This window comes from Sulfitobacter sp. W027 (assembly GCF_025143985.1).
Taxonomy (GTDB): domain Bacteria; phylum Pseudomonadota; class Alphaproteobacteria; order Rhodobacterales; family Rhodobacteraceae; genus Sulfitobacter.
In genome coordinates this window covers 3,223,641-3,279,140 of sequence record NZ_CP083564.1, presented here as the reverse complement: position 1 = coordinate 3,279,140, position 55,500 = coordinate 3,223,641, and the positions used below count along the sequence as shown (strand labels likewise).

The 55,500-nt window shown below is 63.7% G+C and carries 55 protein-coding genes (2 of these 55 running past the window's edge); 29 read left to right on the top strand and 26 right to left on the bottom strand.

Translation table 11 applies throughout. The features are described from left to right. The 6 genes in view from cobW to cobJ are tightly spaced (at most 6 nt apart) and all read left to right on the top strand, a layout consistent with a single transcriptional unit that may run on beyond the window. Positions 1-451 carry the end of a cobalamin biosynthesis protein CobW gene (gene cobW, locus K3759_RS16130; RefSeq protein WP_259983327.1) on the top strand. Its footprint begins 584 nt before the window's first position, so only the last 451 of its 1,035 coding nucleotides appear in the window; its start codon lies beyond the left edge, outside the window; the stop codon is at positions 449-451. A 6-nt stretch (positions 452-457) separates the two neighbouring features. Further along, entirely contained in the window at positions 458-3,700 is a 3,243-nt protein-coding gene (gene cobN / locus K3759_RS16125) for a cobaltochelatase subunit CobN (protein ID WP_259983325.1), read from the top strand. Further along, positions 3,697-4,845, top strand: coding sequence for a precorrin-3B synthase (gene cobG, locus K3759_RS16120; protein WP_259983323.1), 1,149 nt, complete (start codon positions 3,697-3,699; stop codon positions 4,843-4,845). Before cobN ends, cobG begins: the two co-directional genes overlap by 4 nt. Then, positions 4,835-5,464, top strand: coding sequence for a precorrin-8X methylmutase (locus tag K3759_RS16115; protein WP_259983322.1), 630 nt, complete (start codon positions 4,835-4,837; stop codon positions 5,462-5,464). The genes cobG and K3759_RS16115 overlap by 11 nt, the downstream gene beginning before the upstream one ends. Positions 5,465-5,466: 2 nt before the next feature. Then, positions 5,467-6,198 carry a precorrin-2 C(20)-methyltransferase gene (locus K3759_RS16110; protein ID WP_259985667.1) on the top strand — a complete coding sequence of 244 codons (732 nt, stop codon included), beginning with the start codon at positions 5,467-5,469 and terminating at the stop codon, positions 6,196-6,198. Continuing rightward, positions 6,195-6,929 carry a precorrin-3B C(17)-methyltransferase gene (gene cobJ, locus K3759_RS16105; RefSeq protein ID WP_259983320.1) on the top strand — a complete coding sequence of 245 codons (735 nt, stop codon included), beginning with the start codon at positions 6,195-6,197 and terminating at the stop codon, positions 6,927-6,929. The genes K3759_RS16110 and cobJ overlap by 4 nt, the downstream gene beginning before the upstream one ends. Here cobJ and K3759_RS16100 read toward each other — a convergent pair. Further along, positions 6,905-7,654: a cobalt-precorrin-6A reductase gene (locus tag K3759_RS16100; RefSeq protein ID WP_259985665.1), complete on the bottom strand. Its 750-nt coding sequence runs from the start codon at positions 7,652-7,654 to the stop codon at positions 6,905-6,907. The genes cobJ and K3759_RS16100 overlap by 25 nt on opposite strands. On the opposite strand from K3759_RS16100, the gene K3759_RS16095 reads away from it, so the two are divergent. The 7 genes from K3759_RS16095 to cobF are packed head-to-tail and all read left to right on the top strand — an operon-like array spanning position 7,653 to position 13,079. Then, positions 7,653-8,834: a bifunctional cobalt-precorrin-7 (C(5))-methyltransferase CbiE/decarboxylating cobalt-precorrin-6B (C(15))-methyltransferase CbiT gene (locus tag K3759_RS16095; RefSeq protein ID WP_259985663.1), complete on the top strand. Its 1,182-nt coding sequence runs from the start codon at positions 7,653-7,655 to the stop codon at positions 8,832-8,834. The genes K3759_RS16100 and K3759_RS16095 overlap by 2 nt on opposite strands. Next, positions 8,831-9,208, top strand: coding sequence for a cobalamin biosynthesis protein (locus K3759_RS16090; RefSeq protein WP_067940166.1), 378 nt, complete (start codon positions 8,831-8,833; stop codon positions 9,206-9,208). The genes K3759_RS16095 and K3759_RS16090 overlap by 4 nt, the downstream gene beginning before the upstream one ends. Further along, positions 9,205-9,990 carry a precorrin-4 C(11)-methyltransferase gene (gene cobM, locus K3759_RS16085; protein WP_259983318.1) on the top strand — a complete coding sequence of 262 codons (786 nt, stop codon included), beginning with the start codon at positions 9,205-9,207 and terminating at the stop codon, positions 9,988-9,990. The genes K3759_RS16090 and cobM overlap by 4 nt, the downstream gene beginning before the upstream one ends. Then, complete coding sequence (locus K3759_RS16080) at positions 9,987-11,309, top strand: cobyrinate a,c-diamide synthase (RefSeq protein ID WP_259983316.1); 1,323 nt, start codon at positions 9,987-9,989, stop codon at positions 11,307-11,309. Before cobM ends, K3759_RS16080 begins: the two co-directional genes overlap by 4 nt. Continuing rightward, entirely contained in the window at positions 11,309-12,034 is a 726-nt protein-coding gene (gene cobA / locus K3759_RS16075; protein ID WP_259983314.1) for a uroporphyrinogen-III C-methyltransferase, read from the top strand. Before K3759_RS16080 ends, cobA begins: the two co-directional genes overlap by 1 nt. After that, on the top strand, positions 12,031-12,333 hold the full coding sequence (locus K3759_RS16070; RefSeq protein WP_259983311.1) for a DUF1636 domain-containing protein: 303 nt from the start codon (positions 12,031-12,033) through the stop codon (positions 12,331-12,333). The genes cobA and K3759_RS16070 overlap by 4 nt, the downstream gene beginning before the upstream one ends. Further along, positions 12,330-13,079, top strand: a complete 750-nt coding sequence (gene cobF / locus K3759_RS16065; protein WP_259983309.1) for a precorrin-6A synthase (deacetylating) — start codon at positions 12,330-12,332, stop codon at positions 13,077-13,079. The genes K3759_RS16070 and cobF overlap by 4 nt, the downstream gene beginning before the upstream one ends. A gap of 3 nt (positions 13,080-13,082) precedes the next feature. Here cobF and arfB read toward each other — a convergent pair whose 3' ends face one another. The 6 genes from arfB to K3759_RS16035 all read right to left on the bottom strand — a co-directional run bounded on the left by arfB (position 13,083) and on the right by K3759_RS16035 (position 18,409). Next, complete coding sequence (gene arfB / locus K3759_RS16060; protein WP_120352031.1) at positions 13,083-13,505, bottom strand: alternative ribosome rescue aminoacyl-tRNA hydrolase ArfB; 423 nt, start codon at positions 13,503-13,505, stop codon at positions 13,083-13,085. 335 nt (positions 13,506-13,840) lie between these two features. After that, on the bottom strand, positions 13,841-14,461 hold the full coding sequence (locus K3759_RS16055) for a queuosine precursor transporter (RefSeq protein ID WP_259983307.1): 621 nt from the start codon (positions 14,459-14,461) through the stop codon (positions 13,841-13,843). A 63-nt stretch (positions 14,462-14,524) separates the two neighbouring features. Then, complete coding sequence (locus tag K3759_RS16050) at positions 14,525-15,439, bottom strand: esterase-like activity of phytase family protein (RefSeq protein WP_259983305.1); 915 nt, start codon at positions 15,437-15,439, stop codon at positions 14,525-14,527. Continuing rightward, positions 15,412-16,356: a penicillin-insensitive murein endopeptidase gene (gene mepA / locus K3759_RS16045; RefSeq protein WP_259983304.1), complete on the bottom strand. Its 945-nt coding sequence runs from the start codon at positions 16,354-16,356 to the stop codon at positions 15,412-15,414. The genes K3759_RS16050 and mepA overlap by 28 nt, the downstream gene beginning before the upstream one ends. Then, complete coding sequence (locus tag K3759_RS16040; protein WP_259983302.1) at positions 16,353-17,726, bottom strand: MFS transporter; 1,374 nt, start codon at positions 17,724-17,726, stop codon at positions 16,353-16,355. Before K3759_RS16040 ends, mepA begins: the two co-directional genes overlap by 4 nt. A 104-nt stretch (positions 17,727-17,830) precedes the next feature. Beyond that, positions 17,831-18,409, bottom strand: a complete 579-nt coding sequence (locus tag K3759_RS16035; protein WP_259983301.1) for an acyl-CoA thioesterase — start codon at positions 18,407-18,409, stop codon at positions 17,831-17,833. 132 nt (positions 18,410-18,541) lie between these two features. Between K3759_RS16035 and K3759_RS16030 the strand changes: the two genes are divergently transcribed. The 5 genes from K3759_RS16030 to K3759_RS16010 all read left to right on the top strand — a co-directional run bounded on the left by K3759_RS16030 (position 18,542) and on the right by K3759_RS16010 (position 23,400). Continuing rightward, positions 18,542-18,829 (top strand): YggT family protein, encoded by a 288-nt coding sequence (locus K3759_RS16030; RefSeq protein WP_259983299.1) that lies wholly within the window; start codon positions 18,542-18,544, stop codon positions 18,827-18,829. 109 nt (positions 18,830-18,938) lie between these two features. Beyond that, complete coding sequence (gene recQ / locus K3759_RS16025; protein ID WP_259983297.1) at positions 18,939-20,984, top strand: DNA helicase RecQ; 2,046 nt, start codon at positions 18,939-18,941, stop codon at positions 20,982-20,984. A 29-nt stretch (positions 20,985-21,013) separates the two neighbouring features. After that, complete coding sequence (yaaA, locus tag K3759_RS16020; protein WP_259983296.1) at positions 21,014-21,793, top strand: peroxide stress protein YaaA; 780 nt, start codon at positions 21,014-21,016, stop codon at positions 21,791-21,793. Between the two features lie 90 nt (positions 21,794-21,883). After that, positions 21,884-22,534 carry a DUF1007 family protein gene (locus K3759_RS16015; protein ID WP_259983294.1) on the top strand — a complete coding sequence of 217 codons (651 nt, stop codon included), beginning with the start codon at positions 21,884-21,886 and terminating at the stop codon, positions 22,532-22,534. Beyond that, the gene (locus K3759_RS16010) at positions 22,519-23,400 is read left to right on the top strand and encodes a nickel/cobalt transporter (protein ID WP_259983292.1); all 882 of its coding nucleotides are present in this window, start codon (positions 22,519-22,521) and stop codon (positions 23,398-23,400) included. The genes K3759_RS16015 and K3759_RS16010 overlap by 16 nt, the downstream gene beginning before the upstream one ends. On the opposite strand, the gene K3759_RS16005 is transcribed toward K3759_RS16010, so the two are convergent. The 4 genes from K3759_RS16005 to K3759_RS15990 are packed head-to-tail and all read right to left on the bottom strand — an operon-like array spanning position 23,397 to position 30,089. Beyond that, on the bottom strand, positions 23,397-25,439 hold the full coding sequence (locus K3759_RS16005) for a hypothetical protein (RefSeq protein ID WP_259983290.1): 2,043 nt from the start codon (positions 25,437-25,439) through the stop codon (positions 23,397-23,399). The two genes, K3759_RS16010 and K3759_RS16005, sit on opposite strands and share 4 nt — an antisense overlap. Beyond that, positions 25,436-28,201 carry a DUF4159 domain-containing protein gene (locus K3759_RS16000; RefSeq protein ID WP_259983288.1) on the bottom strand — a complete coding sequence of 922 codons (2,766 nt, stop codon included), beginning with the start codon at positions 28,199-28,201 and terminating at the stop codon, positions 25,436-25,438. The genes K3759_RS16005 and K3759_RS16000 overlap by 4 nt, the downstream gene beginning before the upstream one ends. Next, entirely contained in the window at positions 28,198-29,085 is an 888-nt protein-coding gene (locus tag K3759_RS15995) for a DUF58 domain-containing protein (protein ID WP_259983287.1), read from the bottom strand. The genes K3759_RS16000 and K3759_RS15995 overlap by 4 nt, the downstream gene beginning before the upstream one ends. Continuing rightward, entirely contained in the window at positions 29,082-30,089 is a 1,008-nt protein-coding gene (locus K3759_RS15990; protein WP_259983286.1) for a MoxR family ATPase, read from the bottom strand. Before K3759_RS15990 ends, K3759_RS15995 begins: the two co-directional genes overlap by 4 nt. A gap of 70 nt (positions 30,090-30,159) precedes the next feature. Here K3759_RS15990 and K3759_RS15985 point away from each other — a divergent pair, with 70 nt between their 5' ends. Next, positions 30,160-30,735 (top strand): DUF1285 domain-containing protein, encoded by a 576-nt coding sequence (locus K3759_RS15985; protein WP_259983285.1) that lies wholly within the window; start codon positions 30,160-30,162, stop codon positions 30,733-30,735. 18 nt (positions 30,736-30,753) lie between these two features. Next, positions 30,754-31,518: a hydroxypyruvate isomerase family protein gene (locus tag K3759_RS15980; protein ID WP_259983284.1), complete on the top strand. Its 765-nt coding sequence runs from the start codon at positions 30,754-30,756 to the stop codon at positions 31,516-31,518. Here the strand turns inward: K3759_RS15980 and K3759_RS15975 are convergent. The 4 genes from K3759_RS15975 to K3759_RS15960 form a co-directional block, all read right to left on the bottom strand. Further along, the gene (locus K3759_RS15975; protein ID WP_259985661.1) at positions 31,507-32,124 is read right to left on the bottom strand and encodes a glutathione S-transferase; all 618 of its coding nucleotides are present in this window, start codon (positions 32,122-32,124) and stop codon (positions 31,507-31,509) included. The genes K3759_RS15980 and K3759_RS15975 overlap by 12 nt on opposite strands. Positions 32,125-32,399: 275 nt before the next feature. Next, entirely contained in the window at positions 32,400-32,606 is a 207-nt protein-coding gene (locus K3759_RS15970) for a YdeI/OmpD-associated family protein (protein ID WP_259983283.1), read from the bottom strand. Beyond that, a complete protein-coding gene (gene polA / locus K3759_RS15965) occupies positions 32,606-35,404 on the bottom strand; it encodes a DNA polymerase I (protein WP_259983282.1) in 2,799 nt (932 codons plus the stop codon). Before polA ends, K3759_RS15970 begins: the two co-directional genes overlap by 1 nt. Positions 35,405-35,527: 123 nt before the next feature. Then, positions 35,528-35,707 (bottom strand): zinc-finger domain-containing protein, encoded by a 180-nt coding sequence (locus K3759_RS15960; protein WP_067622513.1) that lies wholly within the window; start codon positions 35,705-35,707, stop codon positions 35,528-35,530. A gap of 168 nt (positions 35,708-35,875) precedes the next feature. Between K3759_RS15960 and gpmI the strand changes: the two genes are divergently transcribed. Genes gpmI through K3759_RS15945 form a run of 3 tightly spaced genes read left to right on the top strand, consistent with a single transcriptional unit; the run spans position 35,876 to position 39,867 of the window. Then, on the top strand, positions 35,876-37,393 hold the full coding sequence (gpmI, locus tag K3759_RS15955) for a 2,3-bisphosphoglycerate-independent phosphoglycerate mutase (RefSeq protein WP_259983281.1): 1,518 nt from the start codon (positions 35,876-35,878) through the stop codon (positions 37,391-37,393). After that, positions 37,390-38,526 (top strand): murein hydrolase activator EnvC, encoded by a 1,137-nt coding sequence (locus tag K3759_RS15950; RefSeq protein WP_259983279.1) that lies wholly within the window; start codon positions 37,390-37,392, stop codon positions 38,524-38,526. The genes gpmI and K3759_RS15950 overlap by 4 nt, the downstream gene beginning before the upstream one ends. 3 nt (positions 38,527-38,529) lie before the next feature. After that, entirely contained in the window at positions 38,530-39,867 is a 1,338-nt protein-coding gene (locus K3759_RS15945) for a S41 family peptidase (protein ID WP_259983277.1), read from the top strand. Between the two features lie 90 nt (positions 39,868-39,957). On the opposite strand, the gene K3759_RS15940 is transcribed toward K3759_RS15945, so the two are convergent. From K3759_RS15940 to ilvD, 4 genes are all read right to left on the bottom strand, one after another. Continuing rightward, the gene (locus K3759_RS15940; RefSeq protein ID WP_259983275.1) at positions 39,958-40,332 is read right to left on the bottom strand and encodes a hypothetical protein; all 375 of its coding nucleotides are present in this window, start codon (positions 40,330-40,332) and stop codon (positions 39,958-39,960) included. A 10-nt stretch (positions 40,333-40,342) separates the two neighbouring features. Continuing rightward, positions 40,343-41,116: a DUF6478 family protein gene (locus K3759_RS15935; RefSeq protein WP_259983273.1), complete on the bottom strand. Its 774-nt coding sequence runs from the start codon at positions 41,114-41,116 to the stop codon at positions 40,343-40,345. 118 nt (positions 41,117-41,234) lie between these two features. Next, positions 41,235-41,834, bottom strand: a complete 600-nt coding sequence (locus tag K3759_RS15930; RefSeq protein WP_259983271.1) for a hypothetical protein — start codon at positions 41,832-41,834, stop codon at positions 41,235-41,237. Beyond that, a complete protein-coding gene (ilvD, locus tag K3759_RS15925) occupies positions 41,815-43,581 on the bottom strand; it encodes a dihydroxy-acid dehydratase (protein ID WP_259983269.1) in 1,767 nt (588 codons plus the stop codon). Before ilvD ends, K3759_RS15930 begins: the two co-directional genes overlap by 20 nt. Positions 43,582-43,791: 210 nt before the next feature. Between ilvD and K3759_RS15920 the strand changes: the two genes are divergently transcribed. The 4 genes from K3759_RS15920 to K3759_RS15905 all read left to right on the top strand — a co-directional run bounded on the left by K3759_RS15920 (position 43,792) and on the right by K3759_RS15905 (position 47,257). After that, a complete protein-coding gene (locus tag K3759_RS15920; protein WP_259983267.1) occupies positions 43,792-44,691 on the top strand; it encodes a CPBP family intramembrane glutamic endopeptidase in 900 nt (299 codons plus the stop codon). 56 nt (positions 44,692-44,747) lie between these two features. Continuing rightward, a complete protein-coding gene (accD, locus tag K3759_RS15915; protein ID WP_259983265.1) occupies positions 44,748-45,707 on the top strand; it encodes an acetyl-CoA carboxylase, carboxyltransferase subunit beta in 960 nt (319 codons plus the stop codon). Continuing rightward, positions 45,704-46,975 (top strand): folylpolyglutamate synthase/dihydrofolate synthase family protein, encoded by a 1,272-nt coding sequence (locus K3759_RS15910; protein WP_259983263.1) that lies wholly within the window; start codon positions 45,704-45,706, stop codon positions 46,973-46,975. Before accD ends, K3759_RS15910 begins: the two co-directional genes overlap by 4 nt. A 96-nt stretch (positions 46,976-47,071) precedes the next feature. Then, on the top strand, positions 47,072-47,257 hold the full coding sequence (locus K3759_RS15905) for a hypothetical protein (protein ID WP_259983262.1): 186 nt from the start codon (positions 47,072-47,074) through the stop codon (positions 47,255-47,257). Positions 47,258-47,275: 18 nt separating this feature from the next. Here the strand turns inward: K3759_RS15905 and zapE are convergent, their stop codons facing one another. The 4 genes from zapE to K3759_RS15885 form a co-directional block, all read right to left on the bottom strand. Beyond that, positions 47,276-48,334, bottom strand: a complete 1,059-nt coding sequence (zapE, locus tag K3759_RS15900; RefSeq protein WP_259983260.1) for a cell division protein ZapE — start codon at positions 48,332-48,334, stop codon at positions 47,276-47,278. 90 nt (positions 48,335-48,424) lie between these two features. Beyond that, complete coding sequence (locus K3759_RS15895) at positions 48,425-49,330, bottom strand: LysR family transcriptional regulator (protein WP_093927428.1); 906 nt, start codon at positions 49,328-49,330, stop codon at positions 48,425-48,427. 144 nt (positions 49,331-49,474) lie between these two features. Next, complete coding sequence (locus K3759_RS15890; protein ID WP_243261675.1) at positions 49,475-50,416, bottom strand: zinc transporter ZntB; 942 nt, start codon at positions 50,414-50,416, stop codon at positions 49,475-49,477. A 79-nt stretch (positions 50,417-50,495) separates the two neighbouring features. After that, positions 50,496-52,523, bottom strand: a complete 2,028-nt coding sequence (locus K3759_RS15885) for an NADPH-dependent 2,4-dienoyl-CoA reductase (protein WP_259983256.1) — start codon at positions 52,521-52,523, stop codon at positions 50,496-50,498. Positions 52,524-52,704: 181 nt separating this feature from the next. Between K3759_RS15885 and K3759_RS15880 the strand changes: the two genes are divergently transcribed. Both K3759_RS15880 and K3759_RS15875 read left to right on the top strand, forming a co-directional pair. Next, the gene (locus tag K3759_RS15880; RefSeq protein ID WP_259983255.1) at positions 52,705-53,187 is read left to right on the top strand and encodes an RNA pyrophosphohydrolase; all 483 of its coding nucleotides are present in this window, start codon (positions 52,705-52,707) and stop codon (positions 53,185-53,187) included. Further along, entirely contained in the window at positions 53,184-53,666 is a 483-nt protein-coding gene (locus K3759_RS15875) for a hypothetical protein (RefSeq protein WP_259983254.1), read from the top strand. The genes K3759_RS15880 and K3759_RS15875 overlap by 4 nt, the downstream gene beginning before the upstream one ends. A gap of 15 nt (positions 53,667-53,681) precedes the next feature. On the opposite strand, the gene K3759_RS15870 is transcribed toward K3759_RS15875, so the two are convergent. The 3 genes in view from K3759_RS15870 to nth are tightly spaced (each overlapping or abutting the next) and all read right to left on the bottom strand, a layout consistent with a single transcriptional unit that may run on beyond the window. Next, positions 53,682-54,275: a GNAT family N-acetyltransferase gene (locus tag K3759_RS15870; RefSeq protein ID WP_259983252.1), complete on the bottom strand. Its 594-nt coding sequence runs from the start codon at positions 54,273-54,275 to the stop codon at positions 53,682-53,684. Continuing rightward, positions 54,275-55,264 (bottom strand): adenosine kinase, encoded by a 990-nt coding sequence (locus K3759_RS15865; RefSeq protein ID WP_259983250.1) that lies wholly within the window; start codon positions 55,262-55,264, stop codon positions 54,275-54,277. Before K3759_RS15865 ends, K3759_RS15870 begins: the two co-directional genes overlap by 1 nt. Next, positions 55,261-55,500, bottom strand: the 3' portion of a protein-coding gene (gene nth, locus K3759_RS15860) for an endonuclease III (RefSeq protein ID WP_259983248.1). It continues 405 nt past the right edge of the window; 240 of the gene's 645 nt are visible here — the last part of the coding sequence; its start codon lies off the right edge, out of view; its stop codon occupies positions 55,261-55,263. Before nth ends, K3759_RS15865 begins: the two co-directional genes overlap by 4 nt.

Here is a 55,500-nt window from a genome sequence, read left to right as displayed (position 1 = left end):
CAAGGCCCGCAAGGTGATCGAAGCGGAGAGCCCGCGCGAAATTCCGATCCTGGAGATGACCGAGGGCGTGATCGACCCCAAGGTCGTGCTGGGCCTCAACGCCGCTGCCGAAGACGACCTCGCCGCGCGCCCCTCGCACCATGATGGCCACGACGATCACGAGCATGACGATTTTGAAACCGTGGTGATCCCGATGCCGGAAGTGTCGGATGTAAACGCGCTGGTCGCCTCAATCGAACGTCTCGCGCGTGAGCAGAACATCCTGCGCGTCAAAGGTTATGTCGCGGTCGAAGGCAAACCGATGCGCCTGTTGGTGCAGGCCGTGGGTGCACGGGTGCGTCAGCAGTTCGACCGCCCTTGGGGCAGCGATCCGCGCGCCGGGCATTTGGTGGTTATCGCCGAACATGACGACATCAACCTCGCCGCAATCCGCGACGTATTGGGAGCCTAACCGCGCATGCATGTCGTCTTTCGCGAAAGCCACGGGTTGGAGGATACCGACACCCCCTATGATCCGGGTCAAACGCCCGCTGATCTGGTGGTGCTGTCGTTTTCCGACAGTGACCTCGGCGCTTTCGCGGCAGGCTGGCATCGCGGCGGCGGCAAGGAGGGGAAGCTGCCCTCCTTGCGGCTGTGCAACCTCGTCGCGCTGCGGCATCCTGCGTCGGTCGACAACTACATCGAACAGACGTTGACCGGGGCCAAGGGCATCCTGATCCGCCTCATCGGGGGCGAGAATTACTGGCCCTACGGCATCATGCAGGTTCAAGACTTTGCCCGCCGGAATGACATCGCACTGGCCGTGCTGCCCGCCGATGGGCGCGAAGATCCGGGGCTGGACGCGCATTCAACGCTGCCTGTCTCTACACTGCGCCGGCTTGCGCATCTATGTGACGCGGGCGGGCCGGTGGCGGCGCAGGCCGCACTGGCGCAAATGGCGCTGGCGGCGGGGTTCTATGCCGGGCCGGTGATGGGCACGAAAACGGTGCCCGATTGTGGTTATTACGACCCCGATCAAGGCGTCGTGCCTTTCGCCGATGCGGCAGGCGATACCGTCGCTGTCACCTTTTACCGCAGCTACCTGCTGGCCGCCGATACCGCGCCCGTCGACGCGCTGATCCGCGCGCTGCGTGCGGCAGGGCTGAACGCCATCGGGCTTTTCGTACCCTCCCTCAAATCCGATCCCGCGCGGCGCTTTCTGGACGATGCGCTCGCGGTGATGAACCCCGTTTCCATTGTCAACGCCACCGCCTTCTCGGGGCGCGGGGATGACGGCACCTCCCCGCTCGACGCGCCGGGCTGCCCGGTATTTCAGGTGGCCCTCTCCACCGCGCGGCGGCGTGATTGGGACGCGAGCGAGCGCGGCCTTTCGCCCGCCGATCTGGCCATGCATGTGGTGCTGCCCGAGGTGGATGGCCGCATTTTCACCGGCGTCGTCAGTTTCAAAAGCCCCGAAAAACGCGATCCCGATCTGCAATATTCCCGCTTTGCCCACCGCGCCGAGGATGCCCGCATCGCCGCCGTCGTGGCGCGTGTGCTGGGTTGGCAGCGGCTGGCCCAAACCCCTGCGGCCACGCGCAAGCTGGCGCTGGTGCTCTCGACCTATCCGGGGCGGGACGATCAACTGGCCCACGCGGTCGGGCTCGACGCGCTGGCCAGTGTCGAAGACATGCTGATGCGTCTGGCGGGCGAGGGCTATAGCGTCACGCCGCAGATCGGCTTTGGCTTTAGCCTCACCGAGCAGCGCATCTCTTGGCCGCTGGCTGATTACCATGCCGCTCTGGCCAGCCTGCCGCAAGTGCTGCGCGATGACCTTGCGCAGGCATGGGGGCAGGCTGAGGATGACCCGCTGGCTCAGGACGGCGCGTTCCACTTTGCCGCGCAAGTCTGCGGCAACGCGCTGGTCGCGCTGCAACCCGAACGCGGCGATCTGGCGGATCGCGAAGACAGCTATCACGACCTCGCCCGCACGCCGCGCCATTCCTATGTGGCGTTTTACCTATGGCTGCGCGCGCAGGGGCATCACGCGCTGGTGCACATCGGCGCGCATGGCACGCTGGAATGGCTGCCGGGCAAGGCCGTGGCCCTGTCGGACCACTGCTGGCCCGAGGCGCTGACCGGCGATCTGCCGGTGATCTATCCGTTCATCGTCAACGATCCCGGCGAAGCGGCACAGGCCAAGCGGCGCATCGGCGCGGTGACCTTAGGCCATCTGCCACCCCCGTTGAAAGACAGCGAAACGCCCGAGGGGCTGTTGCGGCTGGAACGGCTGCTCGATGAATATTCCACCGCCGATGGGCTCGACCCCGCGCGCCGCGACCGGCTGGTCGATACGATCCGCGCTGAGGCGCAGGCGGCGGGGGTCGAAGATGACCTCGGCCTCGATGCCGCCAGTTCTGCTGCCGAGGCTCTGACCCGGATCGACCGTTTTGTCTGCGACATCAAGGAAAGCCAATACGGCGACGGCCTGCATGTCTTTGGCGCGGGGGAGGGCGAATGGGATGGGCTGCTGACCGCGCTTTCGGGGCGGCGTGTCACCGCTGGCCCCTCCGGTTCGCCCTATCGCGGGCGGTCGGATGTGCTGCCCACGGGGCGCAACCTCTATGCCGTCGATCCGCGCGGCGTGCCCAGCCGGGCCGCCCATGCGCAGGGCGTGAAATTGGCCGAGGAACTGCTGCGTCGGCATCTGCAAGACAACGGCGATTGGCCGCGGGGGCTGGTGATTGATCTTTGGGGGTCGGCCACCATGCGCACGGCAGGCGAAGAGGTCGCCATGGCGATGCATCTCGCGGGTCTTGCGCCGAAATGGGACGACGGCAGTGAGCGGGTGTCGGGCTTTGAGGTACTGCCACTGACCCTGCTGGACCGTCCGCGCATTGATGTGACATTGCGCATCTCGGGCCTGTTTCGGGATGTGTTTCCGGGGCTGGGGCAGATATTTGAGGCAGGCGCCGCAGCACTGGCCGAGCGTGAAGACGCGCCGGATATGAACCCCTATCTCACCCGCACGCCGCGCGTTTTTGGCCCCAAGCCGGGCCTTTATGGGGTGAACATGGAAGTGGCGTTGCAAGACTATTCCGACGCAGGCCGCGCGGCAGCGGGGGAGGCGTGGCTGAGCGGCTCCGAATGGGCGATCAACGCCCAAGGCGAGGCGCATCAGGACCGCGCCGCGCTGGAGGCGCAGTTGCAGCGCGCCGATGGCTTTGCTCATGTGCAGGACTTGGCCGAAAGCGATATCCTGCTCGCCTCGGACTATGCCAGCCACGAAGGCGGCTTTGCCGCCGCGATGGCGCATCTCGGCGCGCAGAAACCGGCGATGTACCATCTGGACCATACCCGCGCTGGCAGCCCCCGCGCGCGGTCCATGCCCGAGGAGATCGCCCGTGTTGTGCGCGCCCGCGCCGCCAATCCCGGCTGGGCCAGCGGCATGATGCGCCACGGTTTTCGCGGCGCTGCAGAGGTGGCGGCGACGCTCGACAACCTTGCTGCCTTTGCGCATCTGACGCGCGAGGTGCCTGCGCATCTCTTCGATCTCTATTTCGACGCCACGCTGAACCGCGACGATCTGGTGGCCTTTATGGAGGCCGAGAACCCTGCCGCGCTGCAGGCCATGCGAGACCGTTTCGCCGCATTGCGCGAGGCGGGGCTCTGGGTGACGCGCCGCAACTCGATTTCAGCCGCGTTGGACGGGGTGGAGTGAGCGTAACACCCGTCATCAAGGGCTGGTGCCCCGGCGCGTTGCGCCCAATGCTGTCCGGCGACGGGCTGGTGGTCCGCCTCCGGGTGCCGCAGGGGCGGTTGACAGTAGCGCAAGCACGTGGCGTCGCAGATCTGGCGCGGCGTTATGGGAACGGGGTGATCGACCTGTCGAACCGGGCCAATCTGCAACTGCGCGGTGTTGATCCAGAGCGACATGAGGGTCTGATCGACGCGCTTCGTGCGCTGGCATTGATCGATGTAGATGAGGGGGCTGAACGGCGGCGTAACCTCATGGTGACGCCCTTTTGGCAGGCGGGTGGTGATACGGAACATTTGACCCAGCAGTTGACCGCCGCCGCTGAGAGCCACGCGCTGCCCGAAGTCTCCAACAAGTTCGGCTATGCGGTCGATGCCGGGCCACAGCCGGTCTTGCAGGCAGACCCCGCAGACATTCGCTTTGAGCGATCGGCGGAGGGGCAGCTTTTGCTCTGCGCTGAGGGGGCGGCATTGGGCAAACTGATTTCCCGCGATGCCGCCGTGACCGAGGCCATTGCATTAGCTGCATGGGTTCGCGCTCAGGGTGCCAGCCGCGCCGCACGTGCTTTGGAGGCGGGGGCGACCCTCCCTTCTGGTTTCGACCATCCCCGACAGAGCGGCCTAGGCACACCGGCGCTTGGCCACTACCCAGCGGGCGCGCTGGTTGCCTGCGCTTTTGGTCAGATGGATGCGGAAACGCTCACCGCCCTTGCCGACCTTGGCCCGCTGCGCTTGACCCCATGGCGGATGGTGCTGATCGAAGGCGCCACGGCCCTACCTGACCTGCCAGGCCTCATCACCGAGGCCGCCGATCCACTTCTGCGCGTCTTCGCCTGTACCGGCGCGCCCGGTTGCGCACAGGGCCGGGGCGAGACGCGCGAGCTGGCGCGGCACCTTGCTGCCGTGGTGCCAAAGGGGCAACGCCTGCATGTCTCCGGCTGCGCCAAAGGCTGCGCCGCGCCGCACGCCACGGACCTCACCCTGACCGCCACTGCGCCGGACCAATATGACCTCATCCGCAATGGCCGCGCCGATGCGGCCCCTGATCTGCGCGGGCTAACCCCCGCCGCCATCGCCTCTCACCTTAGAAAGTCCGCCGATGCCCCATAGCTATATCACCGACGGTGCCGAGATTTACCGCCAGTCCTTTGCCACCATCCGCGCCGAGGCGGCGCTGGCGCGTTTCACCCCGGAAGAAGAGATCGTCGCCGTGCGCATGATCCACGCCGCGGGCATGGTCGGGCTGGAGGAGCACATCCGCTTTTCCGAAGGCATGGCCGTGGCCGCGCGGGCGGCGTTGGAGGACGGTGCGCCGATTCTCTGCGATGCCTATATGGTCAGCGAAGGCATCACCCGCAAACGCCTGCCACGCGAGAATGAGGTGATCTGCACCCTGCGCGACCCGTCGGTGCCGGATTTGGCTGCGAAGATGAGCAACACCCGCTCCGCCGCTGCGCTGGAACTGTGGCGGCCGCATCTGCAAGGCGCGGTGGTGGCCATCGGCAACGCGCCCACGGCGCTGTTTCATCTGCTCAACATGCTCGAAGACCCCGAGTGCCCGCGCCCTGCGGCGATCATCGGCTGCCCGGTGGGCTTTATCGGTGCGGCGGAATCGAAAGAGGCGTTGATGCAAGATTTGCCAGTGCCCTCGATGATCGTGCAGGGGCGTTTGGGCGGCTCGGCGATCACCGTGGCGGCGGTGAACGCGCTGGCAAGCAGGGTTGAATGAAGATGGGCAAGGTTATCTGCGCGGGCCTCGGCCCCGGCGACCCGGAACTGATGAGCGTGAAATCTGACCGTGCCATTCGCGGCGCGCGGCATCTGGCGTATTTCCGCAAGAAGGGCCGTGCGGGGCAGGCGCGCCGGATCGTCGAGGGGATGCTTCGCGACGATATCGTGGAATATGCGATGGAATATCCCGTCACTACAGAATTGCGGTTTGATTCGCCTGAGTATCGCGCCCAGATGGTCGCTTTTTACGAGGAATGGGCCGACCGTTTGGAAACGCTGGCGCAAGATCACGAAGTGGTCGTGCTGTGTGAGGGCGATCCCTTCTTCTACGGCTCCTTCATGCATCTGCACACGCGGCTTCAGGGCCGCGCCGAGGTTGAGGTGCTGCCCGCGATCCCCGGCATGGTGGGCTGCTGGAACGCCCTGGATACCCCCTTCACTTGGGGCGATGACGTGATGACCGTGCTGATGGGCACTTTGCCTGAGGCCGAATTGACTGAGCATATGAAACGCGCCGATGCGCTGGTGGTGATGAAGACGGGCCGCAACCTGCCAACCGTGCGCCGGGCGCTGGCGGCGGCGGGCAAACTGGAAGATGCATGGCTGGTGGAGCGTGGCACCATGCCCGATCAGCGGGTGGCGAAACTCTCCGAGGTGGCCGATGACGATTGCCCCTATTTCGCGATCGTCTTGGTCCACGGTCAGGGCCGCAGACCGGAGGCAGACACATGAGCGGCACTCTTTATATCGCGGGCCTTGGCCCCGGTGACGCGGCACTGGTCACGCCTGAGGTAACCGAGGCGCTGGCGCAGGCCACCGATGTCATCGGCTATATCCCTTATGTTGCCCGCGTCGCCCCGCGCGAAGGACTGACGCTGCATCCCACGGACAACCGCGTGGAGTTGGACCGGGCGGAACACGCGCTGCAATTGGCTCAGGCCGGCGCGCGGGTGGTGGTGGTGTCTTCGGGTGATCCGGGCGTCTTTGCCATGGCCTCGGCGGTGTTCGAGGCGGTGGAGCGTGACCCGGCGTATGAGAGCGTCGACATCCGCGTGCTGCCCGGTATCACAGCGATGCTGGCGGCAGCAGCGCGGCTTGGTGCGCCTTTGGGTCATGATTTCTGTGCGATCAACCTCAGCGATAATCTCAAGCCCTGGACGATGGTCGAGCACCGTCTGCGCATGGCCGCGCGGGCGGATTTCGCCATGGCCTTCTACAACCCGCGCAGCAAGTCGCGCCCGCATCAATTCGCCGAAGCGCTGGAGATTCTGCGCGCCGAATGCGGGCCGGATCGGCTGATCACCTTCGCCCGCGCCGTGACCACACCCGAAGAGGCGTTCAATACCGTCACGCTGGGCGAGGCCACGCCCGAGATGGCCGATATGCGCACCGTGGTGATCGTCGGCAATTCCGGAACGCGCCGGGTCGGACGCTATGTCTATACGCCGCGCAGCGCGGTATGATGTAGCCAATGCATCACTTCGGTCACATCATTGGCGGCCACCTCGCCCGGCAGAACGGGCCGGTCGGCCAAAAGCACCGGCAGGCCGAGCGCGCGGGCTGCATCCAGCTTGGCCCGCGCGCCGGAGCCTCCGGCGTTTTTGGCGACCACATGAGTGATCGCATGGGTGCGCATCAGCGCGGTATCGCCCGCCACGTCGAACGGACCCCGCGCCAGCACGACCGTCGCCCGTGGCAGCGGCAGCGGATCGCGTGGCGGATCGACGAGGCGCAGGAGGTAGCGATGTTGCGGTTTCGCGACGAAGAGCGCCAGTTGCTGCTTGCCGATGGCCAGAAACACCCGCGCCGGGCTGTCGGGCAGGGCGGCGGGCAGATCGGTGATGTCAGGCACGAAGGTCCAGTTGTCCCCCTCCTGCGGCTCCCACGCGGGACGCTCGAACCGTACCAGCGGCAGGTCCTGTCGAGCGCAGGCGACGAAGGCATTGTTGCTCATCCCCGCGGCAAAGGGATGGGTGGCGTCGACGACATGGGTGATCGCCTCGGCTTCGAGATAGGCCACCAGCCCCGCAACGCCTCCAAAACCGCCGACACGGGTGGGCAGGGGCTGGGCCACCGGGCTGTCGGTGCGTCCGGCATAGGAAAACACCGCGTCGATCCCGGCTTTGGCCAAGGCGCGGGCCAAGGCGCTGGCTTCGGTGGTGCCACCCAAAAGAAGGACGCGCATGATGGGTGATCCTTGGCTCAGCATCATCGGAATGCCCGACGATAGCGCGGATGCCTTGCCCCCGGCAAGTCGCGCGGCACTGGCAGAGGCCGAGGTGATCTTTGGCGGGCCGCGTCATCTGGAGCGGGCAGGCGCAGGCGCGCGCGGGCGGGCTTGGCCGGTGCCTTTCTCGGTCGAGCCGGTGCTGGCCGAGCGGGGCCGGCGCGTTGCGATGCTTGTCTCAGGCGATCCCTTTTGGTTTGGCGCAGGCGGCAGCATCGTCGGTGCGCTGGACCCCAGCGAATGGCGCAGCCTGCCCGCGCCTTCGACATTCTCGCTAGTGGCCAATGCGCTTGGCTGGCGGCTGGAGGAGGTCACCTGCCACGGGCTCCACGCCGCAGCGCTGGCGCAGTTGCGCGGTGCGATGCGTCCCAAGGGGCGGATGATTTGCCTGCTGCGTGATGGGGATGCGCCCGCAGCATTGGCGCAGTTCCTCTGCGAACAGGGCGCGGGCACGGCGATGTTGCATGTGGCCGAACGGCTGGGCGGCCCCGATGCGCGGCTGCGGGCGGTGCAGGCTGACGGGTTTGATCTGACGGATGTGCAAGCACCGGTGGCCGTTGGGGTGGACCTGCCCGACGGCATCGGCCTGCCGCGCGCGCCTGGTTTGCCGGATGACAGCTTTGCCAGCGACGGGCAGATCACCAAAGCGCCGGTAAGGGCGCTGACGCTTTCGGCGCTCGCCCCCCGGCGTGGCGAGTTGCTGTGGGACATCGGCGCGGGCAGCGGCTCGGTCTCGGTTGAGTTCTGCCTCGCCGGTGGCCACGCCATCGCCTTTGAGCAGCACGCGGCAAGGGTGGAGAATATCACCCGTAACATCGCGGAGTTCGGCTTGAATGCGCGTATGCAGGCCATCTATGGCCGCGCGCCAGAGGTCTGGGCGGGGCACCCTCTGCCGGGCGTTGTCTTTGTCGGCGGCGGCGGGAACGCGGCGCTTTACGATGCCCTGCTGCCTGCGCTACCAGCGGGCACGCGGCTGGTCGCTAATGGGGTGACACTCGAAACCGAAGCGCTCTTAACGCAGCTTCACGCGGCGCATGGGGGCAGTCTCTTGCGGATCGAACTGGCGCAGGCCGCCCCGCTTGGCACAATGCGCGGCTGGCAGCCGCTGCGGCCCGTGGTACAATGGAGCGTAACACTATGAGGATGGCCGGGATCGGATTTCGGGGCGCGGCAAGCGTCGCCTCGCTGCGCGATGCGCTGGCACGGGCAAACCCCGAGGGCCTCAAGATCGACGCGCTGGTGACCGAGGCGGCAAAGGCCCGTGCGACCGTGTTTCGTGACTTTGCCCAAGAGTTGGGCGTGCCGGGGCTGGGCATCACCACCGAGGATTTGGGCCGCATGATAACCCCCACGCAATCGGCCCGGATCGAAGACCGCTTCGGCACCGGGTCACTCTCGGAAGCCGCCGCATTGGCCGCCGCCGGACCGGGAGCCGTATTGGTTGCCGAGCGCGTCGTTTCAGGCGATGCCATGGCCACAGCGGCGATTGCCGAGACGAAAGGAAAAACACCGTGACTGTACATTTTATCGGAGCGGGGCCGGGGGCGGCGGATCTTATCACCCTGCGCGGGCGCGACCTGATCGCGGCCTGCCCGGTCTGCCTCTATGCCGGATCGCTGGTGCCCGAAGCGCTGCTGAGCCACTGCCCCGAAGGCGCGCGGATCGTCAACACCGCGCGGCTGTCGCTGGACGATATCATGGAAGAGATCGCCGCCGCCGATGCCGCAGGGCATGACGTGGCGCGATTGCATTCCGGTGATCTGTCGGTCTGGTCCGCGATGGGCGAACAGCTGCGCCGCCTGCGCGAGATGGGCATCGCCTATGACGTGACGCCGGGGGTGCCGTCCTTTGCCGCTGCCGCTGCCGAGCTCGGCGCCGAACTGACCCTGCCGGGCGTGGCGCAATCGGTGATCCTGACCCGCACCTCGGGCCGCGCCACGGCGATGCCCGAGGGCGAGACGCTGGCCAATTTCGCCCGCACGGGGGCAACGCTGGCTATCCACCTGTCGGTGCATGTGCTCGATAAAGTCGTCGAAGAACTGACCCCGCATTACGGTGCCGATTGCCCTGTCGCCGTGGTCTGGCGCGCAAGCTGGCCCGATCAGCGCATCGTCAAAGCGACGCTTTCAACCCTGCGCACCGAGGTCGGCGAAGAAATGGCCCGCACGGCGCTGATCCTCGTGGGCCATGCCCTCGGCGCTGAGGATTTCGGCGAAAGCCGCCTTTACGCCGCTGATTATGACCGTCGTTTCCGCCCCGTCGGGGCTGAGCCGCGCTTTCCGGAGACCTCTTCATGATCCCCCCCGGCCTGCTGATCTCTGCCCCCGCTTCCGGCACCGGTAAGACGACCTTGATGCTCGGCCTGCTGGCCGCGCTGCGTGCCGAAGGTGTCGCGGTGCAACCGTTCAAAAGCGGCCCCGATTACATCGACCCGGCCTTTCACGCGGCGGCCTCGGGTCGGGCGTCTTTCAACCTCGACAGTTGGTCGATGGACCGCGCGCGGATCGAAGGGCTTGTGGGCAATGCCGATGGCGCTGAATTGATCCTCGGCGAAGGATCGATGGGGCTGTTTGACGGTGTGGCCAAGCCCGGCGCCTGTGGCAATGGCGCCAGCGCCGATGTTGCGGCGCTGATGGGCTGGCCGGTAGTGCTGGTGCTCGACGTGTCGGGTGCGGCGCAGTCGGTGGCGGCGACGGCGCTTGGCTTTCGCGAGATGCGGCCCGATGTAGAATTGGCAGGCGTGGTCCTGAACCGCGTCGCCTCCCCCCGGCATGAGACCTTGGTCCACGCTGGCATGGAGGCTGTGGGCATCAAGGTTTTCGGTGCTCTGCCGCGCCGCGTCGAGATTGAAATGCCCGAGCGTCACCTCGGGCTGGTGCAGGCGGGAGAGCAGGAAAACCTGCCCGATCTGTTGGGGCAGGCGGCAGCCTTCGTCGCGGCCCATGTCGATATCCCGGCGCTTCGGGCCGCCGCGCGGGGCACCTTGCAGAACCCGCCCGCGCCCGCACAGATCACCCCGCCCGGACAGCGCATCGCGCTGGCGCAGGACAACGCCTTTGCCTTTGTCTATCCGCATTTGCTGGCCGGATGGCGCGCGGCGGGGGCGGAGATTCTGCCCTTTTCTCCGCTGGCGGATCAGGCACCGGACGACAGCGCCGACTGCTGCTGGCTACCCGGCGGCTATCCTGAACTCCACGCCGGCAAACTCGCCGCCGCTGCGCATTTCCGCAAAGGGCTGCGCGACTTCGCCGAGACGCGCCCCGTGCACGGCGAATGCGGGGGCTATATGGCGATGGGCGCAGGCATCATCGACAAAGAAGGCACGCGGCATGAGATGGCGGGGCTTCTGGGGCTGGAGACGTCCTTCGCCAAGCGCAAGATGCATCTGGGCTACCGTCAGGCCGATCTTAACGCGCCGATCCCCGGCCATTCCGCGCGGGCCGAATTGCGCGGCCATGAGTTCCACTATGCCACGATCCTTGCCGAGCCCGACGCCCCGCTGGCCCGCATTACCGACGCCAACGACCTTGAGGTGCCCGAAACCGGCTCGGTACGCGAGTTCGCGGGCGGCGGACGCGCCACGGGGACCTTCTTTCACATGATTGCGGCGCTGTGATGGGGGGCTTTGTTTCCTTTGTCTCCTCCGGTCCCGGCGATCCGGAACTGCTGACCGTCAAAGCGGTGTCGCGGTTGCAGGCGGCTGATGTGGTGTTGTTTGATGACCTGAGCGCGGGCCCGATTTTGGAACATGCGCGGCCCGATGCGGACTTGATCGGCGTCGGCAAACGGGCCGGACGTGCTTCGCCCAAGCAAGACCATGTGAGCCGGGTCTTGGTCGATCATGCTCAGGCCGGGTTGAACGTTGTACGGTTGAAGTCCGGCGACAGCGGCATGTTTGGGCGGCTGGAAGAAGAAATTATCGCGCTGCGGGCAGCGGATATTCCTTTCGAGATCGTACCGGGTGTCACCGCTGCCTCTGCCGCCGCCGCGACGGCAGGTATCCCGCTGACCCGACGTATGACCGCGCGGCGGGTCCAGTTTATCACCGGCGCAGATGTGACGGGTGAGCTGCCGAGCGACGTAAACATGGCCGCTCTGGCCGATCCGATGGCGACCACGGTTGTCTATATGGGCAAACGTACCTTTGCGGGCCTCGCTGCGCGATTGATTGAGCACGGGCTGCCCGGCACCACGCCCGCGCTTTTGGCGGAGGCTGTTTCGACCCCGGCGGAAAAGGTGCAGCGGTTCACCATTGAGACCTTGGCGCGCCATCTGGAGAGTGCCAGCAGCACCACGCCCGCGTTGATCTTCTACGGGCCGTTGGCAGAGTTTGAGGCGTGAAGGCTTTCGTCTGCACCTCCTGCACCGCCGATGGCGGCTTTCTGGATGTGGTCCGCGCCGGATTGTCTGATGTGGAGGTCGAGGGCATCGACTGTATGTCAGGTTGCTCCCGGGCGCAGACGGTTGCCTTTCGCGCGCCGGGCAAGGTGGCCTATCTGTTTGGCGAGATCACCGAAGCGGACATGGATGACCTGCGCCGTTTCGTGACGCTCTATGCCGCCTCTGTTGATGGGAAATTCCCCGATGCGCGGGTGCTGGGCGGGCTGCGTTTGAAGGCAATCGCGAGGATACCGGGATGACTGATCTGGAACTGACATTGATCGGCATCGGCACCGGCAACCCTGAGCATCTGACGCTACAGGCGATCCGGGCGATGAACGCGCAAGACCTGATCTTGATCCCGCAAAAGGGCGCGGGCAAGGATGATCTGGCGGGTCTGCGGCGCAGCATCTGCGACGAGCTGCTGACCAATGAAGCAGTGCAGATCGTCGGCTTCGATCTGCCCGTGCGCGACCCCGCGATCGAAGATTACCGCGCCCGCGTCGACCATTGGCATGACGCGATTGCAGATGCATGGCGCGCGGCAATGGCACAGCACCCAACGGCGCGGCGGGTGGCGCTGCTGGTTTGGGGGGATCCGTCGCTCTATGACAGCACCCTGCGGATTGCCGCGCGGCTAAAGCCTGCACCCCGTATGACGGTGATCCCCGGCATCACCTCGCTGCAAGGGCTGACAGCGTCGCATGCGATCCCGCTGAATGAAATCGGTGCGCCCTTCTTGGTGACCACCGGGCGGCAGCTGCGCGACCACGGCTGGCCCGAGGGGGTCGATACGTTGGTGATCATGCTTGATGGGGATTGCGCTTTTCAGACGCTGGACCCTGCGGGCGTGTCGATCTGGTGGGGCGCCTATGTCGGCATGGCCGAAGAGATCATCCGTCATGGCCCGCTGGCTGACGTCACCGAAGACATTATCGCCACACGCGCAGCGGCGCGGGCGGCGCATGGCTGGATCATGGACATCTATCTGCTGCGCCGGAATTAAGGCTCAGGTATTCGGATCAACCTTGCCGCGCATCGCCTTGACCTCGCCGCGTACCTTCTTGGCCTTAAGACGGCGTTTCTTCGATCCCAGCGTCGGGCGGGTCGCGATGCGGCGTTTTGGCGGGGTCAGGGCGGTGCGGATCAGCTCGGCCAGCCGCTCGCGCACCAACTCGCGGTTGCGCGCCTGACTGCGGGTTTCATCACATTGCAATACCAGCGCGCCTTCGGTGGTCCAGCGCCGCCCGGCCAGACGGCGCAGGCGGTTCTTGACCGGCTGCGGCAGCGATGGCGAGGTGGCGGCCTCGAACCGCAATTCCACCGCCGAGGAGACCTTGTTCACATTCTGCCCACCGGGGCCGGAGGCGCGCATGAAGCTCTCGGTCAACTCCCAGTCTTGGATAGCGATGTTATCGTTAATGTGCAGCATATGCTCTCCTTAACCCGCAACATGCCAGTCTGCGCCTTAAGGGTGAAGGGGGAATGCGAAATGGGCCGCCCCTTGCGGAACGGCCCAATCGAATGGTTTCAGGAGGGGGATCTCGGTTAGACCGATGTCCACCAGGTGGTTGCAGTGCTAGGGGCTGCCCTAGCGCGAAACCTCACTGGCTGTTCCGACACCTCGCTCCAATACCTTTCTTGACACTGGATCACCTCCTTTTCATTTGTTGAACTCACCCTGAGCGTTGCACAGGATTTCAAATTCACAAAGCGCTTTGTTTGAAGGTGAGGCGGCAAGGGGGAGGCTGTCCCCTTGCGTTGGTGTCAGGGGCGGGTCGCCAGCCGGGCAGTGAGCAGCCGGAAAGGGATCAGCGCAACGAGTGCGATGGCCAGTTTCACCGACCAATCCGCCACGGCAAGCGAGACCCAGAGCGGCGCGAGGGGGCCGGCTCCTAGCAGGGGCAGCACTTCGCCCGCCCATGCCACATCGGTGGCCGTATGGATGAACGACAGGCTGGCCGAGAACGCGATGGAGAAGAACAGCGCCGTATCAATCGCGCTGCTGATCAGTGTGCTAACCAAAGGCGCGCGCCACCATGCGCCGTCGCGGAAGCGGTTGAAGATCGTCACGTCAAGCAGTTGCGCGACCAGGAAGGCCGTGCCTGAGGCGACGGCAATGCGAACGGTTACCAGCGGGCCAAATTCACCCATGATCTGGGTGCCAATCAGCGAGCAGATCAAGCCGACGACAAAACCCACCAGCACGACCCGGCGGGCGGCGGAGGCCCCGTAAAGGCGGTTCATCACATCGGTGACGAGAAACGCCAGCGGATAGGTGAAAGCGCCCCAGGTCAGCCATTGGCCAAAGAGGAACTGAACAAGGATATTCGAGGCCACGACGATGGCAGCCATGGCAAGGATGCCGGGGAGATAGGTGCGTGTCATATATGAACCGTTTTGTGCAAGGGTGCGGCGACTTGGCCTGCGGGGATCGCAGACGGGACGGCTTTAGTCCCCAGGACCGGGTTTGGCAAGGATCAGCTCTACCACCTCATTGCGCTGCATGACGAAGAAGTTGTCGTCCGACAGTAGTGTCAGCCGGGTTTGCCCCGCCGCGTCCTGCCATGTGCTGAGCGCTTCGAGGTTGTCATATTGACCGGGGCCGGAGGTCAGCAGCGTCTCTTCGCCAAGCGCAGGCGCGGTGAGGTCGAAGCTGCGGATACGGCTGCGAAAGCCCAGCGGGGTGATCGTCCGCTCCAATAGATAAAGCGTGCCGTCCTCGGCAAAATCGGCATCCACCGGCAGGAACGGCCCCCGGCGCGGGATCTCTGCGGTGATTGCCCAACTATTGCCGTCAAAGGCATAGAGCGGGAAGGGGCCAGATGCGGGGCCGCCGCTTTCGGGTGTGGTAAATAGCCGCCCATCGGGGTGGGCGGCCAATGTTTCCATTCCCGCGTTCGGCTCGAACCCCGCAAAGTCTTGGTGTTTGGGCAGGGGAGTGGTGACCCCGTTTTCGGAGTCCAGCCGGGCAACGCGGTGGTTATGCTCAAACGAGACGTAGAGCTGGCCGGTGTTGTCCCGCGCAAGTGATTCCGCATCATGCGCCTTGCCCGAAAGGGCTTTGCCCTTGGGCCCCTTGAGCGGAGCGTTCTTCTCAAGTTCAAGAGAGACCAAACGGCCCTCTTCCCGAACCATCCGCGCTTGCACGACGCGACCGCGATCCGACACGGCTATTAGGCGGGTGCCATCAGCATTGACCTCGACGCCGGAAAAGCCACCGAACCACGGGGCCGGGTGGCTCCATGTCAGCACGCTGTCCACCTGCACCACCGGCTCTGTCTGCGCGGCGGGGGCCACGCAGGCAATCAGCAGGAAGAACGGGAGGCAAGCGCGGATCAGTTTGCGTTCAAAACGGCGTTGCATTGGGCAGGCAGGTCCGCAAGCAAGATGTCACGCTTGGGCTTGGGTGTCGTTTTGCGCGCGTTCGGATCGGGCTTTGGCGGGTTCAGGATATTAGCCTGCCACTGGCGCGCATCGGCGCAGCCGTCACCGGGTGGGGGTGGCGCCTGATCTACGCAGCCGCGCGCGCCTTTGGGGCAGTTGATGCGCACGTGGAAATGATAGTGATGCCCGTACCAAGGACGGATTTTGCGCAGATAACTGCGGTCGCCTTTTTCATCGGCGCACATTTGCACCTTGGCACCGGGGAAAACAAAAATGCGGGCGGTACGGGGGTCTTGGGCTGCGGCCTTGATCACTTCGTGATGCGCAGGGGTCCAAGAGGAATTCACATAGGCCCCGCTGGAGCGGCGCATGGAGATGGACGAGATATTCTCGCGTTGCGCCCGGCTGAGGTTCAGCGACTTCGGCGGCAGCATCCAGATATCGGCGTCCAAGCCGATCTGATGGCTGGCGTGACCGGTCAGCATCGGCCCCCCGCGCGGCTGGCTCATATCGCCCACATAGATGCCTTCCCAACCCGGCTGCTGCGCGGCCTTGCGGCTGAGTTTCTTGACCATATCGACCATCTCAGGATGGGCCCAGTTGCGGTTACGCGACAGGCGCATGGCCTGCCATGTCGGACCCGTCTCGGGCAATTGCTCGGCTCCGGCGAGGCAGCCTTTAGAGTAGCTGCCGAAGGCGGCCGAGGATTGCGTGGAGGCAAAGCTCTTGGCCCCGAAAAGCTGCTTGGCCGCGACAGTGCTGAGTGCGCCGCCTGAAGAGCCGATGGTCGGCAGGGCGACTTTCTCGCCGCTGATGTCGGTTTCGGTCCGGCCGCCCCCGCATGAGGCCAGCGCAAAGGCCAGCGCCACGGAGGTGAGGGTGCGAAGCAGCGTCATGTGGCGAAATCTCCCTTGGGTTTGACCCACGCTAACAGGATCAAACCGACGATGAAAAGCCCCACGACAGGGGTGATGCCAAGCCGCTGGCTGCCGGTGAGGTCACTGGTCAGGGCAATCAGCGCCGGAGCCAGGAAGGAAGTGGCCTTGCCCGAAAGCGCATAGAGGCCGAAGGCCTCGGTCATCCGCTCTGGGTTTCCTTGCCGTGTCAGCATGTTACGCGAAGACGCCTGCAGCGCACCGCCCGCCGCCCCGATGGAGGCACCAGCGACATAGAATAGGATATCGGGCAGGGCAGACCCCTCAGGCAAAGAAACGCCCATGATAGAATTCGGCCCCAGCGAGATGATCAAACAGGCAGTCGCCACAAGGATGATGCAGCAGGCCACGATCACCGGCATCGGGCCGATGCGCCGGTCGATCCGCCCGCCCAGCACGCAGAACACCGCACCGGAAATGGCGGCAAGGATGCCGAAGATGCCAATCTCTTGAATCGACCAATCCAGCACGCCAAGCGCATAGACCCCGCCGAAGGTGTACATCCCGTTCAACGCATCGCGGTAGAACATGGAGGAGCCAAGATAGGCCAGTAACGAAGGGTGTTTCGGCAGCCCCCGTAATGTGCGCGCCAGATCCGACAATCCCGCGCCCACACGGTAGCGTTGGGCATCGGGCTTCGGCGTGTCGCGCACATAGAGAAAGAAGGGGATCATAAAGACCGCGTACCAGATCGCGGTAAGCGGCCCGACAATACGGGTGTCAGCCTTCGTCGCCGTATCCAGCCCGAAGAGCGGAGATAGCCCCGCCATCGTGCGCCCATTCGCGCCGCTTTGGAACAGAGCAATCATCGCGATCAGCGCCAGCACACCGCCAGCATAGCCAAAGGCCCAGCCATCGCCCGAAATGCGCCCGCGCTCATCGGCGTCTGGGTGCAGTTCCGGCAGGTAGGCGTTGGTAAAAATCGTGGCAAACTCCATCCCGACCAAGCCAATGCCAAAGAAAAACAGCGCCCAAAGCATTGAGAAATCCGCCGGGGCGGTCCACCACAGCGCACCCGCGCCGATCACATACATGGCCGAGAACAGCCAGATCCACGGCATCCGCCGCCCGGAGGAATCCGCCACCGCACCAAGGATTGGAGCCAGTATAGCAATCGCGATCCCGGCCAGCGCCAGACCATAGCCCCAATAGGCCTGAGCTTGGGCTTTCGCGGCGCCGAGCTCCATCCCGCCATCGACCAGTGCATTGGTCGCGGTCTGGGCGAAATAGGGACCGAAGATGAAGGTCAGCAGCAGGGTGTTGTAAGGCTGGCTTGCCCAGTCGAAAAAGTACCATCCCCAGATGCGCTTGCGCCTGCCTGTCTGTGCCATGTTGCGCCCTTTCGCGGCCTGCCTTTTGTCGAGTTAGAGCAGGGCGCGGGGCAAGGCGCAAGCGCCAGTCGTGGCGGGGGTCGAAGCGTCATTCTGCGGTCATGTCAGGCGGAGAGGTGCTGTGCTGCTTCGGGCAGGGGGGCAGCGTTTTGCATCGGCGGCCAAGGCCGGTGCGCATCGGCGCGGATCCATTCGGCCACCCAGCCGGGCACCTCTGGCGAAGGTTGTTGCCGCCCCATAGCGCCCAGCACCTTCTCCGGCGGGATCAGCCCGTTTTTATCCGTCACGGCAGAGCGATACAGCACATGGCTCGCGCATTCGCCGTTCTTCTTCCACATGGATTGCTCAAGATAGATGAACTTGTCATCCCAGCACAGCGTCCGGCTGCGCATCTCGAAGCGCTCGAACATGCGAATACGGCGGCGGAACCTCGTACTGGAGCCAGCGATTGTAATCGCCCATTTGTTCTGCCGCAGCAGCGTGATCAGCCCGGCACGCTGCGCCATGGCGGTACGGCCCAGATCATAAAGCGACAGCGCCCGCCCGTTGTTCAACTCCATCCAGATGTCCAGATCATGTGGCCAGCAGATGTGGTGGCTGACATGGGTGTCGGTCAGGTTTTCCAGAGGCGCCTGCCGCGCGGCGACGATGACGTCTTTGGCCATGCGGATGATCGGGAACATGAGACTTTCCTTTTTGATAGTGACGCGGACCTGCGGCGGAAGGCCCGCGCGGTCAAGCATATACGTCGCGGCACTCTTGCCCTTTGAGGGCGGGGCGCTTAACTGTCTTTCGTCTAACCAAGGGGATATTCCATGACGTCGCTGTTCCAAATCTTGATGCTGCTTTTGAACATCGTTTGGTTCATCGTCATCGCCCATGTCATCATGTCTTGGTTGATCAACTTTCAGGTGCTGAACCTGCGCCAGCCCTTGGTGGCGCAGATTTGGGATGGGCTGAACCGCATTCTTGAGCCGGTCTATAGCCGGGTCCGCAGCGTTGTTCCCCAAATGGGTGGGCTTGATCTGGCACCACTGATCGTGCTGATCGCGGTGGCCGTTGCGCGGATCGTGCTGACCAACAACGCAGCGGCCTTCTACTGACCTGTGCCCCGGCCCGCCCGCGCGCCGATGTCGCGCTTATCTGGCCTTGTTCACGCTTTGTTAGTGTGGGAGTCTGCATAAAAAGAGCAGACAATCTTACAGGTTTTCCATGACAGGCGCTGCCACGCTTCTTCGTGATGTATTCGGTTTCGACGGGTATCGCCCCGGCCAGCAAGAGATTGTTGAGGCGGTGACCGAGGGCGAGAACGTGCTCGCCATCATGCCCACGGGCGGCGGCAAATCCTTGTGTTTCCAACTGCCTGCCCTAATGCGCGAGGGGGTGACTGTGGTCATCAGCCCGCTCATCGCCCTGATGCGCGATCAGGTCCGCAGCTTGCAAGAAGCAGGCGTCGCGGCGGGTGCGCTGACCTCCGGCAACACGCCGGAAGAGACAGATGCGGTTTGGGAAGCGCTGGAAGCGGGCACCCTCAAACTTCTCTATATGGCACCGGAACGGCTCGCCGCAGGCTCTGCCATGGGCATGTTGCGGCGCGTTGGCGTCAATCTCATCGCCGTGGACGAGGCGCATTGCGTCAGCCAATGGGGCCATGACTTCCGCCCCGATTACCTGCGCATCGGTGAATTGCGCCGCACGCTGAACGTGCCGCTGGCAGCTTTCACCGCCACGGCGGACGCCGAAACGCAGGTGGAGATCGTTGAGAAACTGTTCGACGGCACGCCCCCGCGCGCCTTCCTGCGCGGGTTTGACCGGCCCAACATCCACCTCGCCTTTGCCGCTAAAAACAAACCACGCGATCAGATCCTGAACTTCGCCGCCGCCCGCAAGGGGCAGTCGGGCATCGTCTATTGCGGCACGCGAGCCAAGACCGAAGGGCTGGCCAAGGCGCTGCGCGATCAGGGGCAAACGGCGCTGCATTACCACGGCGGGATGGAGGCCGAAGACCGCCGCATCGCTGAGCGGCGCTTTCAGCAGGAAGACGGGCTGATCGTCTGCGCCACGGTGGCCTTTGGCATGGGGATCGACAAGCCCGACATCCGTTGGGTCGCCCATGCGGATCTGCCCAAGTCGATTGAGGCTTACTATCAGGAGATCGGTCGCGCCGGGCGCGATGGTGCCCCGGCCGAGACGCTGACCCTCTTTGGCCCCGACGACATCCGCCTGCGTCGCAGTCAGATTGACGAGGGGCTTGCCCCGCCCGAGCGCCGCGCGGCAGATCACGGGCGGTTGAACGCTCTGCTGGGGCTGGCCGAAGCGCTGGAATGCCGCCGCAAGACACTCTTGGGCTATTTCGATGAGACGGAGATCTCCTGTGGCCGTTGCGACCTCTGCGATACCCCGGCGGAGGTGTTCGATGGCACCACGGCGGTGCGCAAGGCGCTCTCGGCCATGCTGCGGACGGACGAATGGTTCGGCGCGGGGCATTTGATTGACATCCTTCTGGGCAATGAGACCGATAAGGTCCGCCAGCGTGGGCATCAGTCGCTGCCGACCTACGGTGTCGGCGGCGAATACAGCCGCAATGAATGGCAGGCGGTGTTCCGGCAGATGATGGGCCATGACCTTGTCCGCCCCGATGCTGAACGCCACGGGGCCCTGCGCATGACCGATGCCGCCCTGCCGATCCTGCGGGGCGAGGCGTCGATTAACCTGCGGCGGGACACGATCAAGGCGGCGGGGGCCAATCGCCGACCTGCCGTCAAAGCGATGGTCAGCGATGAAGACGCGCCTTTGCTGTCGGCGCTCAAGGCAAAGCGCCGCGCTTTGGCCGAGGCGGCCCGCGTGCCGGCCTATATCATCTTCACCGACCGCACCCTGATCGAGATGGCGGAGGCGCGTCCGCAGGACCTCGACGCGATGGCCCGGATCGGCGGCGTGGGCGCGAAGAAGTTGGAGAACTACGGCGCGGCCTTTCTTGAGGTGATCAACGGCGAAGCGCGTCCCATGCATAAGGCCCGGCGCAAACTCGCGGGGCGTGAGGCGGGCAATGTCTATGACCAGTTGTTGCAGGTGCAGGCTGATCTGGCGCGCGGCGAGCAGGGGACCGAAAAGCCGCTGAGCTGCTCGGCGGCGATGCTGGCAAAGGTGGCGCAACTGCGCAGCGCCGATCATTCTGCCATTGAACGGCTCTTGGGCGACAAACGCGCCGAACGCTTTGGCCCCGCCTTTCTGGACGTTCTGCGCGACGCGGGCTAGATCATCCGAAACGCTCGAAGGAGACTGCCATGCTCGTCGTTATTTCCCCCGCCAAGCGCCTCGATTGGGCCGAGCGCGATATCGCCGTGACACAGCCTGATTTTCAGGAAGATGCCGTGCGGCTGGCAACAACGGCGCGCAATCTCACACTCGGCAACCTCAAAGGTCTGATGGGGCTCAGCGACGATCTGGCGCGGCTCAACCGCGACCGATTTCAGGCGTTTGAGGCCGGGCCCGCTGCCGATGTCACCCGCCCCGCCGCGCTGGCCTTTGCGGGCGACACCTATCAGGGGCTGGAGGCCGCGAGCCTAGATGCGGATGAGATGGCCTATGCGCAAGACCACCTGCGCATCCTGTCGGGGCTTTACGGCGTGCTGCGCCCGCTGGATGCGATCCAACCCTACCGGTTGGAGATGGGCAGCAAACTGAAGACCCGTCGCGGCGGCAACCTCTATGACTACTGGCGCGACAGCTTGTCAAAGGCGCTGAACGCGCAGGCCGAGGCGACCGGCAGCGATGTTCTGGTGAACTGCGCCAGTCAGGAATATTTTGGCGCGGTGGACCTCAAGGCGCTGAAACTGCGCGTGATCACCCCGCAGTTCATGGAGGACAAGGGCGACGGTAAGGGGCCGAAGATCGTCAGCTTCTTTGCCAAGAAAGCGCGCGGCGCCATGGCGCGGTATATCGTGCAGCACCGGGTGAATGATCCCGAAGGGTTGCAGGATTTCGACAGCGGCGGCTATGCCTATCAGCCCGATGCCTCGACCCCCGAGCGTCCGGTCTTTGTCCGGCCCTATCCGTCGACCTGATCGGGGGGCGGGGGGCAATGCGCGCGATCCCGCCACATGCCACCCGCCGGGCAATTGCCGCGCATGGCGAAGGGGGGTAGACCTAGCGCCATGAAATACCCGCTTGTTACCGCCGCCCTTCTTGCCTGCGCCACGCCGCTTGGCGCGCATCCGCATATCTTCGTCGATACCGGGTTCGAAGTGATCGTCGATGCCGAGGGGCGGTTGACCCACCTGCGGATCACATGGGCCTATGACGAATTCTACTCTCTCTTGGTGACCGAGGATCGCGGGCTCGACCCCGATTACGATGGCGTGTTGACCGAGCAAGAGGTGGCCTCACTCAACGGGTTCGACATGCGTTGGGTCGAAGGGTTCAACGGCGATACAGTCTTGCTGAGCGGCGGTGAAGAGATCGCGCTTTCTAGCCCGCAAGAGGTGGCGACGACCTTTTCCGAGGGCCGGATCATCACCAGCCATCTGCGGGCGGTCGAGGGCGATGCGCCTGACGCGAATGGGCTGGTCATCAAACCCTATGACCCGACCTATTACACCGCCTATGAGGTGACTCAGAAAGTGACTGTCCAAGGCGATGACGCCTGCCGCGCGCGTGTCAAGATGCCGGATATGAGCGCCGATCTGCGCGCCCTTCAGCAGGACTTGAGCGCGCTGGACGCGAATACCGATCCGAACGATGTCGGCCTGCCGGAGATCGGCGAAGCCTTGGCCAATGAAGTGGTGATCACATGCGACGCATCATAGCGCTGGCCGCCTTGGCTACCCTACTGGCGCTGGCGGCGCTGTGGTGGACGGGGGGCTTTAACGCCTTGGCCCACTGGACGGCAGGGCAGCAGCGTGGGTTTCAGAACAGCATCGCCAGCGGGCTGCGCGCCACGCGGGGGGGCGATACGGCGGCGTTCTGGACGGTGCTGTTGGCGTCTTTTGCCTATGGTGTCGTGCATGCGGCGGGACCGGGGCACGGCAAAATCGTGATTGGCGGCTATGGGCTGGCGCGCTCGGTGCCGATGCTGCGCCTGTCGCTGATCGCTTTGGCGGCGTCTTTGGGCCAAGCGGTAACGGCGGTGGTCTTGGTCTATGCGGGGATTCTGCTTTTGGGACTTGGGCGTGAGGCGCTGGTAGGCGTGACCGAAGACATCATGGCCCCGGCAAGTTATGGCGCGATTGCCCTGATCGGGCTTTGGCTGATCTGGCGCGGGTTGCGCCATGCGCGGCAGGAGAAGGCGGCGCATAGCGAAGCGGTCTGCGGCCATTGCGGCCATGCCCATGGGCCAAGCTTGGCCCAGGTCCAGCAGGCAGGCAGCCTGCGCGATGCGCTGCTTTTGATCGCCGGGATCGCCATCCGCCCCTGCACCGGTGCGCTGTTTGTACTGGTGATCACTTGGCACATGGGGATTGGCGGCGTCGGTGTTTTGGGGGCTTTTGCCATGGCCCTTGGCACCGGTCTGGTCACCATCGCGACCGGGCTTGCCGCGACGGGTTTGCGGGCGGGGGTGCTTGGAGGGCTGGCTGGATCGCCGAGGCTGGCGCAAGCCGCAGCGGTGGCCGAGCTGACGGCGGGGCTCATCGTTGTCACACTCGCAAGCGGGTTGCTGTACCGCGCGCTTTAGCGGCGGCCTTCGCGCAACCAAGCGGCGGTGATGAACAGGGCCGAAAGCAACAGCACCAGCCAGCCGGGCAACAGCGGCGTTTGCCGCACATCGCGCGTCTCATAGGCGCCACGCGGGGTCAGGCCCAGCCAACCGCGCCCGGCAGCGGGGCGGCCCAGACGCACATCGCGCAGACGGGGCAGCCCGTCTTCGACCCGCGCCATACCGCCACGCAGCGCGTCGATCACCGGGCGCAGAGCTTCGTCACTGGCAATCGTCTCAACAAATTCACGCGGGGCGGCGGGGCCAAGGCCGATGACGGTGACCTCATCGCCATTTTCGAGCCGGTAGAGACCGATCTCTTCGCCAGTATGCTCCGCCTCAAACCGTCCCGGCCCGGCGGGAGAGAGGGTCAGTTCACTGGTGCTGCCATCAGGAGCCGTAATCGTGACCGGGGGCACCGTCTCATCCAAGGTGCGGCGGGTGATGCGCATGGTGCGACCTTGGGCGGTGGCGGTCAGGGCCTCCTCCTCAAGCTCGGGTTCTTTCATCATCCAATGGGCCAGACGGCGCAACAGTTCCAACTGCGGGCCACCGCCCTCATAGCCCCGATTCCAGAGCCATGCGTGATCCGACGCCAGCAGTGCCACGCGGCCTTCGTCGACGCGGTCCAATACGAGCAAGGGACGGTCGTCTGCGCCGCTCATCACCACATCGCCGCGCTCAGCGGTCACGTCGATCTGACGCAGCCAGCGGCCCCAATCGCCCTTGCTGGGCAACTCAGCGGTGACGGGGTGTCGCTGACCAATGTCAGTCACGACGGGGGGGAAAGCCTCCTCCAGCACCCGCGCGGTTGGGGTGGCGGGCAGGACCGTGCCAAGCGGCGAGCGGTAGAGGCTGTCGGCGCTGGCAAAATCCGGCCCCGCAGCGACCAACACGGCCCCACCCTTGCGCACATATTGCGCCACGTTATCAAGATAGAGCGCAGGCAAGATGCCGCGCCGCTGGTAGCGGTCAAAGATAATCAGATCGAAGTCGTCGATCTTGTCCATGAACAATTCGCGCGTCGGAAAGGCGATCAGCGACAACTCGTTCACCGGCACGCCATCCTGTTTGTCGGGCGGGCGCAGAATCGTGAAATGCACCAAATCGACCGCGCTGTCGGACTTCAGCAGGTTGCGCCATGTGCGCCCCCCGGGATGCGGCTCGCCCGAGACCAGCAGCACGCGCAGCCGGTCGCGCACCCCGTTCATCTGGATCAGCGCGGCATTGTTGCGGTCGGTCAGTTCCCCATCGGCTTTAGGCAGGGAAAAGCGGATCACATTGCGCCCGCCGTGGGGCAGGGTGACGGGCAGGTCGATGTCTTGGCCTACGGGGACGTTAAAGCTTTGCGGTTCCTCGCCGTCGACAGAGATATCAAGCTGGGTCAGCCCGTCACTCTCGGGCGCAGCGCCCAGATCGTCGATGCGCAACGTCAGTGTCACTGGCTCACCGATGATGGCAAAGGCCGGAGCGTTGCGGACGGTCAGGCGGCGGTCCCAATCCTCGGCAAGGCCTGTTTGCAGAAGGTGCAGCGGCGCGGGAAGGTCAAGCGGTAGGTCAGCATCATGCACCCGGCCATCACTAACCGCCAGAATTCCGGCTATGCGGGAACGCGGTTCCTCGGCCAGCGCATCGGCCAGCTTGGTCATTAGCCGGGTGCCTGCGTCCTCGGCCCCGTCGGGGACGTTGATCCGGCGCAGTTCCGTGTTCGGGCGCGCAGTGATACGGTCGGCCATCGCCTCAGCGGCGGCATCGGTCTGATCGGCGCGGTCGGCCAGCCGCTGGCTGGCGCTTTCGTCTTCGAGCAGCAGGACGATGTCGCTCAGCGGCGCGCGGTCTTCGGTCTGGTAGGAGGGGCCAGCGAGCGCCGCCAAAACCACCGCTGCCGCCAATCCGCGCAGCGCCCAGCCTGACAGCCCACGCCAAAGCGCCAGCAGAATGCCAAAGGCGGCCAGCACCGCGAGTCCGATAAGCAGCGGCAGCGGGATCAGCGGATCGAAAAGCACCGTTCCGGTCATTGGCCCAACCTATCCAGCAGCGCAGGCACATGGACCTGATCGGATTTATAATTTCCCGTCAGTACATGCATCACGAGGTTCACGCCAAAGCGGTAGGCCAACTCGCGCTGCCGCTCCCCGGCATAGCCGCGCCCTATGGGCAAAAGCGGCGCGCCATCACGGCGCACGGCCCAAGCGGCGGCCCAATCGTTGCCGCCGATCACCACCGGGGTGACCCCGTCATTAAGGTTGCGAAATGGCATGCCCTCGATCCGTTCGGCGTCGGGCGGCGCGGCCTCGACCCAGACATCGCGGCTGGTGTAGCGGCCCGGGTAGTCTTGTAGCAGATAGAAGGTGCGGGTCAGCACATGGTCACCGGGCAGCGGCTCCAACGGCGGGATGTCGAGCGGGGCGGCAAGTTCTTGCAGCTTGCGCCCGTTCGGGCTGGCGGCACCATAGCTCGCGATATCGGCATCGCGGGTATCAAACAGGATCAACCCGCCCGAGCGGAGATAGTCATTCAGCTTGCCATAGGCCTCAGTCGAAGGTTGCGGCTGCTCAGGGATGACAGGCCAATAGAGGATCGGGAAAAAAGACAGTTCGTCTTGCTCAAGATCAACGCCGGTGGGCAAGGCAGGTTCGACCGTGGTGCGGAAATAAAGCGTGTCTGATAGGCCGGTCAAACCAGCGCGCGCGACTTCGTCAACATCCGGGTTGCCGGTCAACACATGAGCCAGTGTGACCTCGGAGGCCGAGCGGATTGCAAAGCTTTCAGGATCGGTTTCCTGCGCGTCCCCCATCTGTGGCAATCCCAGCCCCAAGACCAGCGCCAAGGTCCCGGTCGAGCGCCGCAGCCACAGGCCCGAAAGGGCGAGGGAGGCCAGCACATCCGCGACCAGAAGCAGGATTGCGAGGCTCAAAAGCGCCCCGGCCAGCGGCTGTTCCGGCGGCAGGGCAAGGCCACGCAGCGGCACATCGGCAGGCCACGCGGCGGGGGTGAGAGTGGTCTCTTGGGTCAGCACATTCCGCGCGAGCCGTCGATCCTCTGACCCGTAGATGCCGGGCGGCAGGGCGGGGCCCGCGGGGGCCGAGATCAGCTCTGGCCCCGCGACTCCGGGCAGATTCCCTGCATCCGACAGGGTGCCGAAACCGTCCATCACCCGCAGTGGGGTCCATGAGGTGCCGTCAAGGCTGTCGGCCTCGGGAGTGCTGGCGCCTGACGACACGGCCAGCCGCTCCATCATCTGCACGAAAAGACCCGAGAGCGGCAGGGTTGACCATTCCGCTGTGGCGGTGACGTGGAAGAGCACGATCTGCCCCTGACCCACAGCCTTGCGCGTGACCAGCGGTGTGCCGTCGCTAAGTGACGCAATAACACGGTCGGCCAGTGTCGGGTCCGGTTGCGCCACGACCTGCGCGGAAACGGTCACGTCATCTGGCACCGGCAGGCCGAAGAAGGGAGAACCGTTGCGGAAAGGGGCCAGCGCCTTCGGCTCGCCCCAAGACATTGCCCCGCCCACGCTGCGCCCCCCGGCGCGCAGGCGCACGGGCATCAGCGGGTCTTCGTCGATGCGGCTCACGTCACTCGCCGCAATGCGCGGTCCGGCGAAGCGAATGAGCATACCGCCCGCGTCAATCCACTCTTGCAGTGGCTCTGCCTCGGCGGGGCTAAGCGTGGCGACATCGGCCAGCACGATCACATCGGGGTTGGCGGGCAGAACATCGGTCAGGGTGCCGTCGATCAGGTCGGCACTCGGGGCCAGCGCCTGTTCAATGTAATGCAGCGGAGAGAGCAGTTGCAGCCCTTCCTGCGCCCCGCGCCCACTGATCAGCGCGACCTCACGGCGGCGCAGCCCGTCATCGACCAAGGTACGCGCCCCGGCAGAGCGTTGGCCTGCGATGTCGAAGGAGGTCAGTCGCGCGCGCAGTTCGGCGGGCAGCGACAGGGAGGTGGTGGCCTCTGTCGCCCCCGCCTCGAAACTGGCATTGGCGGTGGCCAAAATGCGGGCATTGCCTGCGGGGTCGCGACCATGGGCCTGCACCACGACCTCGCGTTCCGGGCCGGGAATGGCGCGGCGCAGGGTGAGGTCGATCGCGCCATCTTGGTAGACAGCGGGGGCGATGCCGATGACGTTGCTTGCGGACTGATGCACCTCAACCGCGCCTTTGGATTGCAGCGTGGCGAGCAGGTCATCGCGGCCCGGATAGTCCAAGCCATCGCTGAACCACATCGCGTCGAAGGCAGGCAGCTCTGCTATGATTTCGGTCGCACGGGTGATCTCTGTCGGGGACGGCTGCCATGGCGCGGGGGAAAGCCCGGCAAGGCGGCTGCGCCACGCATCTGCTGATTGGAAAGTCGGCACCTGCGGGTCGGTCAGTGTCAGGATGCCCACCGTCCGCTCGGCCCGCCCGGCGCGGGTCAGCTGCGCGTCTACGGCGGCCAACTGGCGATCCCAGCCGCTGGCCCCGGCCCAAGAGCCATCGAGCACCATCAAAATTGGGCCACTGCCCTGTTCCGTCTCGGCCTGCGGGTTCAGCACCGGCCCGGCAAGGCCAATAATGATCGCGGCCACGGCCAGCATCCGTAGCAAAAGCAGCCACCACGGCGTGCGGTCCGTCGTGCTTTCGTCATCTGCCAGCCCCAGCAAAAGCGCCACACCGGGAAAGCGGCGGCGGATGGGGGCCGGGGGCACGGCACGCAGGATCAGCCAGAGGATTGGCAACGCCAGCAGGGCCAGCAACAGCCAAGGCGCGGTGAAACCGATGCCGCCAAAGACGCTCATGCCGCACTCCCCTGCCGCGCGTCCAGCGCGCCAAAGAGCCACAGCAGCGCCGATTGCGCCGAGGCATCCGTGTGGTGCAACCCATAGCGCCAACCGGTGAGAGCGCAGAGTTGCTGCAACGCGTCTTTGCGCGCTGCCAGCCGGTCGAGATAGCGGTCGCGCAGGTCGTTCGCCTTGAGTGTCTCATGGCTCAGCGTGCCGCCGACGCTCTCAAAGATGGTACGGCCCGCGAAGGGGAAGGCCTCTTCGGCCGGGTCGAGCAGATGATACAGCACACCGCGCACGCCACGATCTGCGGCCTTGGTCAGCGCGGTACGGACGGGGTCGAGATCGCCCATGAAATCCGAGATATAAATTGCCCGGGCATGGGGGATCATGCCGCGATGTTCGGGCGGGGCATACTCGCGATCATCCTCGCGGCAGAGCAATTCGGCCAGACGCAGGATCTGCGGGTTGCCGCGCCGGGGCGGCAGGGCAGTCCCGGTAAGGCCCACACGCTCGCCCCCGCGCAGCAGCAGGATCGACAGCGCCAACCCCAGCAACCGTGCGCGATCTGCTTTATCGGGCAGCCCTTTGTCAGAGGCAAAGCGCATCGACGCCCCCTGATCGACCCAGAGCATTACCGACTGGGCAATCTGCCATTCCCGCTCGCGCACGAACTCATGATCGCCCCGGGCAGAGCGGCGGTGATCGATCATGCGGCGGCTGTCGCCCATCTGCGCGGGGCGGTATTGCCAGAAATCATCCCCCGTCCCTGCACGGCGACGGCCATGGGCACCGGGCAGCACGGCACCTGCCAAATGCTCGGCCCGCGCCAAAAGCGCGGGAAGCCGGGCCGCTTCGCCCTCGGCGTCGGCCCTGAGGGTTAGGGGGGAATGGGTCACGCGGCGGCCTTTTTCCCGATCAGTTGACCGGCGGTGGCATCGATCAGCCCTTGCAGGCTTTCGCCGCGTGCGCGGGCGGCGAAGTTCAGCGCCATCCGGTGGCTTAGCACCGGGCGGGCCATCGCCAGCACGTCTTCGGCAGAAGGGGCAAGCCGCCCATCCAGCAGCGCCCGCGCACGCACGGTCATCATCAGTGCCTGCGCTGCACGTGGCCCCGGCCCCCAAGCGACACTGTCGCGCACCGCAGACATGGCCTCCGGCTCATCGGGGCGGAAGGCGCGGACGAGATCAAGGATCAACTCCACCACACTGTCGCCCACCGGCATCCGGCGCAGCAGGTTTTGTGCGGCCAGCAGATCGTCGGCGGTGAACACAGGACGCACCGCGCCGTCTTCCACGCCGGTGGTGGCGATCAGGATGCCCCGCTCCGTCGCGCGGTCGGGGTAGGCCACGTCGATCTGAACGAGGAACCGGTCAAGCTGCGCTTCGGGCAGAGGATAGGTGCCTTCTTGCTCAATCGGGTTTTGGGTGGCCAAGACGTGGAAGGGCTGGCCCAAGGCGCGGTCTTGTCCCGCCACGGTGACCGTTCGTTCCTGCATCGCCTGCAAAAGCGCCGACTGCGTGCGCGGACTGGCGCGGTTGATCTCATCGGCCATCAGCAACTGGCAAAAGATCGGCCCTTCGATAAAGCGAAAGGCACGGCTGCCGTCAGGCGCGGTGTCGAGCACTTCGGAGCCGAGGATATCGGCGGGCATCAGATCGGGGGTGAACTGCACGCGGTTGCCGTGCAGGCCCATGACGGTGCTCAAAGTCTCAACCAGACGGGTCTTGCCCAAGCCCGGCAGGCCGATCAGCAGCCCGTGGCCACCGCATAGCAGAGCCGTGAGCGCGAGGTCCACAACCTGCTCTTGCCCGACGAACCGTCCGGTGATCGATTGCTTGGCCTCGCCCAGCTTTTCGGTCAGCGCTTCGATTTGCGCGATCAGATCATCCGCTTCGGCCATGACATTTCTTTCTCCGGAGTTATATCTTTCAGGTGTAAGTGTATCGCGACCAAAGGGAATGGCAAAACCAATGAGCGGACAAAATACCGTGACACCCACCGCAGACAGCCTGATCGAAGCCGCCAAGGCCGCAAAAGCGCGCGGAACCCCGCCGCTTGAGAAGTGGAACCCGGAATTCTGCGGCGATCTGGACATGCAGATCAAGCGTGATGGAACGTGGTTCTACCAAGGCACGCCGATCGGGCGGATTGAATTGGTCAAGTTGTTCGCATCGATTCTCTGGCGAGAGGGGGATGACTATTTCCTCAAGTCCCCGGTCGAGAAGGTGGGCATCACGGTCGAAGATGCGCCCTTTGTCGCCGTGGATTTCGAGGCCGAAGGCGAGGGCGAGGCGCAGCAGTTGCGGTTTCTCACCAACCTAGGCGATGTGGCCGAGGCGGGGCCGGAACATCCGATCCGCGTGGTCCGTGATGAGGAGACGGGCGAGCCGTCGCCCTATGTGCTGGTACGTCGAAACCTTGAGGCGCTGATTGACCGCAAGAGCTTTTACCGTTTGGTTGATCTGAGCCAGCACCGCGATGGCTGGTTTGGTGTCTGGTCGGGCGGGAAATTCTTTGGCATCATCCCGTCGGAAGACCTGCCGTAAGTTGACCGAAAGACCCGAATGCCGATAACCCCCGCCGCCAACCTGTCGCTGCTCTGGTCCGAGCTGCCCTATCTGGATCGGTTCGACGCGGCGGCCAAGGCGGGGTTTGGCGCGGTTGAGGTGTTGTTTCCCTATGATATGCCCGCGAAAGAGACGCAGCGTGCCCTGCTGCGCAACGGGTTAACACTTGCCCTGATCAATGCGCCGCCGCCGAACTATACAGGCGGTCAGCCCGGTTATGCCGCCATTCCGGGCGGGGAGGCGCGGTTTGCCCATGATATGCGCCGTGTCTGGCGCTATGTTGAGGCGCTGCGGCCCAAGATGGTGCATGTCATGGCCGGAGAGGCCGAAGGGCCTGCGGCGCGTGAGGCGTTTGTGACGAACCTCCGCTATGCCGCCGCAGAGGCACCGCCGGGTGTGACTTTGATGATTGAGCCGCTTTGCCCGCAGGCCAAGCCGGGGTATTTCTTGAACGATTACGCACAGGCGGCGGATCTGCTAGCGGCGGTAGATGCGCCCAATGTGGCGCTGCAATTCGACAGTTTTCACGCCCAGATGATCCATGGCGATGCCGTGGCGGTTTACGAGGAATATCGCCCCCTGATCCGCCATGTGCAGCTAGGCGACACGCCAGAGCGCGGCGCGCCGGGCAGTGGCGAAGTTGATGTCGACGGGCTTTTTGCCGCGCTGCGAGCGGGCTATGACGGTTTTGTCAGCGGGGAGTATATTCCGGGCGGCCCGACGGAGCAAACCTTGGGGTGGGTGACCGCCCTAGGGGAATGACACCAGCGCGTCGCCGGGCTGCCACTGGGGGTATTTGTCCATCACGCTTTCGAAGCGGGACGATTCCAGAAACCGGTCGAGCCAGCCGCGCACTGCGGGCCAATCCTGTGCGCCGAACCAAGCGCGGTCGATAAAGGCGAACTGCCGTACGAAGGGCAGGATAGCGTAATCCGCCAGCGTGGGGCGGTCGAAGATCCACTCGCCCAGTTGCGTGTCGAGGTCATGGAGGAAGGCCGCGGCCTTGCGGCACTGATCTCTGGGGTCTTCCTCCGGGTATCGGATCGCGTATTTAGTGCGGTCCAGTGCGTTTTTGAATGGACCATCGGCGCGGGCAATCCAGTCGTGGCCTTCGGGCGGCATGTCGAGCCAGCCTTCGGGATCGTTCTGGGCCAGCGCCCATTTCATGATGTCGAGGCTCTCGTCGATAGGGCCAGATTCGGTAACGAGGCAGGGGACAGTAGCACTGGGGGAGGCTTCGAGGAAGGCCTGCGGTTTGTCCCGCAGAACGACTTCGCGCAGGTGGACGGGCGTCTGCCCGGCAGCGAGGGCGAGACGGGCTCGCATGGCGTAGGGACAGCGGCGGAAGGAGTAGAGGATTGGGGTCATGGTGTGTGAATAGCGCCAAAAGGTTCGAGATTCTATGCGCAGACGACGATCTACGCCATCCGGCCCGGAATCAAGCCGCAGGCGCCGGGCCATCGCCTGCCCGCCCGTCACGCCAAAGGCGTGCCGCTATATGATGGGCGCACCTCAAGTGCGACCGGGTAGGCGATTTGGTGAGGCTTGGCGCAACTTAGCTAAGTCACATCATGGCTGAACTATAAAGTGGCATGAACAAGCGTTGGGATCGCCGACCCGCGGGCAGGCGATGGCCCTCTCTCTCACTGAAACGGTGTCGGCGGCAGCCCCTTGCCCGCAAAGCGCGCCACATCATCCACCCGCTTAGACCGCGCTGTTGTGGTCCGCGCCGCGTCGATCCATGCCAGCGCATCGGCGCGCAACTCATCGCTGTATCCGTCCCAGCCCGCCCGTGCGCCGGTCTCTTCCAGCGCTTGGGCGAGGTCTTCGGGGAGGTCTATATGCTCCATCAATGCGCCTCCGCCCAATTCGCACCCACGCCAGCGTCCACGGTCAGCTCCACATCAAGCTTGACCACCGGGTAATTGGCGTTCTCCATCACCTCACGCGCCGCCGCGATCAGCGCGTCTTCGGCACCCTTCTCCACCTCGAACAGCAATTCATCATGCACTTGTAACAGCATCGTCGCGGGCAAATCAGCAATCGCCTCGGGCATGCGTATCATCGCGCGGCGGATCACATCGGCGGCGGTGCCTTGGATCGGCGCGTTGATCGCTGCGCGAGCGGCGAACCCGGCCTGCGGCCCCTTGGCGCCGATGTTGGGCGTGTTGATCTTGCGGCCAAAGAGCGTTTGGACATAGCCATGCTCTTTGGCGAAAGCCTTGGTGTCATCCATATAGGTACGGATGCCGGGGAAACGCTCGAAATAGCGGTCGATGAAACCCTGCGCCTCGGCCCGCGGAATACGCAGGTTGCGCGCAAGGCCAAAGCCGGAAATGCCATAGATCACACCAAAGTTGATCGCCTTGGCGTTGCGGCGGATGTCAGGGGTCATCTGATCCATCGGCACATCGAACATCTCGGACGCCGTCATGGCATGGATGTCATCGCCGCGTTGAAACGCTTCCTTGAGCGCGTCGATCTGGGCGATATGGGCCAGAATGCGCAGTTCAATCTGGCTGTAGTCCAGCGCCACCAGCACTTTGCCCTCGGGTGCGACAAAGGCTTCGCGGATGCGGCGGCCTTCCTCGGAGCGGATCGGGATGTTTTGCAGGTTCGGATCGGTCGAGGCCAAACGCCCCGTCGCCGCGCCCGCGATGGAATAGCAGGTGTGCACCCGGCCCGTGTCGGCGTTCACATGGTCCTGCAACGCGTCGGTATAGGTCGACTTCAGCTTTGACAACTGCCGCCAGTCCAGCACCCGGCGGGCGAGGTCATGTTCGGTGGCCAAGTCCTCCAGCACATCGGCGCCGGTGGAATATTTGCCGGTCTTGCCCTTCTTGCCGCCTTGCAACCCCATCTTGTCAAAAAGGATTTCACCAAGCTGCGCCGGGGAGCCGACATTGAATGTCTCGCCCGCCAATTCATGAATCTCGGCTTCAAGCCCGGCCATTTTCTGTGCAAAGGCATTGGACATGCGGCTGAGCGTATCGCGATCAACCTGAATGCCTGCGCGTTCCATTTGCGCCAGCACTGGCACCAGCGGGCGCTCCAGCGTTTCGTAGACCTTAGTGACCTCGGCGCGGTGGAGTTGGGGCTTGAAGAGTTGCCACAGGCGCAAAGTGATATCCGCATCTTCGGCGGCATAGGCCACGGCCTCTTCCAGCGGTACCTTGTCGAAGGTCACGGCGGATTTGCCACTGCCCAGAAGTGGTTTGATCGGGATCGGCGTATGACCGAGATAGCGCTCAGACAGCGTATCCATACCATGCCCGTGCAACCCTGCGTGCATCGCGTAAGACATCAGCATCGTATCGTCGATCGGGGCGACAGTGATGCCCAACTGGGCGAAAATCTTGCCGTCGTATTTCATATTCTGTCCGATCTTGAGGATCGCGGGATCCTCCAGCATCGGGGTCAGCAGTTGCAGCGCTTCCTCGATCGGCATCTGGCCGGGGGCGAGGTCATCGGAGCCGAAAAGATCATCGCTGCGGCTGGCTTTGTGGATCAGCGGAATGTAGCAAGCCTGCCCCGGCTCGACGGAGAGCGAGACGCCTACCAACTCTGCCGTCATTTCATTGAGACCCGTCGTTTCAGTATCGACCGCGACATAGCCGACCTCGTAAATCCGGTCGAGCCAGACGCGCAGCGCTTCGGCGTCGCTGACCTGCTCGTATTTGGTGGCGTCAAAAGGCACATCAGCCATTTGCGGCGCATCGGCCACGGCGGGGGTGGGGGCTTCAGGAATGGCAGGGGCTTCACGGCCCAGCACCTCGGCTACGCGTTTCGACAGGGTGCGGAATTCCATTTCGGACAGGAAGCCGAGCAGGCGGTCCGCATCGGGGTCGCGCACTTCGAGATCGTCGATGGTGAAGTCGATCGGCGTATTTTCGTCGAGCAGGACAAGGCTGCGGCTCAGGCGAATTTGCTCGGCATGGTCGATCAGGGTCTGGCGGCGTTTGGGCTGCTTGATCTCTTCGGCACGTTCCAAGAGCGCGTCCAGATCGCCAAATTCATTGATCAGCAGCGCCGCCGTCTTGATCCCGATGCCGGGCGCGCCGGGCACGTTGTCAACCGAATCGCCCGCCAGCGCCTGTACGTCCACGACGCGGTCGGGGTAGACACCGAACTTCTCGAACACCCCATCGCGGTCGATGGTCTTGTTCTTCATCGCATCCAGCATTTCCACGCCGTCGCCGACGAGCTGCATCAGATCCTTGTCGGAGCTAATGATCGTGCAGCGCCCCCCGGCGGCACGGGCCTGCACAGCCAGCGTGGCGATGATGTCATCGGCCTCATAGCCCTCAAGCTCTTTGCAGGCGATGTTGAACGCCTCGGTCGCGGTGCGGGTCAGCGGGATCTGCGGGCGCAAATCTTCGGGCATGGCATCGCGGTTGGCCTTGTACTGGTCGTACATGTCGTTGCGGAAGGTATGGCTGCCCTTGTCGAAGATCACAGCTACATGCGTAGGCGCGTTGGGGCCGGTGTTGCCTTCGACATAGCGGTGCAGCATGTTGCAGAACCCGGCGACCGCGCCGATCGGCAGGCCGTCGGATTTGCGCGTCAGCGGCGGCAGGGCGTGATAAGCGCGAAAGATGAAGGCCGAGCCGTCGATCAGATGCAGGTGGTGGCCTTTGCCGAATGTCATAGGAATGCTCCGCTGGGTTGGCGACCCTTTTGCCACGAAGCATGGCCCACGGCCAGACGCCAATGCGCCGCGCGGGCAGGTTCGTGCCGTCGGTTCAGGTGTTCAGGGGGTGGTCGGGAAGGCTCAGACTTTGCCTTCGAAATCCGTATGGACGAATTTGCAATCGCAGTAGCCGCATTCGACCCAGCCGCGATCCTGGGGGATTTGCAGCCAGACGCGCGGATGACCAAGCGCGCCTTCGCTGCCGTCGCAGGCCACGCGCCAAGTGTTCACGATGCGGGTTTCGGGCGCTTGCAGGGTCATGGAGTTGGTCCTCGGCTCAGGCGAAAGTTGCCCCTCGTTATGACCAATGCAGGCGCGCGGGGCAAGGGCTCTGCTCGGGAATGGGGGGCTTGTGCACAAAGTGGTTCAAGTGCCAGCCCACAAGGGGTAAAAGGCGCTGAACAGCCACCAAGCCGGAGCAACAGTCTGATGAGCGCCCCCAAACCTGTCGTATTGTGCATCCTTGACGGTTGGGGCCTCAGCGAGGTGCCGGAGGGCAACGCCCCCCTGCTGGCCAAGACGCCGAATTTCGACCGGATCATGCAGACGGGGCCGAAGGCGCAGTTGATCACGCACGGCCCCGATGTAGGTCTGCCGCGCGGGCAAATGGGCAATTCTGAGGTTGGTCATACCAATATCGGCGCGGGCCGCGTGGTGGCGATGGATTTGGGCCAGATCGATCTGGCCATCGAGGAAGGCAGCTTTGCTGAGAATGCACGGCTGCGCGCGTTTATCGCTAAGCTGCAGGAGACGGGTGGCACCGCGCATCTGATGGGCGTCGTCTCAGACGGTGGGGTGCACGGGCATCTCAACCACATGATCGCCGCTGTCCGCGCTTTGGATGCGGCGGAGGTGCCGGTGGTGATCCATGCGGTGACCGATGGGCGCGACGTGGCACCCTCCTCGGCGCTTGGCTATTTCGAGACGTTGGAGGCGGCGCTGCCTGAGGGGGTGAGGATCGTTACCGTGACGGGGCGCTATTTCGCGCTGGACCGCGACAACCGTTGGGATCGTGTGGCGCAAGCCTCTGCTGCGATCTTGCGGGGCGAGGGCGCGGTCTTTCCCGACGCCCGCGCGGCGGTCAAAGCCGCCTACGACCGGGGTGAGACGGATGAATTCATCAGCGCCATTGTAATGGATGGATACAGCGGCGCGGTCTCTGGCGACGGTCTTTTCTGTCTCAACTTTCGCGCCGACCGCGCGCGTGAGATCATGGCGGCCTTGGGCGATCCGGGCTTTGACGCCTATGACACCGGCCCGCGCCCTGAATGGGCGGCGCTGATGGGCATGGCGGAATATTCCAAAGACCACGCCGCCTATATGACCACGATGTATCCCAAGCCGGACATCAAGAACACGCTGGGCGACTGGGTGGCGCAGCACGGGCTGCAGCAGTTCCGACTGGCCGAGACCGAGAAATATCCGCATGTGACCTTTTTCCTCAATGGTGGCGTCGAAACTCCGGCCACGGGGGAGGACCGCAACATGCCCAAATCGCCCAATGTGGCGACCTATGACATGCAGCCTGAGATGTCCTGCGGCGAGGTGACGGATCAATTCGTGCAGGCGATTGAAGCAGGATATGACCTCATCGTGGTAAACTACGCCAACCCTGACATGGTCGGCCACACCGGCGATCTGGCGGCGGCCATCGCGGCATGTGAGGCAGTGGATGCAGGGCTGGGGCGCGTGCTGTCAGCGTTGGAGAAGGCCCGCGGCGCGATGATCGTCACGGCGGATCACGGCAATTGCGAGATGATGATCGACCCTGAGACCGGTGGCGCGCATACGGCGCATACGCTTAACCCTGTGCCGGTGGTGGCGGTGGGCGCGCCCGAAGGGGCAGCTCTGCGCGATGGGCGGTTGGCCGATTTGGCCCCTACGGTGTTGGATTTAATGGGTCTGCCGCAGCCCGAAGAGATGACTGGGAAAAGTTTGCTTTCATGAAACATCTGGCCGCGGCTGTCCTTTTTGCCTGCTTGCCCATGATGGCACAGGCGCAGGCCGAAGAGGCCGCAGGAGAGGCGCGCGCGGCCGCGACCGCGCTGGAGGCGGCGTCGACACGGCTCGATCAAGCGGACGGCGCGCGCGACCGGGTGCAGGCGCTGACCGAAACGATTCAGGCGTTTGAGGCAGGGCTCGCCGCGATGCGCGCGGGTCTGCGGCAGGCAGCGATCAATGAGGCGCAGCTGAGCCGCAAACTACAGGCGCGCGAGGGCGAGGTGGCGCAATTTCTGGGGGTCTTACAAAGCATCGGCGGTGATCCGTCGCCCGTGGTGCTGCTCCATCCCGACGGCCCGATGGGCACCGCTCGGGCCGGGATGTTGTTGGCCGAATTGACGCCCGCGCTCAATGCACGCGCCGATGCGCTGCGCCAAGATTACGAAGATATCAAAACCCTACGTGCCTTGCAGACCGATGCGGCACAGCGCCTGCAAGAGGGGCTGACCGAAGTGCAACGCGCCCGCACCGCGCTTAATCAGGCCATGGCCAACCGTACCGATCTGCCGACCCGCTTTACCGAAGACCCGGTACGCACCGCGATCCTGATCGCCTCGACCGAGACGTTGGATGGATTTGCCAGTGGCCTGTCCGAGATCACAACTGGCGTGGAAGAACCGGCCCCGGTGAACCTTGACGGACAGGTGGGTGAGTTGCCTTTGCCCGCACAGGGCTTGGTGCTGCGCAAGGCGGGAGAGACAGATTCGGCTGGGGTCACACGGCCCGGCATGATCCTTGCCACCCGCCCCCGCGCCATTGTCACCAGCCCCGCGGCGGCGACAATCCGATACGTGGGTCCGCTGCTTGATCTGGGCAATGTCGTGATCCTTGAGCCGCAGGTCGACACGCTGTTTGTGCTGGCGGGGCTAGATATCGTTTACGGCCAAGCCGGGCAGGTGATTGCCGGTGGCACACCCATCGGGTTGATGGGCGGGCCGGAAAGCGGCACAAGTTCTCAGATGTCACCAAATGGTGAAGGCACTGGCACTGACCGGACGGAAACGCTCTATATAGAAGTCAGGCAAGACAACACACCTCAGGACCCGGCAGACTGGTTCCGCACCGACAAGGATGGATAGCAGATGAAGAAATTCGTGATGGCAGCCGTTGCAGGCACGGTCGCGGGGGTGGTGGCAACCACTCAGATCGCCGGACCGCTGCTGGCGCAAGAGGCCGAGAAGACGACCAATGTTTACGAACAGCTCGATCTTTTCGGTGATATTTTCGAACGCATCCGCGCCCAATATGTCGAAGATGTCGACCCCGGTGACCTGATCGAAGCCGCCATCAACGGTATGCTGACCTCGCTTGATCCGCATTCGTCCTACCTGTCGCCCAAGGACGCCGAAAAGATGCGCGAGCAGACGCGCGGCGAATTCGGAGGCTTGGGCATCGAGGTCACCCAAGAAGAGGGTTTCGTCAAAGTCGTCTCTCCCATCGATGGCACCCCTGCTGCTGAGGCCGGAATTGAGGCAGGGGATTTCATCACCCATGTCGATGGTGAAAGCCTCTTGGGTCTCGGCCTCGACGATGCGGTCGAGATGATGCGCGGGCCGGTGGGGTCGGAGATCCTTATCACCGTGGTGCGGGAGGGCGAACCTGAGCCCTTCGACGTCTCGATCGTGCGTGACACGATCCAACTGACCGCCGTGCGCGCCCGCACCGTGGGCCAAACTGCCGTGCTGCGTCTGACAACTTTCAACGAGCAGACCTATCCGAAAATGAAGGAAGGTCTGGAAAAGCAGATCGAAGATGCGGGGGGCATTGAGAATATTAACGGCATCGTGATCGACATGCGCAACAACCCTGGCGGCCTGCTCAACCAGGCGATTGCCGTGTCGGATGCCTTCCTCGAAGAGGGGGAAATCGTCAGCACCCGTGGCCGTGACATCGAAGACGGGGACCGCGTGAACGCCACGCCGGGTGATCTCGCGATGGGCAAACCGATCGTGGTGCTGATCAACGGGGGCTCTGCTTCGGCCTCTGAGATTGTCGCGGGGGCCTTGCAAGATCACCGCCGCGCCATCGTCATCGGCACCAAAAGCTTTGGCAAAGGGTCGGTCCAGACCGTCATGCCGCTGCGCGGTGACGGGGCCATGCGCCTGACCACGGCGCGGTATTACACGCCATCGGGCCGGTCGATCCAAGCGCTTGGCGTTTCGCCGGACATCGTTGTGGCCCAACCCCCAGCGGCACCGGAGGCCGAGGAAGACGAGGCCTTGTCCGCACGTCCCCTGCGCTCGGAAGCTGATCTGCGCGGGCGGTTGAACAATGACAGTCTGACCGACGACCAGATCAAACAGATCGAAGAAGACCGCGAAAAGGCCCGCACGGCTGCCGAGTTGCGCGAAGAGGATTACCAACTGGCCTATGCCATCGACATTCTCAAAGGTCTGTCGGCTCTGGGCCCGAACGAGTAACGGGGCCTTCCCCGAAATGCGAAAAGCCCCGCTGGCAGCAGCGGGGCTTTTTTGTGGCGTATGCAGCGCTGCGCTCGAACGGTTTGCAGCCTAACCTGTTTCGCGGCAATGCCGACGAAAGGCGCGTTTCAGCATGTCGAGTTCGGCGCGCAGGAGGTCCATTTCGGCGCGCATGTCATCACCAAGCGCTTCATCCGCGATGAGGGTCACATGACCCAAGGGCTCACCGCTGCCCTTTTCGGTGATGAGCAGCGTCTGCACCCCATCGGCGATGGCTTCGGGCGGAATGGGGACCGTGAGTTGCCATTGGCCCGCTGTGTCAGTTGGGGTCACGGTCACATCCGGCACCTCTGCACCCTGATGGGTGGCGCTGATCTGCGGTGCCTCCGTCCCGTCCTTAGCGCTCAGCACGCCCTGCCAGAGGCCTTGGAGCAGCACGGTTTTGGTCAGGTCAAATCGGCTCATCACGGGGTTCCTAAATCTGGGCACGGGGGCGGCGGGAGAAGGTGAGGTCGCGCAGCACCACTTGGTTCATGTCCGGCCCCTCAAGGATCAGGTCGATCCACGCAGCTTCGATGCGTTTTTCGTTGAGGTCAGTATAGGCCAGATCAAACTCGACAGTGATGCTCCCCTTGTCGCTGGGCAGTTCGCGCACGATCTGTTCGGTATTTGGGCCGTGGCGGATGTTGAGCCGGGCAAAAATCTCAAGCGGATGCTCCAGTTGCACAATCGTATCCATGCGGATCACATGGCGGCGTTTCAGCCCAGTGATGGCTTCGGTGGGCAGATCGACCACAAGCGACAGGAACGACCCGTCGAATTTGAACACGTCGAGTTTCAGCCCATAGGGAGCCAGATCGGCCTCGCGCTGGTTGCGTAACTGGCGCAGGGTCAGTTCCGATTGCGCGCAGTCGTGGAACAGGGTCACCTCCGCGCCCAGCATCGATTTGGTCTCGACCGCAGAGATCCCCGGCGTGGCAAGCGGGCCCCGCCAAAGTTCGGGCCGCCACGCCCAATCGGCGTTATGGGGTTTGGGAAAGCCAGTGGCACCGATCACTGGCAGGGCCAGCCGTTCGTCCGCGCGGTGGATCAGCCGGTCCAGATGCGCGCGCAGCAGGCGGGCGCGGTTGCGTTGGCGGCGCAGGGTGGCAAGGTCAGCGGTGGCCGCTTTGCGAGCTACGCGTGCCCAGCGTTGCAGCGCGCGGGCATAGAGCTTGCCTTCCAGATAGCCGCTGCGGAAGTTGACCATGGACCTGCGCCTCTCGTTTTGCCGCAGTCTATGGAAGGCAACGGTTTCGTTCAAATAAATAGCCCCGCGATTGTTTCCGGGCGCGGGCAGTGTTGCCGATTTGGAAACAGCGGGCGGGTCAGGAACCCGCAGTTGGCGCGTTTGAGCTTTTGCTGCGGCTTTGGCGGATGAGGTCAGCCACCAAGGCGCGCCCCTCTTCCGAGATCGCGCGGCTTTGTGGGGCGCCGTAAAGGGTGACGCTGGCGACATGGCCGCCGATCCGGGCCGTGCCACGCCAGTGGCGGGGCGACATGCCTTCGGCGGGCACCGGACCTTGAGCGACAAAGATCGTTGCGCCCTCGACGCTACCCGTCTCTTGTATCTGTGTCAGTCCCGCGGCCTGAGCGACCTGCTGCGGCGTGGGCAAGGGGGCGTCACCGTCGGCTTCGGTCAGCGCAAGCGTCAGGATGCCTCGCGGCGCGGCGGTGACCATATCCGGCAGGCCAAGCGCATCACAGCGCGCCATCAGGGCAAAGCGGCTTTTGAGGCTTTTCGGGTCGATGCAATAGCCCTGCGGGGGCACTACCTGCACCGCGCCCCCGGCGAGGGAAGTTTGCAGCAGTGGTTTTTCTGGCGCGCTACTGCTGCCGCCAAGGGAAAAACCCTGCCCGCCTTCACAGGCGGACAGGGTGAGCAACACAAGCGCCGCGAATGGGCTTTTAGAGGTCCATGTAATCATGGGTCTCGGCCTGAGCGCCCGGATGTGTCACCGCGCCAAGGTAGGTGGGACCCACGAGCTTGGCGTATTTCCACAGCGCGCCGCTTTGGTAGTTCGTGGCACGCGGGCCGGTCCAAGCCTTGCGGCGCTCGGCCAGTTCCTCGTCCGAAAGATCAACGCTGATGCTGCCGGTGATGGCATTGAGGGTGATCATGTCGCCATTCTTCAACAGGGCAATCGGCCCACCGTGCGCGGCTTCGGGACCAACGTGGCCTACGCAGAAACCACGTGTCGCGCCGGAGAAGCGACCGTCGGTGATCAGCGCGACTTTCTTGCCCATGCCCTGACCCGAAAGTGCTGCCGTGGTCGCCAGCATCTCGCGCATACCGGGGCCGCCTGCGGGGCCTTCGTTGCGGATGACAAAAACATCGCCCTCGGAGTAGGCGCGGTTTTGCACGGCTTCAAAGGCGTCCTGCTCGCATTCAAACACCAGCGCGGGGCCGGTGAAGACGATATCGTCTTCGGACATGCCCGCGATTTTCACGATGGCGCCTTCTGGGGCGAGGTTGCCTTTCAGGCCCACGACACCGCCGGTCTTGCTGATCGGAGTGGCGACCGAGTGGATCACCTTGCCGTCGGCCTCGCGGTCGATGCGGTCAAGCTCTTCGCCGATGGAGCGGCCTGTCACGGTCAGGCAATCGGTGTGCAGCAGCCCTGCCTTACGCAGCTCCTTCATCACCACCGGCACGCCGCCCGCGTCGTAGAGGTCTTTGGCCACATATTGGCCACCCGGTTTCATGTCGACAAAATAGGGCGTGTCGCGGAAGATCTCGCAGACGTCTTCTAGGTAGAACTCGATCCCGGCCTCATGCGCCATCGCCGGCAGGTGCAGGCCCGCGTTGGTCGAGCCGCCGGTGCAGGCGACGATGCGTGCCGCGTTCTCGAAGGCTTCGCGGGTGCAGATGTCGCGGGCGCGGATGTTCTTCTCGATCAGGTTCATCACCGCGGCGCCCGAGGCTTCGGCATAGGCGTCGCGGCTTTCATAGGGCGCGGGCATGCCGGACGAGTTCGGCAGCGCAAGGCCGATGGCCTCGGATACACAAGCCATGGTATTGGCGGTGAACTGGCCGCCGCAAGCACCGGCAGAGGGGCAGGCCACGCGTTCGAGCACGTCCAAAGCGGCTTGCGACATGGTGCCGTTTTGGAATCGGCCCACGGCTTCGAACATATCCTGCACGGTCAGATCGCGGCTGGCGAAATCTTCGGGAACGTCGGCCCCCGCAGGCGCTTTGCCCGGCAGGATCGACCCGCCATAGAGGAAGACCGACGGTACGTTCAGCCGCAGCATCGCCATCATCATCCCCGGCAGCGACTTGTCACAGCCCGCAAGACCCACGATGGCGTCATAGCAGTGGCCGCGCATGGTCAGCTCGACCGTGTCGGCAATCGCTTCGCGCGACGCGAGCGAAGAGCGCATGCCCTCGTGACCCATCGCGATGCCATCGGTGACGGTGATGGTGGTGAATTCGCGTGGCGTGCCCTTTTCGGCGTGCACGCCGATCTTCACCGCCTGCGCCTGACGGTTCAGCGCGATGTTACAGGGGGCAGCTTCGTTCCAGCAGGTGGCAACGCCCACCAGCGGCTGGTGAATCTCTTCTTCGGTCATGCCCATGGCATAGTAATAGGACCGGTGCGGCGCGCGGGCCGGGCCTTCGGTCACGTGGCGGCTGGGCAGCCGGGATTTGTCGAAGCGGGGCGTGGTGGACATCGGTGGGCTCCTTGAAACGTCTTGAATGGAATAGTCGGGCAGGGGCGGTGCTGCAAGGCTTTGGCGCGGATGAGGCGGGGGAACTGTTGTATTGCAGCGTGTTAGGGCATAGGTTCTGACCTTCTGGCGCGGTCGGTTGGAACCGCCCGCAAGCGTGAAAGCCCGGCATATGCTCTGCAAGAACCACTCCCGATCTGACCTGCGCCGCTCATGAACTGGCGGCCTGATTACAGCGCGCATGCGGAGTTTGTCGCGCCCGCGCGCCGTTCATCGGCGCTTTGGCGGTTTTTCTTGGGGCTGTTCGTGGCGGTGGTGGCCTATGTCGCGCTGAACGAGCTCTACTTCCAGACAATCTATGCCTTCGCAGGAACATCGGCGGCATCGCTGCATGGCAACCTGCTGAAAGGCGCTACGCCGCAGGCGATGTATCTCCTGCTGTTCAGCTTTGGGACCATGGCGATGGCCGTCGGTGTGACCGTGCGGGTGGTGCATCGGCGCAATGCGGGCAGCCTATTGGGCGTGTCCGGGCGGCTTTGGCCAAGTTTTCGCGCGGTGTCTTTGGCAATGTTGCTGCTGGGGGCTGTGTTGCTGATCCTGCCGCCGTGGGACATGGGAGGCGATTTGACAGCCAACCTGCCCCTAGGCCGTTGGTTGCTGCTCTTGCCGCTGTCGCTGCTGGCCGTGCTGGTGCAGGTCAGCGCCGAAGAGATCGTCTTTCGCGGCTATGTGCAGCAGCAACTGGCGGCACGGTTTAACTCTCCGTTGATCTGGATGGTACTGCCTTCGGCGCTTTTCGCGCTTGGTCACTACCTGCCCGCTGAGGCAGGGGAGAACGCCCTGATGGTGGCGCTCTGGGCCGGTGTTTTCGGGATGCTGATGGCCGACCTTACCGCGCGCTCCGGCTCGCTTGGGCCTGCCATTGCGGTGCATCTGTGGAACAATGTCTCGGCCATTCTCATTTTCTCTCTGCCGGATGATCTGTCCGGGCTGGCGCTGTACCTTACGCCCTTTTCGATGGATGACGCGGCGGCGTTGCGCACATGGTTGCCGGTGGACTTTGCGTTGATGCTGGTCTCGTGGTTGGCCGCGCGGCTGGCGATACGCCGCTGATTGCAATTTCCCCATGCGGGGATTATCTGGGACGGAACCACAGCAGAGGCCTGCCAATGAACTGGATCACAAATTACGTCCGCCCGCGAATCAACTCGATCTTCTCGCGCCGCGAGACGCCGGACAACCTGTGGACCAAGTGCAATGAATGCGGCACCATGCTGTTTCACCGCGAGTTGTCGGACAATCTGAACGTCTGCACCAACTGCGGCCATCACATGCACATCAGCCCGCGTGCACGGTTCAAGGCGCTGTTTGACGGCGGCATCTTTACCGAGATTAAAGTGCCCGCGCCCACGCCGGACCCGCTCCATTTTAAGGATCAGAAGCGCTATCCCGACCGGATGAAAGCGGCGCAAAAGCAGACCGGTGAGCATGAGGCGATGCTGGTCGTCACTGGCGATATTGGCCGCACGCCGATCGTTGCCTGTGCGCAGGATTTCTCCTTCATGGGCGGTTCCATGGGGATGTATGTCGGCAATGCGATTATCGCTGCCGCCGAAGAGGCCGTGAAGCTGAAACGCCCGCTGGTGCTGTTCTCCGCCGCCGGTGGCGCGCGGATGCAAGAAGGTATCCTCAGCCTGATGCAGATGCCGCGCACCACGGTCGCTGTGCAGATGCTGAAAGAGGCTGGCTTGCCCTATATCGTGGTGCTGACCCATCCGACCACGGGCGGCGTCACCGCGTCCTACGCGATGTTGGGCGACGTGCAGATTGCGGAGCCGAATGCGCTCATCTGCTTTGCCGGGCCGCGCGTTATTGAGCAGACCATTCGTGAAAAACTGCCCGAAGGCTTTCAGCGCGCGGAATATCTGCTCGACCACGGGATGCTCGACCGGGTGACCAAACGGACCGAGATGCGTGATGAGTTGATCACCATCACCCGTATGCTGATGGGAATGACGCCTGCCGTACGCGGCGATCTGCCCGCGCCTGAGGAAGTGGAAGTGGCCGAAGCCGCCGCCGCTGTTCAGGCTGCAGCGGATCTGCCTGCCGACAAGCCCAAGAAGAAATGAGCACGCCTTCATCGGACGTCATCCTTGAACGGATGATGGCGCTGCACCCCAAGATCATTGACCTTACGCTCGACCGGATGTGGCGGCTGCTCGAGGCCTTAGGCAACCCGCAGAGTGACCTGCCGCCGGTGATCCATATCGCCGGCACCAACGGCAAAGGCTCGACCCAAGCGATGATCCGCGCGGGGTTAGAAGCGGCAGGCAAAACGGTCCACGCCTATACCTCGCCCCACCTTGCGCGGTTTCATGAGCGTATCCGGGTCGCGGGGGAGTTGATATCCGAGCCTGACCTCGCCGCCGTTTTGGACGAATGCCACGCCGCCAACGGTGGCGAAGAAATCACCTATTTCGAGATCACCACTTGCGCCGCGATCCTTGCCTTCTCGCGGGTGGCTGCCGATTACACGCTGCTCGAAGTGGGCCTTGGCGGACGCTTGGACGCGACCAATGTGGTCGATCCGGTTCTGACGGTGATCGCCCCGGTTTCAGTCGATCATCAGCAGTATCTAGGCGACACATTGGCCGAGATCGCGGGTGAGAAGGCGGGCATTATCAAGCGGTTGGTGCCCTGTGTGGTCGGCCCGCAAGAAGAGGCCGCGCTTGAAGTGATTGAGGACCGCGCCGCGAAACTTGGCGCGCCTCTGTTGGCCCATGGTCAGCAATGGCATGTCGGGCCCGAAGCTGGGCGTATGGTCTATCAAGATGAGCGCGGCCTGCTTGATCTACCGCGTCCCAATCTGCCCGGTGATCATCAGATCATGAATGCCGGTGCTGCGCTGGCAGCGCTGCGCCAGCTTGGAATCGATGTGGAGGCTTGCGAGGCTGCGGTGACGCAGGCGCAGTGGCCTGCACGGATGCAGCGGCTGTCGGATGGCCCGCTGGCGCGCATGGCGCCCGAGGGTGAGTTGTGGCTGGACGGTGGCCATAATCCTGCCGCCGGAGAGGCGTTGGCGGCGACGCTGGCCGCCCTGCCGAAACGCCCGACGCATTTGATTTGCGGGATGCTGAACACCAAAGACATCGCCGGATATCTGCGCCCATTGGCGGCGGAGGCAGCTAGCCTCACCGCCGTGTCGATCCCCGGCGAGGCAGCAACCCTGCCTGCCGAGGCCACGGCGAAGGTGGCGCACGATGTTGGCATTGAGGCTGGCGAGGCCGAGAATGTCACCGCGGCACTAAAGGCGATTATCGCCCGCGATCCCCATGCACGTGTGCTGATCTGTGGCTCGCTCTACCTCGCCGGTAGCGTGTTGCGGGAAAACGTCTAATTAACCATATTTGGGCACCCCGCTGCTGTACGGTGCAGATGTGGTGTATCTTGGTCTGAGGAAGTCTCCCCTTTCGAATTTGACCGAGGTGTCCCCATGCGCAACTTTACTCAACCGGCGCGTCACGATCAGGACGATGCACGGAAATATCAATTTATCTTCATGGCGATAGGTGTCGCGATCATCGCGGCGGGCCTGTGGTGGCTTTACGAGGTCGAACGGCCTTATCACCCGATTTTGCAAGGCAATGACCTGCATATGCAGACGGTCAGCGATTCCTGATGTGGCATTAGGGGGTGATTAACGCCCCCAGTCCTCACTTTGCATTTCGCGCAGACGTGACGCCGTGCGCTCGAATTCAAAGGTGCCTTCGCCCTCTAGATACAGCATCTCCGGCACAGCGGCGGCAGAGCAAATCAGCCGCACCTTCGCTTCGTAAAGCGCGTCGATCAGGGTGACGAAACGCTTGGCCTCGTTAAAGTTCGTCCGACCAAGCGAAGGAATGTTATCCAGCAGCATAACCCGCACGGCCTGCGCCAACGCGAGGTAATCCGCCGCGCCCAAAGGCTGTCCACAAAGCGCGTGGAAACCGGCGCGGGCCATGCCGTTGTGGAATGCCGGGATCACGACCTCGCGACCTTTGACATGCAGCGTCAGCGGCTCGCCCTTGGTGCCAGCTAGATCATCCCAAACCGCATCCATCGCCGCGCGGCTTTCCGCATTCACGGGGGTGAAATAGACCTGCGAGCCCGCCAGCCGGTCTTGACGATAGTCGGTGGGGCTGACCAGTTCATGCACCACCATCCGCTCTTTGATCAGCTCGATAAACGGCACAAAGACTTCGCGGTTGATGCCGTTTTTATACAAAGCGTCGGGCAGGCGGTTGGAGGTCGTCACGACCACGACCCCAGCGGCGAAGAGTGCCTCAAACAGGCGGCCCACGATCATCGCATCGGTGATGTCGGTGATCTGCATTTCGTCGAAAGCAAGCAGGCGCACGCTCTCGGCCACGTCGCGGGCAACGGGCGCGATGGCGTCATCCACCCCGGTCTTGCGGACCTCATGCATGGCGTTGTGGATTTCTTGCATGAAGGCGTGGAAATGCACCCGCCGTGCAGGGATGTCGGGCAGATGCGCCACGAACATATCCATCAGCATCGACTTGCCGCGCCCCACGCCGCCCCAGAGGTACAGGCCCTTGGGCGGTTCGGGGGCCTTGCGAAAAAAGCTCTTCTTCGGTGGGTTGGTCAGAGCGTCGCGGATGCGGTCAAACTCCGCCATCACGATTTCTTGGGCCGGATCGGCCCTGAGTTTGCCCTCGGCGACAAGCTGGGCATAGGTCTCGCGCATATTTCTCATGGCGGGAGAGATAGCGTGCTGCTGGGGGATAGGAAAGGTGGACTTGTGGAGATGGCCCGGCGCCTGCGCCTTGGTTCCGGGCCTGAGCGTTTACCAGTCCGTCGGACCCTTCTCGGCGAACTCATGCACCAGAAAATCGATAAAGGCGCGGACCTTGGGCTGGGTGAACCGGCCCGGGGGATAGACGGCATAGATGCCTTGGGTCTCCAGCGGCAGTTCGGGGATTGCGTCTTCTACCAAGCCTTTCTCCATCGCCTCAGAGTACAGAAAGCTTGGCAAATAGGCGATGCCCAGCCCCGAAATCGCGGCGTTAAGCAGGCTTTGCCCGTCATTGACCGACAACCAGCCCGCGGTACGGACCTGCCGCTTTTCCCCCGAAGGTGCGGTCAGTTTCCAGACATTGCCCGAGGATTGGTTCGAGTAATGCAGCAGTTTGTGATTGTTCAGATCGTCGATCTTTTCCGGGCGGCCATACTGCTCGAAATACTTCGGGCTGGCGATCATGCGTTTGGTCGTCTCGGTCAGCTTGCGGGCGCGCAGGGTGCTGTCTTCCAATTCCCCAATGCGCACGGCCATGTCGAAGCCTTCTGAGATCAGTTCCACATAGCGGTTGTTCAGCACCATATTCACTGTGATGTCAGGGAAATCCGAGAGGAAATCCGACAGCGCGGGCGATAGATGATTCACGCCAAAGTCTGTTGCCACCGAAATCCGCAACAGGCCCGAAGGCGCGGATTGCATGGATGTGACAAGTGCATCGGCTTCGCCAGCGTCATTAAGCACCCGGCGGGCGCGGTCGTAATAGGCAAGGCCAATCTCGGTGGGCGAGACGCGGCGGGTTGTGCGGTTAAGCAGCCGTGCGCCCAAGCGGGCCTCTAGCGATGACACATGCTTTGAGACAGCAGATTTCGAGATCCCCATCTTCTTGGCAGCATCGGTAAAACCACCCTGATCCACAACTGTGGCAAACGCTTCCATTTCCGTAAGGCGGTCCATTGCCTGTCCCTTCGCATTAAACTTGTTGGGATCAGCTATGGGCTGCAATTCAGGCAGGATCGGGGCAGAGGCAAGACAGTCCCGTGGTCTTTGCGGGGATCGTTCATGGCATGGAAACGGCAGAACAATCGGTTTCCACTGGGTTCAGAGCCAGCGCAGCCATTTCAGAACCGCCAGCATAATCGCGGCAAGGCCGACCATGGCAAGGCACAGGATCGCAAAGGCACGCGGATCATCGACGCCCGGCATCCCGCCCACGTTCACGCCGAAGAGCCCGGTCAGAAATCCCAAGGGCAGGAAAACGGCAGCAGCGATGGACAGCACATAGCCATGCCGCGCTTGGCGTTGCGCCACTTGGTTGTCGTGCTCGTCTTGGACGGTAACGATGCGTTCTTGAAGGGCGTCCAACTCCTCCACCACGATGGCGGTGCGGTTGGCCAGTTCGCGCAGTTTCATCGAATCAACATCCGGCACCAAGGGCAGGTCCAACTGCGCGAGCCGCTCCAGCGCCGCACGCTGCGGGGCGAGGTAGCGCTCCAGTTTGATCGTGCTGCGGCGGGTGACTGGCAGGTCTTTCGGCGGCGGGGTGCTAAGGTCTTCGAGATCGGTCTCATAGAATGCCGTGCGGTCCGCCAGCCGGGCAACCTCGGTCTGGACCCGTGCGGTCAGCCTGGAGACAAGCGCCTCCAAAAAGGCAGAGGGCTGGCGTGGGGCATTGTTTTGGGTGGCAAGCGTGCGCAGCTCATCAATGGCAAAGACCCGGCGCATCCGCACCGTGATCACCACCGCATCCGTGACCCACATGCGGATTGAGACCATCTGATCGGCCTGCTGCCCTTCGTTCAGGTTGATGCCGCGCAGATTGAGGATCAGACCTTCCTCATACTCGTCACAGCGCGGTCGGGTTTCCGGTTGCAGCAGAGCGCCTGCCGGAATTTCCGGCAAATGTTCGGCCAGCCACGGTTCCAGCGCCGGATCGGCCATGTCGTAATGCCACCAACGGTAGCGCGCAGGCCCGGTTAGATGGCTATCTTCGGGCACGGAGGTGGTGCCGTCATCATATATGTCGAAGACGCAGAGGGGCATAATCACCTATGGGCTGGCAGACGCTGCGGTGATTTTGCGGGTTGCGCGCGCCGGGTGCAAGGGCGCGCGCGCCAAGGGCTTAGAGGGCGGCGGCCAGACGTGTGCCTTGATTGATCGCGCGTTTCGCGTCGAGTTCTGCCGCCACATCCGCACCTCCGATGACGTGACAGGGGGTGCCACGGGCCTCCAGCGTGTCAGCAAGGCTGCGGTCAGAGAGTTGCCCGGCGCAGAGCACGATGGTGTCCGCCTCGATCAACGTCGGCTTCTCCCGCGTCTCGCCAAAGGAGATGTGCAGGCCGGCTTCGTCGATCTTCTCATAGTTCACACCCGCGATCATCTGCACGTTGCGCATGGTGAGTGAGGCGCGGTGGATCCAGCCTGTCGTCTTGCCCAAACCTTTGCCGGGTTTGCTGGTCTTGCGTTGCAGCATGGTGATCTGCCGCGCAGGCGCGGGGGGCTGTGGCCCTTCGGGGGCCAGCCCGCTGCGATGCTCGCCCGGATCGGTGACACCCCATTCGCGCATCCATTCGGGCAGGTTCAGCGTGCTGCTCTCGCCATCGTGGACAAGGTGTTCAGACACATCAAAGCCGATACCGCCCGCCCCGATCACGGCGGCCCGCTGACCGACCTTTGCCGTGCCGTTCAGCACATCAATGTAGCTCACGACATTGCCGCCGTCTTGCCCCGGAATTTGCGGATCGCGAGGCACCACGCCGGTGGCTATGATCACCTCGTCAAAGCCGCTGAGCGCATCGGCGGTGGCTTCGGTCTCTAGCTGTACGGTCACGTCATGGACCTTGAGCATGGTACGATACCAATCGACCAAGCCCCAAAACTCCTCTTTACCTGCGACCTGTTTGGCGAGGTTAAGTTGCCCGCCAATCTCACGCGCGCGGTCTATCAAAGTAACATTATGCCCGCGCTCGGCGGCGGTGATTGCGGCGGACAGGCCAGCAGGGCCAGCGCCCACGACGGCCACAGATTTCGCTACCGCCACAGTTTCAATCCGCAGTTCCGTTTCATAGCAAGCGCGCGGGTTCACAAGGCAGGTCGATATCTTGCCGCCGAAGGTATGATCAAGACAGGCTTGGTTGCAGGCGATGCATGGGGCGATCTGGTCGGCCTTGCCTGCCTTGGCCTTCGCGAGGAAATCGGCATCTGCCAGCATCGGACGGGCAAGGCTGACCATATCGGCGCAGCCGTCCGCCAGCACCTCTTCGGCGACCCCGGGTGTGTTGATCCGGTTCGAGGTGATCAGCGGGATGCCCACCTTGCCCATCAGCTTTTTCGTCACCCAAGAGAACGCCGCGCGGGGCACTGAGGTGGCAATCGTCGGGATCCGTGCCTCATGCCAGCCAATGCCGGTGTTGATGATCGTGGCTCCGGCTTTTTCGATCTCCTGCGCCAGTTGCACGACCTCCTCAAAGGTCGAACCATTGGGGATCAGGTCAATCATCGACAGACGGTAGATCAGGATGAAATCCGCGCCCACCGTCTCGCGCACGCGGCGCACCACTTCGATCGGCAGGCGCATGCGGTTCTCATAGGACCCGCCCCAGCGGTCTTCGCGTTTGTTGGTATGGGTGACGAGGAACTGGTTCAGGAAGTAGCCCTCCGAGCCCATGATCTCTACCCCATCATAGCCCGCCTCACGCGCGCGCAGGGCGCAGGCGGCGATGTCACTGATCTGTTTCTCAATACCTTCCTCGTCCAACTCCTTGGGCGCGAACATTGAGATCGGGGATTTGATGGCGCTTGGGGCTACGCATTCGGGGGTGAAGGCATAGCGGCCCGCGTGCAGGATCTGCATCGCGATCTTGCCGCCTGCCTCATGCACGCGCTGCGTGATGATACTGTGGTTGTCCACGTCCTTTTGGGTGACCATCATCGCCGCGCCATGGGCAACAGACCCTTCGCGGTTCGGCCCAATGCCGCCTGTTACCATCAGCCCGACATCGCCCCGTGCGCGGGTCGCGTAGAATTCAGCAACGCGGTTCCAGTCCTGCGTCTCTTCCAGCCCGGTGTGCATTGACCCCATCAGCAACCGGTTCTTCAGCGTGGTGAAACCAAGGTCAAGCGGGGCAAGCAGGTGGGGGTAGTCGGACATGGCTTTACCTTTCTGGGTGGGCTGGGTCACTGTGACACCATCGGAAACGGCAGGGCAAGTCACGCGAAACGCCGCGTCAAGGATGCCGGTGCCGAAACGTCAAAGCCGCAATGTGACCGCTTTGAGCCGCGCCGTGGTCGTGCTAACTCCCTCATGAACGCCACTCAGGAGACCTGCCCTCATGACCCCCGAAGAGATTGCCAAACTGCCCTACCGGCCTTGCGTCGGCGTGATGCTGGTGAATGCCGAGGGCGAGGTCTTTGTCGGCCAGCGGCGCGACCGGGATCAGGACGCTTGGCAGATGCCGCAGGGCGGGGTCGACAAGGGCGAGGCCGCGCGCGATGCGGCCCTGCGTGAGTTGGAGGAAGAGACTGGCATCCCCCGCGATCTGGTTCGGATCGAAGCCGAGACGACAGGTTGGCTGCCCTATGATCTGCCCCATGGACTGGTGCCCAACATCTGGAAGGGCCGCTACCGGGGGCAGGAACAGAAATGGTTCCTCATGCGTTTTCTCGGACAGGACGATCAGGTGAATATCCAAACGGCCGAGCCTGAATTCTCGGAATGGCGCTGGATGCCCGCGGGTCAACTCGTCGCCAATATCGTGCCGTTCAAACGTGCGGTCTATGCGGCGGTTCTTGAAGAGTTTGAGGAGAAGTTATGACACGGATCATTGCTTGCGCTCTCGCCACCTTGGCTCCGCTTCCCGCGCTTGCGCTTAGTTGTCTGCCTCATTCTGTAGAGGCGACCTATCAACGCGCGGCAGAAGCTAAAGAAAGCTATGTCGTAGTGCAGGGCCGTCTGACCTTTGATGCCAGCGCATTGCCGGACAATGGCACCGGCACCATCAATCCCCCCGAAGAGACGCCGATCCCAGCTGAAATTAGTGGCAAGGCGCTTTCCGATGGGGGCTTTGACGTGCCCTTTGAACAGCCGTTGATGCTGAACGTTCTGTGCTACGGCCCGTGGTGCGGCTCTGCCGAGGAAGGCGAGGTGCTGGCCTTTCTCAAACGCGGTGCCAATGGCACCTATATGCTTGAGAGCAACCCTTGCGGCGGCGACCTCTTTGGATCGCCCAAGCCCGCAATGGTCGACAAGGTGATCGCCTGTTTCCAAGGGGCGGAATGCACGCCGGTGCGCTAATTCGGCAGCAGTCGTTTAAACTTGGATCAGGGGCACCTGCGGTGCCGCATCGCGCGGCAGCAGGCCGATCAGGCGGGGATCATCGTCAATCTCAACCTGACGGCGGAAGGGGTTGAACCCCGAGCGCATATAGAACCCAAGCGCTTGCGGGCTGTCATTAGTGCAGGTGTGTAGATGCAGCCGGTTGATCGGCTTTTCCCATGCCAGCGTGATCGCTTGGTTCATCAGATACCGCCCCGACCCGCTGCCGATCAGCGCAGAGGTCAGCCCGAAATAGGCCAGCTCACAGCTGCCGTCTTCGGGGTAGTTCAGTTCCAGCAGCGCCTCGTCCTTGCCATTACGGGTAAGCGTATAGAAGTCCCGTGCAGGGTCTTGCAATAGCGCGGTGAGGGCCGCGTCGTCCAGTTTCAGCCGCCCATACCACAGCCAATCCGTCCCGACCCGGCGAAAGATGTCGCGAAACCAGTCGAGCGTCGGAGTGAGCTTCCGAAAGGTGACACCTTCAGGCAGAGGCACTTCGCGGAGGGTGGGTTTGGCACTCATCTGAAGATGTGTCACCACCACCGCCAATTTGCCAGGAGGGACGTCGTGAAAGCCGCTTTCCATCATCAAACCAGCCCCTCGGCTTTAAACAGCGCCATGATGTCGGTCTGGGGGCGGGGGCCGATGTGGCGGATGACTTCGCCCGCACAGATGTTGCCCATACGGCCACAGGTTTCCAGATCGCGGCCCGTGGCAAGACCATAGAGGAAGCCCGCCGCGAATTGGTCGCCCGCGCCCGTGGCATCTACCGGCACGACCTTTTCAACCGGCACGTCGACACGTTCCTCGCCTCGGACCAGCGTGACCCCGTCGCCCGAACGGGTGCAGACCACCAGCGGGCAAATCTCGGCGGTCTTGGCCAGGGCGACTTCGGTATCGTCTGTTTCCCACAGGGCGCGAATTTCAGCCTCGTTGCCGATCACATAGCCCAGATCGTTCTTAATCAGCGTGAGGAAGTCATCGCGGTGACGTTCCACGCAGAAGGGGTCGGAGATGGCAATGCCCGCCATGCCGCCGCCCGCTGCCGCTGCCCGCGCGGCCTCACGGAATGCGGTTTTGCCGGCGTCATGGTCAAAGAGATAACCTTCAAGAAACATCAGCTTGGCTTGGGAAGTCACTGCCTGCGGCACATCCTCCGAAGTCAGTCCGGTCGAGATGCCGAGGTATGTGTTCAGCGAACGCTCCCCGTCCGGGGTCACGAAGATCATGCAGCGCGAGGTCGGGTTCTCTCCCTCTGCCACCGGGGCGTTGACGAAATCGATGCCGATATCGGTCATCGCCTTCGCATAGAACTGGCCCAGTTCATCATCACGCACCCGGCCGATGAAGGCGGTCTTGAGGCCCAGCGCGCCCGCACCTGCCACGGTATTGGCGACCGAGCCGCCCGGCGTCTGCAAGCGGTCTTGCATCGCACCATAGAGGTCTTCGGCGCGGTCACGCTCGATCAACTGCATGATGCCTTTCTCGATGCCATTGTCGGCAAGGAAAGCGTCATCCGCATGGGAGATCACGTCGACGACGGCGTTGCCGATGCCAACCACTTCGTATTGGGTCATTCTGTCTTGTCCTCGTATTGGCACAGGTCTCGGATGATACAGGTGCGGCACAGCGGTTTGCGTGCTTTGCAGTGATAGCGGCCATGCAGGATCAGCCAATGATGGGCATGGCGCTGGAAATCAGCGGGGATGTTGTCTTCGATGGCGCGCTCGACCGTATCGACCGTCTTGCCCGGCGCGATGCCGGTGCGGTTGCCGACGCGGAAGATATGCGTGTCCACCGCCTGCGCGGGCTG

Bases quoted from the DNA above. Each gene is read 5' to 3' on its own strand.
- cobN (WP_259983325.1), top strand. From the start codon at position 458: ATGCATGTCGTCTTTCGCGAAAGCCACGGGTTGGAGGATACCGACACC.
- K3759_RS16115 (WP_259983322.1), top strand. From the start codon at position 4,835: ATGCCCCATAGCTATATCACCGACGGTGCCGAGATTTACCGCCAGTCC.
- K3759_RS16110 (WP_259985667.1), top strand. From the start codon at position 5,467: ATGGGCAAGGTTATCTGCGCGGGCCTCGGCCCCGGCGACCCGGAACTG.
- cobJ (WP_259983320.1), top strand. From the start codon at position 6,195: ATGAGCGGCACTCTTTATATCGCGGGCCTTGGCCCCGGTGACGCGGCA.
- K3759_RS16095 (WP_259985663.1), top strand. From the start codon at position 7,653: ATGGGTGATCCTTGGCTCAGCATCATCGGAATGCCCGACGATAGCGCG.
- K3759_RS16090 (WP_067940166.1), top strand. From the start codon at position 8,831: ATGAGGATGGCCGGGATCGGATTTCGGGGCGCGGCAAGCGTCGCCTCG.
- K3759_RS16080 (WP_259983316.1), top strand. From the start codon at position 9,987: ATGATCCCCCCCGGCCTGCTGATCTCTGCCCCCGCTTCCGGCACCGGT.
- cobA (WP_259983314.1), top strand. From the start codon at position 11,309: ATGGGGGGCTTTGTTTCCTTTGTCTCCTCCGGTCCCGGCGATCCGGAA.
- cobF (WP_259983309.1), top strand. From the start codon at position 12,330: ATGACTGATCTGGAACTGACATTGATCGGCATCGGCACCGGCAACCCT.
- arfB (WP_120352031.1), bottom strand. From the start codon at position 13,505: ATGCTGCACATTAACGATAACATCGCTATCCAAGACTGGGAGTTGACC.
- K3759_RS16055 (WP_259983307.1), bottom strand. From the start codon at position 14,461: ATGACACGCACCTATCTCCCCGGCATCCTTGCCATGGCTGCCATCGTC.
- K3759_RS16050 (WP_259983305.1), bottom strand. From the start codon at position 15,439: ATGCAACGCCGTTTTGAACGCAAACTGATCCGCGCTTGCCTCCCGTTC.
- mepA (WP_259983304.1), bottom strand. From the start codon at position 16,356: ATGACGCTGCTTCGCACCCTCACCTCCGTGGCGCTGGCCTTTGCGCTG.
- K3759_RS16040 (WP_259983302.1), bottom strand. From the start codon at position 17,726: ATGGCACAGACAGGCAGGCGCAAGCGCATCTGGGGATGGTACTTTTTC.
- K3759_RS16035 (WP_259983301.1), bottom strand. From the start codon at position 18,409: ATGTTCCCGATCATCCGCATGGCCAAAGACGTCATCGTCGCCGCGCGG.
- K3759_RS16030 (WP_259983299.1), top strand. From the start codon at position 18,542: ATGACGTCGCTGTTCCAAATCTTGATGCTGCTTTTGAACATCGTTTGG.
- recQ (WP_259983297.1), top strand. From the start codon at position 18,939: ATGACAGGCGCTGCCACGCTTCTTCGTGATGTATTCGGTTTCGACGGG.
- yaaA (WP_259983296.1), top strand. From the start codon at position 21,014: ATGCTCGTCGTTATTTCCCCCGCCAAGCGCCTCGATTGGGCCGAGCGC.
- K3759_RS16015 (WP_259983294.1), top strand. From the start codon at position 21,884: ATGAAATACCCGCTTGTTACCGCCGCCCTTCTTGCCTGCGCCACGCCG.
- K3759_RS16010 (WP_259983292.1), top strand. From the start codon at position 22,519: ATGCGACGCATCATAGCGCTGGCCGCCTTGGCTACCCTACTGGCGCTG.
- K3759_RS16005 (WP_259983290.1), bottom strand. From the start codon at position 25,439: ATGACCGGAACGGTGCTTTTCGATCCGCTGATCCCGCTGCCGCTGCTT.
- K3759_RS16000 (WP_259983288.1), bottom strand. From the start codon at position 28,201: ATGAGCGTCTTTGGCGGCATCGGTTTCACCGCGCCTTGGCTGTTGCTG.
- K3759_RS15990 (WP_259983286.1), bottom strand. From the start codon at position 30,089: ATGGCCGAAGCGGATGATCTGATCGCGCAAATCGAAGCGCTGACCGAA.
- K3759_RS15985 (WP_259983285.1), top strand. From the start codon at position 30,160: ATGAGCGGACAAAATACCGTGACACCCACCGCAGACAGCCTGATCGAA.
- K3759_RS15980 (WP_259983284.1), top strand. From the start codon at position 30,754: ATGCCGATAACCCCCGCCGCCAACCTGTCGCTGCTCTGGTCCGAGCTG.
- K3759_RS15975 (WP_259985661.1), bottom strand. From the start codon at position 32,124: ATGACCCCAATCCTCTACTCCTTCCGCCGCTGTCCCTACGCCATGCGA.
- K3759_RS15970 (WP_259983283.1), bottom strand. From the start codon at position 32,606: ATGGAGCATATAGACCTCCCCGAAGACCTCGCCCAAGCGCTGGAAGAG.
- polA (WP_259983282.1), bottom strand. From the start codon at position 35,404: ATGACATTCGGCAAAGGCCACCACCTGCATCTGATCGACGGCTCGGCC.
- K3759_RS15960 (WP_067622513.1), bottom strand. From the start codon at position 35,707: ATGACCCTGCAAGCGCCCGAAACCCGCATCGTGAACACTTGGCGCGTG.
- gpmI (WP_259983281.1), top strand. From the start codon at position 35,876: ATGAGCGCCCCCAAACCTGTCGTATTGTGCATCCTTGACGGTTGGGGC.
- K3759_RS15950 (WP_259983279.1), top strand. From the start codon at position 37,390: ATGAAACATCTGGCCGCGGCTGTCCTTTTTGCCTGCTTGCCCATGATG.
- K3759_RS15945 (WP_259983277.1), top strand. From the start codon at position 38,530: ATGAAGAAATTCGTGATGGCAGCCGTTGCAGGCACGGTCGCGGGGGTG.
- K3759_RS15940 (WP_259983275.1), bottom strand. From the start codon at position 40,332: ATGAGCCGATTTGACCTGACCAAAACCGTGCTGCTCCAAGGCCTCTGG.
- K3759_RS15935 (WP_259983273.1), bottom strand. From the start codon at position 41,116: ATGGTCAACTTCCGCAGCGGCTATCTGGAAGGCAAGCTCTATGCCCGC.
- K3759_RS15930 (WP_259983271.1), bottom strand. From the start codon at position 41,834: ATGATTACATGGACCTCTAAAAGCCCATTCGCGGCGCTTGTGTTGCTC.
- ilvD (WP_259983269.1), bottom strand. From the start codon at position 43,581: ATGTCCACCACGCCCCGCTTCGACAAATCCCGGCTGCCCAGCCGCCAC.
- K3759_RS15920 (WP_259983267.1), top strand. From the start codon at position 43,792: ATGAACTGGCGGCCTGATTACAGCGCGCATGCGGAGTTTGTCGCGCCC.
- accD (WP_259983265.1), top strand. From the start codon at position 44,748: ATGAACTGGATCACAAATTACGTCCGCCCGCGAATCAACTCGATCTTC.
- K3759_RS15910 (WP_259983263.1), top strand. From the start codon at position 45,704: ATGAGCACGCCTTCATCGGACGTCATCCTTGAACGGATGATGGCGCTG.
- K3759_RS15905 (WP_259983262.1), top strand. From the start codon at position 47,072: ATGCGCAACTTTACTCAACCGGCGCGTCACGATCAGGACGATGCACGG.
- zapE (WP_259983260.1), bottom strand. From the start codon at position 48,334: ATGAGAAATATGCGCGAGACCTATGCCCAGCTTGTCGCCGAGGGCAAA.
- K3759_RS15895 (WP_093927428.1), bottom strand. From the start codon at position 49,330: ATGGACCGCCTTACGGAAATGGAAGCGTTTGCCACAGTTGTGGATCAG.
- K3759_RS15890 (WP_243261675.1), bottom strand. From the start codon at position 50,416: ATGCCCCTCTGCGTCTTCGACATATATGATGACGGCACCACCTCCGTG.
- K3759_RS15885 (WP_259983256.1), bottom strand. From the start codon at position 52,523: ATGTCCGACTACCCCCACCTGCTTGCCCCGCTTGACCTTGGTTTCACC.
- K3759_RS15880 (WP_259983255.1), top strand. From the start codon at position 52,705: ATGACCCCCGAAGAGATTGCCAAACTGCCCTACCGGCCTTGCGTCGGC.
- K3759_RS15875 (WP_259983254.1), top strand. From the start codon at position 53,184: ATGACACGGATCATTGCTTGCGCTCTCGCCACCTTGGCTCCGCTTCCC.
- K3759_RS15870 (WP_259983252.1), bottom strand. From the start codon at position 54,275: ATGATGGAAAGCGGCTTTCACGACGTCCCTCCTGGCAAATTGGCGGTG.
- K3759_RS15865 (WP_259983250.1), bottom strand. From the start codon at position 55,264: ATGACCCAATACGAAGTGGTTGGCATCGGCAACGCCGTCGTCGACGTG.